The organism is Bacillus sp. 2D03 (assembly GCF_003946765.1).
Lineage (GTDB): Bacteria > Bacillota > Bacilli > Bacillales > Bacillaceae_G > Bacillus_A > Bacillus_A cereus.
Genome location: NZ_RPSJ01000005.1, coordinates 173,015 through 230,685 on the forward strand (window position 1 = coordinate 173,015; position 57,671 = coordinate 230,685).

Sequence of the window (57,671 nt, forward strand, 5' to 3'; positions counted from 1 at the left end):
GCTCCGGTATTTATTATGTATTTAGTATTTAACTTTTTAATTGGTATAACAATGCCGTGCTTCAATACACCAGTTACTGTGTTATTGCAAGAGAAAGTAGAACCATCAATGCACGGACGGATGTTTAGCCTTGTACAAATTGCGAATTCATGCGCGCTTCCTTTAGGAATGATAATATTTGGTCCATTGTCGGATATATTTAGTGTAGAGATTTTGTTAATTTATGCTGGGATATTCGTGCTATTTTGCGCAATGTATATTGTATTAAGCAAGAGGTTTGAAGTGTAAATATTTATAATTTAGAAGGTTTGCGAAGTGATTTAAGATGCTTTGCAAACCTTTTTTTTGTTTGTTTAGTCAATAATTATTTATTGTTAAACAATAAATAATTATTGACTGTTAATTCTTTTTTAGATAATATGATGGTAAGAATCTAAGGGGAATTACATAAGTAGAGGAGAATGTGAAATGAAAAATAAATACGTAGTAGCTATTTCTTTCATGATTTTAGCGATTATTTCTTTAACGATACATGCTTCAAACAGTAAAGTAGGAGCGGATGGATTTCTTGAAGAACCTTTCTTTTTCCTAGTACCGATAAGTTATATATTGTTCCTTAGTGGTATTGGTATATTGCTATTTGGATTTATTACTTCAAAGCTGAAAAAGGGCAATAGATAGGGACAAAACACTCACTATGAAATAGAAACATACTATATGGAAGAAAAAGAATAAGTGAGATGAATCATGATGAATCATTATTTTTATAATGGTAGACAAGTAGGAGCTGCTATTACGCTGGCTGGGGCACAAGGGACAATTCATGCTGTGAATCAAGCTATTCAAATGCAGCAACAAGCATATTTTGCACAAATGATGCAAAGTCAGTATATGCCCTATTCACAACTTCCGATGCAAATTATACATTACGATGTACATCCAGCTGGTTTATTTTCCATTCCATATGGCGGGACATATTTCTTATGAAAAAAAGCGACTCAATAGAGTCGCTTTTTTATATTCCGCCTAACTTCATTCCAAGGAAGGCAAAGGCGATACCAATTATGTAAGTAGCACTTAAATATAAAAGAAAGATGTATAGTTTTTTACGATTGAGAAGCTGAACAGATTCTAATTTAAACGTAGAAAATGTAGTGAATGCGCCCATAAATCCAGTACCTAATAATAGTTGCCAGCCTGTAGTGAATCCGTTGCCAATTATATATCCAAGTAAAAATGCCCCTGTTATATTAATAAGGAATGTAGCAATTGGAAATTGTGTTTTATTTCTTTTCTTAAACCAATTGCTAATTGCAAATCGTGTAATCGCACCGAAAAATCCTCCTGTTGCGACTAATAAGGCTTCTATCATGAGTAATCACCTTCCGTAAGAGATTTCTTAATTAAGAAATCTCCAATTGTATGGCCAAGGCCAGACATAATGAGGCCACCAAGTATGCTACATGATACATATAAGAAGCCTATGCTCCACTCAGAATGATTGATCAATTGCACAGTTTCTACACTAAATGTTGAAAAAGTCGTAAAGGAACCGATGAATCCAGTTCCGATGCCTGTGATAATCTCTGAAGGTAAGATGTTTAGCCGAGCGATATAAGTAGTTAGCCACGCTAAGAAGAAGCAACCAATTAAGTTAATGAGTAATGTTGCTAATGGAAATGAATGATGCCAAAATGTGGTGATATTAAGGCCTAAATAATAACGAGAAAGAGCTCCTAATATACCGGCAATGCCGACGATAATATAAATCAATTTTCTCACCTCTTTAAATAGCTTGCTCAAAAAAATAGACTCCTACCAGTATGTATACTGGTAGGAGTCATTAGCTAAGCAGCGTTTATGGCGAACTCCATCGCCTATGATTATTACATATAGTGTACTAAATATACCGTTTAATTTCCAGTGAGGAGGTGGGTGTAACTTTTCTTTTTTTGATGTCTGAAGGTTTTTTAAGTAATTAAAATGGGATATATTACTTATCAACTAAATATAATGATATAAGGTTTTAATTGTGATAAAATGTTTCTTATGTGTGTCGTTTTGTTTCATTTGACTGAAAATAAAGAAAATAAATTCGCGTGAAAAGGAGTCATTTATTTGAAGAAATTTTTAAAAATCGTATTTATATGTGTTTTAGTAGTAGCGGGCATTGTAGGAGGGTTTCTAGCGTATATGACACTTACTAAAGAACAGCCTGCTGATGTTATAAGCTTGAAGGTGGAGAATAATAAGGAGCGCGTATTAGCGAATGGAAATGAATTTAAAGTTACAACATTTAATATTGGATATGCTGGGTTAGATAAGGACCAAGATTTCTTTATGGATGGTGGAAAGGGATCTGGTTCAAGTAGTAAAGAGCAAACGGAAACTAATTTAAAGAATATGCTTTCGTTTTTACAAAATGAGAATAGTGATTTTGCGCTATTACAAGAAGTTGATATAAAGTCACTTCGTTCATTTGATGTAAATGGACATGAATTTTTGAAAAAAGGATTACCTGATTATGTTTCGTCATTTGGCAAGAACTACGATACGAAATGGGTTCCAGTGCCAATAACAAATCCAATGGGATATGCGGAGGCTGGATTAAGTACGTTTTCTAAATACACTGTTCAAGAAGCGAAGAGGTTCCAGCTGCCTGGAATGGAGCCTTGGCCAAAGCGTTTGTTTGATTTAGATCGAGCAATTGTGGAATATAAAATTCCTGTTAATAATGGAAAACATGTTAGACTCGTAAATTTACATTTGTCTGCTTATGATGAAGGCGGGAAAATTAGAAAACAGCAAGTAGAGTATTTAAAAGAATATATGAACAAGCATTATGAAAATGGTGATTACGTAATAATGGGTGGAGATTGGAATCAATTGGTTTCGAACGCTCAATTAAGTGATCCGAAGTTCGTGAAAGAGCGTCCTGAGTGGTTAGTAGAGTTACCGAAGGACTTTACAGACGGTGGCTTTAAGTGGGCTGTAGATCCGTCTGTTATGACTGTAAGAGATGATGTAAAGAAATATGTAGAAGGTGAAAATTTCGTCACTATTATTGATGGCTTTATCGTTTCACCGAATGTAGAGATTGTAAATGTACAAGGGAAAGATTTAAAGTTTGAAAATAGCGATCATAACCCAGTAAGTGCGGTATTTAAACTGAAGTAATTGATATGTATAAGTAGAAGGTGGGGCTTCATATGGAGTGGTTAAAGAGGACTTGTTTTTCTAACCTTGAGAAAGAATCACAGAAAAATCATTTATTACTGTTTATAACGATTTGTAGTTTCTTCCTTGGGATAATCGCGATTGGGTATTATGGATATATTTTTACAGAGAGAGCAATAGCATTTTGGATTTGTGGTATTTCTGTCGTTGCATTTGGAACGCTTTTTACTTTTATAAAAAGTATGGAATCAGTGTATAAATATATCATGACATTTATGTTGCTTACAATGTCTTACATTATGGTACAAGCTTTTAATGAAAGCCCGGCTGTATTTCAAATGGTCTATTTTACATTAGCTGTTTCACTTATTTACTTAAGTGAGCGCCTCATTTTAATTCTTGGCGGGATAGCTGTTGTGATCACATTTATCCTTTGTAGCTATTGGCCGGAGCAATTTTTTGCTTATACAGCCTCGTCTGAAGCTGCTAATTTCGCAAGTTTGTTAGCGATTGTAACAATCGCTATGTGGGGCGTCACGAAAATCGGTTCTAATCTGCTCCTTCGTTTAAGTGATGAGAAGCAAGAAGTAATGAGAAAAGCTCAGGAGTTAGAAGAGACGCAAAGACTTATTGAAGAAACAGTTGTGAAACTAGATAGTAATTTCAATCATTTAAGACAAAATATGAACACGTCGATGGAATCGATGAGTGAAATTAATTTTGCCTTTGAAGAGGTGGCAGTTGGTACGCAATCACAATCAGAGATGATGTATCGTTCGGTAGAAGTATTGAATGATATGGAGGGAAATATTGAAAAAATCATCTCTCAAGTAAGAACTGCATCGGCTCATGTGGATGAAAGCTTAGAAATTTCAAAAGGTAGTGTACATACTCTAAGAAATTTTGAAACTAACATGAGAAGTTTAAATGATGTTGTTTCACAGTCTGGAATTGTATTTAGAGATTTAATGATGCAATCGAAACAAATTAATGAAATTGTAGATGTAATAACGAATATTTCAAGTCAGACGAGTTTGCTAGCTTTAAATGCAAATATTGAAGCTGCGAGGGCAGGCGAGCATGGAAAAGGTTTTGCTATTGTAGCGAGTGAAGTGTTAAAGCTTGCTGAAGAATCAAATCGTTCTGCGGGAAGAATTCAAGGGATTTTGAAGGAGTTTAGTAATCAAGCAAGTAAGGTAGAAGTGCAAGTAGAGAAGTCAGAAAGAGTACAAGAAGAATGTAACGAGATGTTAGCAAGCGTTTTAACAAATGTAACTGATTTAGGGAAGTTTATTGATGCGATTAATGAAGTAATGCGAGAGGTTGTTGTTCAACAAGAAAGTTTCCAAGTTAAAACGACGAATATCGTAAAGGATGTTACGCATGCTTCTAACGTAATTCAGCAAACTTCTACAGCTACAGAAGAAGTGCTAGCGAGTGTGGAAGAAGAAAAACATCGAAATGATACGTCAGTGAAGACGTTACAAACTGTTAGCGAGCAAGTGAAGTTATTAGAAGATATTTTAGAAAAGTAATATTGCTTAGAAAGAGCACGAGTGATGTGCTCTTTTTTCATTGAAACGAATACTTGATAGGAATTTAATTGCTTTTCTGCGCGTTTTCTGCCAAGCTTAAGGAGATAAAGTGAGACTAGTACATACTGATTATTAGCCCTCACCAATCAAGCTATCCGCAAATAGCGGAATAAAATACTTCAAAGAAAGAATTATATAGGTGACGCATATGATCGAAGTTAAGACTTCTGAACTTAGTGATGGAGAATTTAATAGAGGTGTATTTGCAACTCGTGATATTAAAAAGGGTGAGTTGATACACGCCGCACCAGTTATCTCTTATCCGAATGAACAGCATGAACATATTGAGAAAACGTTACTTGCTGACTACGCATTTGAGTATGGAATCAATCATACGGCAATCCTTTTAGGATATGGTATGTTATTTAATCATTCATATACACCGAATGCAACGTATGACATCGTTTTTGAGAATCATACATTTAACTTCTATGCTTATAAAGATATAAAAGCAGGAGAAGAAATTTTAATCAATTATAATGGTGAAGTTGATAACGATGAGCTGTTATGGTTTGATAAAGAAAAAGAAGAGAACGAAAAGTAATATAAAGAGTATAGAAAGAGCACATTCTGTGGGATGTGCTCTTTTTTATTGATGTAAATAAAGTAAAAAGTACAAAAAAATACCACTTTCTTTTTGTGTGGTATAGTAAGATACTGAGGGATAGTGTTTTGAAAAAGTCACATATTTTACAAATTGTTGTCTTTCTGATGACATGTCAAGTTTAGTAGTCCATTTGGGTTGCTTTATTATGCAATATATATTTTAATATGAGTGGCACCTCTTATAAATTAAGAGGTTTATAGGTGTCTCGAATTGATTTTGGGTACACTGTATCCACCACTTTAGGTTCTTTCATGTACGTGGGGATATTATGGGCCCGTATAACGGGATAAAATGAATATAGAAATAGAGGAATCGTAAAATGAATATGCAAGAGGTTTATAAATATTTAAGTACGGTATTGCCTGAAGGACATGTTAAACAAGATGAAATGTTAAAGAATCATACGCATATTAAAGTTGGCGGAAAAGCAGATGTTTTCGTTGCGCCTACAAATTATGATGAAATTCAAGAAGTTATTAAATATGCGAACGAATATAATATTCCAGTTACGTTTTTAGGAAATGGATCGAATGTCATTATTAAAGATGGTGGAATTCGCGGGATTACAGTAAGTTTAATTCATATTACAGGTGTTACTGTAACAGGTACAACGATTGTAGCACAGTGTGGTGCAGCAATTATTGACGTATCACGTATTGCCTTAGACCATAACTTAACGGGTCTTGAGTTTGCTTGTGGTATTCCAGGTTCAGTTGGCGGAGCATTATATATGAATGCTGGTGCATACGGCGGTGAAATTTCGTTTGTATTAACAGAAGCTGTCGTAATGACAGGTGATGGAGAGCTACGTACTTTGACGAAAGAAGCATTTGAATTTGGATATCGTAAGAGTGTATTTGCGAACAACCATTACATTATTCTTGAAGCGAGATTTGAACTTGAAGAAGGTGTACATGAAGAAATTAAAGCCAAAATGGATGATTTAACGTTTAAACGTGAGTCAAAACAGCCTCTAGAATACCCTTCATGTGGTAGCGTATTTAAGCGTCCACCAAATAACTTTGCTGGTAAGTTGATTCAAGACTCAGGACTACAAGGTAAGCGAATTGGTGGAGTAGAAGTTTCTTTAAAACACGCTGGATTTATGGTGAATGTTGATAACGGAACAGCACAAGATTACATCGATTTAATTCACTTCGTACAAAAGACAGTTGAAGAGAAATTTGGCGTGAAGTTGGAGCGAGAAGTAAGGATTATTGGAGAAGATAAAGAATAACGAAATACGTATGAAGATATGAATTATTTTAAAATAACATTTGGGTATTGTTGACAATTTGTTTTCAATTCAATATAATGGCTAATAATTTAACAAATAACATACGTTGAAAGAGCCCAGTAGCAGTTTGTCACTGTTAACGAGAGAGCTAGGGGTTGCTGGAACCTAGCACAAACAAACTTGCGAATTACACTCTGGAGTATCTTAGGTAATGCTAAGCGGACTAGCAATCGATATTATTGCTAAGAGTGGTATGAGTAGCTATGCTATTTATGCAAACTGGGTGGTAACACGGTGAATAATCGTCCCTATGTCTATCGTAGACATAGGGGCTTTTTTGTTTTTAAAAAATAAAGGGGATGACAAAAGATGAATATTATTGATGAATTAGAATGGCGCGGCGCCGTTAATCAGCAGACTGACGAAGAAGGCTTACGTAAGCTAGTAGAAGAGAAAAAGATTTCACTATACTGCGGAGTTGATCCAACTGGTGATAGTATGCATATCGGACATTTGATTCCGTTTATGATGATGAAGAGATTCCAATTAGCTGGCCATCATCCTGTTATTTTAATTGGCGGGGCAACAGGAACAATTGGTGATCCGAGTGGACGACAATCAGAGCGTCAGCTTCAAACGTTAGAAGTGGTTCAACATAATGTAGATGCGTTAACAGCACAAATGAAAAAGCTATTTGATTTTGGCGGAAATAGCGAAGTGAAGATGGTAAATAACTATGATTGGACACATGAAATAAATATTATTGAGTTTTTACGTGATTACGGGAAAAACTTTAGTATCAATAGCATGTTAGCGAAGGATATTGTAGCAAGCCGCTTAGATACAGGTATTTCTTTCACAGAATTCACGTACCAAATTTTGCAAGCGATGGATTTCCACCATTTATACACGAAAGAGGATGTTCAGCTGCAAATTGGTGGTAGTGACCAATGGGGAAATATTACGAGTGGTTTAGATTTAATTCGTAAGTTAGAGGGTCATGAGGCGAAAGTATTCGGATTAACGATTCCGTTATTATTAAAATCGGACGGCACGAAGTTTGGTAAATCAGCGGGTGGTGCGGTTTGGCTTGATTCTGAAAAAACGACACCGTTTGAATTTTACCAGTTCTGGGTGAATACAGATGACCGTGACGTAATTAAATACTTGAAATACTTTACGTTCTTAACGAAAGAGCGTATTGATGAATTAGCAACGAAGGTAGAAGCGGAACCTCATAAACGTGAAGCGCAAAAAGTGTTAGCGGAAGAAATGACGAAATTTGTTCATGGAGAAGAGGCGTTCCTGCAAGCTGAGAAAATTACAGCAGCGTTATTTAGCGGAGATATTAAATCGTTAACAGCTGATGAAATTGAACAAGGCTTTAAAGAAATGCCAACATTCCAGTCTTCAAAAGAGACGAAAAACATCGTAGAGTGGCTAGTCGATTTAGGGATTGAACCATCTAGACGACAAGCACGCGAGGACATTAATAATGGTGCGATTTCTATGAATGGTGAGAAAGTAACAGATGTGGGTACAGATGTTACTGTAGAAAATTCATTTGATGGAAGATTTATTATTATTCGTAAAGGGAAGAAGAACTACAGTCTTGTGAAATTAGGATAATAAGTAAGGCTGGAAAATATATCGGCGATTTTTCGAATATATCGACCGTAACTCGAATTATATCGGCGATTTTTGAAATATATCAGCGCAAATCCGAATATATCAGCGATTTTCCCAATATATCGATTTACCGACAAAAAGCGACAATAAGAGCTGTTCCGAACGGGACAGCTTTTATTGTAAAAAGTCAGTATATTTAGATAAATTTAAAGGGTATATAATTTTTTTGACGAATAAATAAGTTAGAGAAAATTACGGATAAAAAATAGCCCGAACCATGCAGGGCATGATTCGGGCTTATATTCAGATTAGTAAGCTAAGCTGAATAGACCTTTAATGTGTGATAAGTAACGAACGTTACTTGCTTCTTTCATTAATGATGCTGGTAAGCCTTTAAGTGGAGTATTGCTTGCTCCAATTGTAGCAACCGCATCTTTACGTCCTAGACTAGCAAGTGTTCCAGAGTTTACAGGTGCGAACTCTTCTAATGCTTTGCCTTCTAGTGCTGCGTATAAGTTGTATCCAATTAACTCACCCATTTGCCAAGCGATTTGTGCAGTTGGTGGGTATGGACGTCCGTCTGGAGCGAAGACAACTGCGCTGTCTCCAGCAACGAATACGTCTTTGTGAGAAGTAGATTGTAGGTATGCATCAACTGTTGCACGTCCACGGTTAACTTCAAGACCTGATTCACCGATTAATGGATTACCTTGTACGCCGCCTGTCCAAACGAATGTGTTAGCAACAAGTTTTTGACCATCTTTTAAGTCGATTTCATTGCCAGCAACGTTTGTTACAGGAAGACCAGTTAAGAATGTAACACCGCGTGCTTCGAGGCTAGTAGTTGCACGTTCGATTAAGTGGTCTGGTAATACTGGAAGGATTTTTGGACCTGCTTCAACAAGAAGAAGTTTCACTTCTTTTGGATTTACGCCGTGGCTTTTTGCAAGTTTAGGCATAATGTCAGCAAGCTCACCAACTAGCTCAACGCCAGTTAATCCGCCACCACCGATTACGATTGTAGCATCAGCTTCGTTTTTCGTTTTCGCGTATTCACGAATACGGTCTTCAACGTGTTTGTAGATTTTGTTTGCATCAGCAGCAGATTTTAATACCATGCTGTTTTCTTCTAGTCCTGGAATACCGAAGTAAGCAGTTTTACTTCCTAAAGCAACTACAAGTGCATCGTAAGATAAAGTAGTGCCACCAGCTAGTTTGATTTCTTTGCTATCAACTGAGAATGACTCAACTGTTGCGATTTTAAGATCGATGTCTTTCCCTTTGAAAAGCTTTGTAAGTGGCATTGCAACTGCTTGCTCAGACACGTTACCAGCTGCAAGGCGGTGTAGTTCAGTGATGATTTGGTGTGTTGGGTATTGGTTAATCACTGTAACTTGTGCTTCTGATTTGCTGTAATATTTACGTACGTTTAAAGCGGCAAGAAGACCGCCATAACCAGCGCCTAAGATGACAATTTGTTTTGACATAGTATGATATCCCCCGTCTTTACTAATTGTTGTTATAAGTTAAATTATTTATTGTTACGTTCTGCACTAATTTGAAGATATGCGTTCACAAAGCGGAACATTTTTTGTGCTTGTGGATCTTTTAATAATTTTAAAAGACCGAATAGGCCGATAACTTCGTTGCTTTCTTCAGCACGATCTTTCGCTTCGATTGCAGTTGCAGCCATGCTTTTCACTGTATCTTTTACAGGTTCTACAAGCTCTGTAATTGCACCAACAGTGTCGCTTTTTAATACTTCATCAGTAGCAACAGTTTGAGCGAAGTCATAAGACTTAGTTAAAATGTTAACAAGCTCAGTTAATTTTGGAAGCTGTTCTACTAGTGTTGTTAATGATTCTTGTACCTCAGGTTTTAACAACTGATCAAGTACATCAAGTTGTCCTTGGCTAGCAGAAATTTGTACAGTTTCTTGTTCTGGCTTTGTTTGAGTCATAGTTTCTGGCATCTCCAATTCTCCTTTACGATAGCAATACTCTTATTTTTTATAAGTAAGATAGTAAACGTTTACGAAACTTTATACAAAGTTTCACAAAACACAATAAAATGCCTTTAAATTTATGACAGCAAGTAAGCTGCAAACATAAATCTAAAACCATAACGTCTTACTTATTATTTATGAACTGTCCGATACATGGCTTGTCCGCATAATGGAAAAGCTCCGTTACCGGAAAGTGTATATAATATATATCCTATATTATATACTATATACACCTATGTTAACATAAAAATGATTCCTAATTATTTGATATTGAGTGTATAACGTAGTGCTGACAAGGTATGAAAGCGTATAAAATATTTTGTTCCAGTTAGAAATGTATATACATATAAAGAAAAAAAGGAAAAAATGAACAAATTCATGTTCGTTTTTTCCTTTTTCCTATTATTCACCTTCTACAATTAGCATCGATGTGTTACCGCTTTTTTCAAGATGGCATTCGCCCCAAGTACAAAGAGAATCAAGAATGGACTCTAAAGACCAACCGTATTCTGTAAGTGAATATTCTACTTTTGGTGGTACTTGATTGTATACCTTTCTTTGAATGACCCCATCGTCTTCTAATTCACGTAATTGCTGAGTTAACATTTTTTGTGTAATCCCAGGCATTAAACGTTTTAGTTCACTCGTTCTTTTTGTGCCTTTCGTTAGATGACAAAGGATAACAACCTTCCATTTTCCACCGATAACCTCTAAAGTCGCTTCAACGGGAATATTATATTTCTTCATATAAAAATCTCCTTTGATGAATGTAGATTTAAGTTCTCCAACAAAAGAAGCTAAATAATTAAATGTTACTAAAAAGTGCCTATAGCACTTTAAAGTACGTACTTTTTATCATGTTGAATATGTTCCATAATAGCATACGTAAGAGGGAAATGAGTAGTACGGTACTAAAAAGTGCCTATGTTACTTTTAGGTACCTATCGTACTTTTAAGTGCGTTCTTCAAAAAAAGAGTAAAGCCATTCATAATAGCGTATATCAACAGTAAAGTTATTTTTGTAGAAGATAAAAAGGCCTTTTTATCATACTATTATGATTGGATTTCTCGCATTAAGGAGGAGTTCAATTGAATTCATATACAGTATCTTCTTCGGTTATGCAGACGAATCGGAGAAGTATGTTTGCTTTATTAGCACTAGCAATTAGTGCGTTTGGAATTGGTACAACTGAATTTATTAGTGTCGGCTTATTACCATCTATCTCAGAGGATTTACATGTTTCTGTTACAACAGCGGGGTTAACTGTTTCTTTATATGCATTAGGAGTAGCGTTTGGTGCTCCAGTATTAACGTCATTAACAGCTAGTATGTCGCGAAAGACGTTATTAATGTGGATTATGATTATTTTCATTATTGGTAATGGAATTGCGGCGGTAGCAACAAGTTTTACTGTGTTACTTATTGCGAGGGTTGTATCTGCATTTGCGCATGGTGTTTTTATGTCAATTGGATCTACAATTGCGGCTGCGCTTGTACCTGAGAATAAACGTGCAAGTGCAATAGCATTTATGTTTACTGGTTTAACTGTTGCGACTATTACAGGTGTACCAATTGGAACATTTATCGGTCAACAATTTGGCTGGAGGGCCTCGTTTATTGTTATTGTGGCCATTGGAATCGTTGCTTTAATCGCCAATAGTATGCTAATTCCTTCTACTTTAAAAAAAGGTACGTCTGTATCATTTCGCGATCAATTTAAGCTGATTACGAATGGAAGACTGTTACTTGTATTTATTATTACTGCATTAGGATACGGGGGAACGTTCGTAACATTTACGTATTTATCTCCGTTATTACAAGAAGTAACAGGATTTAAAGCAAGTACCGTTACAATTATTTTGTTAGTATACGGAATCGCAATTGCGATTGGGAATATGGTCGGCGGAAAATTATCGAATCATAATCCGATTCGAGCGCTATTTTACATGTTTCTTATTCAAGCGATTATATTATTTGTTTTAACATTTACAGCGCCATTTAAAGTAGCTGGATTCATCACAATTATTTTTATGGGACTATTCGCATTTATGAATGTTCCAGGGCTACAAGTGTATGTTGTTATATTAGCTGAGAGGTTTGTACCTAGCGCTGTTGATGTAGCATCGGCGATTAACATTGCAGCATTTAACGCAGGAATTGCTCTTGGTGCTTACTTGGGCGGTATTGTAACGAACTCGTTAGGATTAATTCATACGGCTTGGGTAGGTGGAATTATGGTAGTAGGTGCTGTTGTTTTAACTGCGTGGAGTATGACATTAGAAAAAAGAGATCAAGTAAAATAAAAGGAGAGAAAATAAAATGAAAAACTTACAAAGTAAAACAGTATTAAATAATGGTGTAGAAATGCCTTGGTTCGGTTTAGGTGTATTTAAAGTAGAGGATGGACCAGAACTTGTAGAAGCAGTGAAATCGGCGATTAAAGCGGGATACCGCAGCATTGATACAGCTGCAATTTACGGAAATGAAAAAGCTGTAGGTGAAGGAATCCGTGCAGGTATTGAAGCGACTGGTATTTCAAGAGAAGAATTATTTATCACTTCAAAAGTATGGAACGCAGATCAAGGATACGAAGAAACAATTGCTGCATACGAAGAGAGCTTAAAGAAATTAGAGCTAGATTATTTAGACCTATATCTTGTTCACTGGCCTGTAGAAGGAAAATATAAAGATACGTGGAGAGCGCTAGAAACACTTTATAAAGAAGATCGCGTACGTGCAATTGGTGTGAGTAACTTCCAAATCCGTCACTTACAAGATGTAATGAAAGATGCAGAAATTAAACCAATGATTAACCAAGTAGAATACCACCCTCGTTTAACACAAAAAGAATTACAAGCTTTCTGTAAAGAACAAGGTATTCAAATGGGAGCATGGTCACCACTTATGCAAGGTCAATTATTAGATAATGAAAAATTACAAGAAATTGCTGAGAAACACGGTAAAACAACAGCGCAAGTTATTTTACGTTGGGATCTTCAAAATGGAGTAATCACTATTCCAAAATCAACGAAAGAACACCGCATTATTGCAAATGCCGATATATTTAATTTCGAATTAACGAAAGAAGATATGGAAAAAATCGATGCGTTAAATCAAAATCACCGCGTTGGTCCGGATCCTGATAACTTCGATTTCTAAGATTAAAGTAAGAAAGAAGAGTGCGTAAAAGCACTCTTTTTTTGTGCATAAAAATAGTTTCTAAATAAATACTACTTAGTATTAAGTTTGTGATAAGGGGCTGTAAACATGAATATAAAGCAATCGTTCAAGATTTTAGCTATGTTTTTAAGTGTTTTATTTGTGTTATTCCCGCTTCAAAAAGCATTTGCAGAAGTTATGGACCATACAAAGTATGAAATGAATTGGAGTTATAGTAAGTCAAAGAAGAAACCAATTCGAACAGAGCTTATTAAAACGGCAGATGGCAAAATTGCTTTTTGCTTAAATGTAGATTTGAAATCTCCAAGCGGTCAAGATTTACCGGAAATGGGGAAAGTGGATATTAACGTATACCGTGTACTATTGAATGGATATCCACAAAAGAGTCCACAAGAATTAGGTGTTTCTGATTGGAGAGAAGCACATTACGCAACGCAGCTTGCAGTGTGGAATGCGTTAAAACAAATCGATATTAATGATTTAGATTTCCGCAATAAAAATGTAGAGAAAGTAACGAAAGACATCGTTGCAAAAGCAAGCGCTAGTGAAGAGTTACAAGAAATTACGATGAGTGTAACTCCTACAGAAGAACAAGAAGCAGTATTAAAAAATGATTTCTTTGAAACAGGTTTATATACAGTAGAAACAAATGCAAAAAGCGGAACGTATAAAGTGCAAGCAACAGGTGCACCAGCGGGCGTGAAATTTGCAAATGAAAAAGGCGAAACAAAAACAGAATTTAATGTAGGAGACAAGTTCCGCATTTTAATTCCGAAACAAACACCAGCTGGTGGATTTAGCTTTAAAGTATCAGGAAATTTAACGAAATTACAAGGGATTGCGCATAAAGGTACACCGACTATTCAAAATGCAGTAGTATTACTTGAGCGTAGTGAAGAAAAAACAAGTCCAGAGTTAGCGGTAAGTTGGAAAAAGGCTGAGGCTCCAAATAAACCAAATAAGCCATATACTCCAAATGAACCGCATAAACCGAATCAAAAGAGATAATGAAAAAGCATTGGCGTATGCCAATGCTTTTTGTATGTGAGGATAAAAGTTATATTGAAAAAAATAAAATGGATAGAAATAGTGTTTTTAAAGGTTAAATTATATTTAAAAATAATATAAATATAATAAAATCCTGACGTTACGATTAATAGATTAAATTCACAAAATTGTAATATTATTCTTGGGGGGGAGGCTATTAAATGAAGGTAAAAGCGTGTAAAATTCAGTTGGAAAAACTATCTATAGATGGTCATATATGAAGAAAATGTAAGTTTTTATTGCTATTTTTATTTTTAGATGTATAGATGACAATACTGACAAATATCTTTTACTATTCTCTTTTTTATGTAGCAAGAGAACTCATCACAAATAGAGAGAAGTGAGGAGGGCATATTACATAAAAATTTTACAATGTAAGAAAGCGAATGCATGGAGAGAAATGCGGTAGTAATATATACAGGTGCGCGAGGTGTTAGTCCATTCATTAAATGTTTTTATAGAAATAATAGGATTACTTATTAGATGAATATATAGGATAGTTTATCTAAATAAAGGAACAGGGGACACAGATTATGTCGAAGAAAAAGACAAGTAGGGTATTAGTAGCTAGTGTTTGTTTAGCTACGTTATTGACGCCATATGGACTTGAATTACCTAAGGTGTATGCAGAGATGACGATTGAAGATAAGGAGAAACAGCAAGAAGAGCGAGTGTATCAATTGCTGCCAAAAGGTGATGTAGAAGGGATGCGTGAGTTGCATCAGCGTCGAATGAGTTTTTCTCCTTATGAACCAACTGGCATTTATGTAAAGCCAGGTGAAGAAGTAGTTATTCAAGTAGAAGGGACTCAACAGATTAAAGCTTATATTGGTACATATTCTTATGAAAAAGAAGAACCTAAACAATTCAACTTAAATTCTGGTGAGAATAAAATTTCTTCTCCAAATGGGGGGCTATTATACTTTTATAATTATCACAACACAGGAGAAGTAGTGGCTAAAGTGAAAAAAGGTGGTACATCAAATCCTTTATTTATTTTAGGAAAGCATACGACAAAAGATTGGAAGCGTATGTTGGCAGAGAATCCTGATCCATATGCAATAGAAATGAAGGGAGAAAATAGTTTATTAACTATGCATCCTGAAACTGTGGCGGAACATTTGAAGCAAGAAGATCCAGCTGAGTTATTAAAGAAGCACGATGAAATAATTAATATAGAACATAAGATATCAGGTTTATCAAAAGATGGTGCGGGTGTTGCGAATCAAGGTAAACATTCCATTCATTTTGTTGAAGACTGGTATACAGACGATTATATGTATGCGACTTATTATCGAACAGCTTATAGTAAAGGCAATTTAGAGTCAGTACTAAATCTAGAAGAGTTAACTAATGATGGATGGGGGCCTTGGCATGAAGTTGGACATCAACATCAACAAGACACTTGGTTATGGGATGGACTTGGAGAAGTAACCGTTAATATTTATTCTTTGGCAGTTCAAACTACATTCGGGCATAAAACAAGGTTAGAGCAAGAGGGGCGCTATGAAGCTGCATTTGCTTATTTAGGTAAACCGGATGCACAAGAAAAGATGGATGTATTTGAGAAATTAGTTATGTTTTGGCAGTTACATTTAGCTTATGGGGATCAATTCTATCCGAATTTACATCAAATGTATCGTTTGTTACATGACACAGAACTGCCTAAATCTGATGAAGAGAAAAAGCAGATGTTTATTTATATGACGTCAAAAGTGGCAGGACAAAATTTAATTCCTTTCTTTGATAAATGGGGATTATTTGCAAATGATGCTACGAGAGAAAAGATTGAAAAATTAAATTTACCAAAATTAGAAAAAGAAATATGGTTATCTACAGATAGCAATCCAATTCGTGAAAAACAAACTGAGTTATATGAAGTTCCATATGGCGAGCCAAATAATGAAAAAATACAAAATGTAGTAATCGGTACTACACATGATGAGAAAAAAGCAAAGGAACTTGTACAGAATTTAGGAGAAGGTGTAAAGACAACAGGTGTGATTATGCAAGATAAGCCTGAAGTTGGAGAAAAAACTGTAAAAGTAGAAATTGTAGATAGAAAAGGGAATAAGAATTTTATTCCAGTTGTAGTGAATGTTGGATATGGGGATAGCCTACTTGTATATGGATTGAACTATACTAGGGAGGGAGATTTGAAGTCAACCGTAACTCTACATCATGGTACAAAAAAATTTAGTGCAACAGATACAAAAAATTTAATTCATGATTACTTTAAAGATGAAAAGTATTTTGAGTTCACACTGTACGATAAAGAAGGAAGAGAGAAGAAAAATGTAGCGGTAAAAGGCTTGGAAAATACAGAAGTTCTTGCCAAGGAATTAAATGGGTTAGCATTTGAATATGGAGATGTGGTGAAAGTATACCATGCAGAGTCTTCACGTTTACATTGGTATCAAAAAGGTTTATATGTGGGAGAAGGAAAAAATAAAGAAATAAAAGAATTATTCTTCAAAATTACTGAAAATGGATTTGAGAGATTAAAATCATTGCAAGAAGTAACAGCAAAGCCACAAACAGTAGTAGTCGGAACAGAAGCAGAAAAGCTAGAAGCGAAAAACTTTGTTGAAGTGAAAGACGGAGAAGTAATTGGCTTTGTAGAAAAGCCAACTACAACGAAAATCGGAAAACAAACAGCCAAAGTAGAAACGAAAGATCGTTTTGGAAATAAGCAAGTAACAGAAGTACCATTAGAAGTGGTTTATGGAGATAGCATTGCATATGCAGGATATGGAAATGATATTGCTTCAATTGTAACTTTAAAGCACGAAGAGAAGAGATTCCATGCAACTGATATGGATAGCGAAATTCATGAGTATTTTAATAAAGAGCTATACATGGGGATTACGTTATACGATGGAGAAGGAAAAGAGAAAAAACATGTAACAGCAGAGGGACAAGAAACATCAGAGAGCTTTGCGAAGCAAGTGAATGGTATGCAGTTCGAGTATGGAGATGTAGTGAAAGTATTCCACGCAGAACCGATTCGTTTGAAATGGTATCAAAATAATACACTTACTGGTCAAGGTGAGAAAAAAGGGGCAAAAGAACTATTCTTCAAAGTAACAGAAAAAGGCTTTGAGAGAATGGATATGTTGCAAGAAGTAAAAGCAGTGCCACAAAAAGTAGTAATTGGAACTGATAGCGAACAGTTAGACGCGAAAAATTTTGTTGAAGTAAAAGATGGAGAGGTAGTTGGATTTGTAGAGAAACCAACTACATCAAAAATCGGTGAACAAAAAGTAAAAGTAGAAACGAAAGATATGTTTGGAAATAAGCAAGTGACAGAAGTTCCTCTAACAGTAACGTATGGAGATAGTCTTGTATACCAAGGGCTGGGTGATGATATTCGTTCTATTGTAACGTTCAATCATGAAGATAAGAAGCTACATGTAACGCATACAAATGAACAAATTCATAGTTACTTTAAAAATGAATTATATATGGGAATTACCCTATATGATCAAAATGGAACGGAGAAAAAACATGTAACAGCAGAAGGACAAGAAACTTCAAAGAATTTTGCTGAGCAAGTAAACGGAACTTCCTTCCAATATGGAGATGTAGTGAAAGTGTATCATGCGGAATCAGATCGTTTGAATTGGTATAAAAATAGTGAGTTAGTTGGAAAAGGAGATAAGAAAAAGTTTAAAGAAATTTCCTTTAAGATTACTCCAAATGGTTTAGAGCAAGTGCAATAATAAAAAAAGCTCGTAAAACATTATGTTTTACGAGCTTTTTCTATTATTCAGCTTCAGAAACAACTGTGAAGCGTTCGTTTACATGTTTTGGATTTTCGATTTCATCAAGTGCTGCAACTGCGAAGTCTTCGTAACTTACGTAGCTATCACCTTTTGCGTTAACAAGAAGGTTGTCTTTACCAGCTGTATAAGAGCCTGTGCGCTTTCCTAATGCAAATAGTGCAGAAGGGCTGATGAATGTCCAAGTGATATCATTTGTTTGCTTTAAGATTTCTAAGTTTTTACCTTGGTTTTGAGCTGTTGCAAGGTATTCGCTCGGGAAACCTGGTGTATCAAATACACGTGTTGTTTTTTCTTCGTCTACAAATAAGCTTCCAGCGCCGCCAACTACAAGTAATTTTGTGTTAGGGGCACCTTTCATAGCTTCAATTAGTACGTTTCCTGCATCTACGTGAAGGTGTTCTTCGCCTGCTGGAGCACCGAATGCATTTACAACGACATCGAATGCTTGCAAGTCGTTAGATGTAAGAGAGAATACATCTTTCTCTAAAACTTTTACGTTTTCTTCTGTAATTTTTGCAGCGTTTCTTACGATTGCAGTTACTTCATGTCCGCGATCTAATGCTTCTTTTAAAATACGACTTCCTGCTTTACCAGTTGCTCCGATGATTCCGATTTTCATAATAAATCCCTCCAAAGTGTTTTGTTAAAGTGTATATCTGAAAGTAAATGAATTTGTTGTAATAAGGTTTGTTACAACCCGATGTAATCATTATAGTTACAGGTAGACACTTTTGTCAATGGGGTAGTTTGTAGATTTATTTTTTGTCTTAGTATACACAGTTAGAGGGAGGGTAGTCATAAAGGTATTATTACTGCGATCCTGTCTAATATTTGGAAATTGCAAATTGTCGAAAAATGTTGATTTTTGAATGTTTTTTAAATATAATTCGTTTTATGGAGAAAAGGAGGGGTTAATTGTATGAATATTTTGGAACAATTCGTTTCGTCAACGAATACAATTCTTTGGTCATATATTCTTATTGCAATGTTAATTGGTTTAGGTCTTTATTTTTCTATTAAATTGAAATTCGTACAAATTACTCATTTAGGGGAAATGATTCGTTTAATGAGTGATGGGTTAACTGGAAAGACGCGTAAAAAAGGCAGTGTATCTTCTTTCCAAGCATTTTGTATGAGTTCTGCAGCTCGTATTGGTATCGGTAACTTAGCTGGTGTAGCGTTAGCTATTTCTATGGGAGGACCTGGAGCAGTATTTTGGATGTGGGTGATTGCGATTATCGGGGCTTCTTCAAGTTTCGTCGAAAGTACGCTTGCACAAATTTATAAAATAAAAGATGGCAGTGGGTTCCGTGGTGGTCCTGCTTATTATATGGAAAAAGGTTTAAATAAACGTTGGATGGGGATTTGGTTCTCTATTCTGATTACAATTAGTTACGGTTTAATTTTCAACTCAGTACAAGCAAATACAGTTACATTAGCGTTTAAAAATGCATTTGGTATTGAGCGTTACGTTGTTGGGATTGTATTAGCAGTATTAGTTGCGGTTATTATTTTTGGTGGTGTAAAAAGTATCGCGCGTATGTCGGAAATGATTGTTCCACCAATGGCAATTCTTTATATTGCGGTAGCGATTTTTGTTGTTATTAAAAACTTCTATTTACTACCAGATGTGTTTACAGAAATCTTTAAAGGTGCATTCGGTTTAGATTCAGCTGTAGGCGGTGGTATCGGTGCTGCGATGAAATATGGTATTCAGCGCGGATTATTTGCGAATGAAGCAGGTATGGGTAGTGCACCAAACGCGGCAGCGACGGCTGATGTAACGCATCCAGCTAAACAAGGTTTTATTCAAACAATTGGTGTTTTAGTAGATACATTCTTAGTATGTACATCAACAGCATTTATCGTACTATGTTCTGGTGCATATAAAGCAACGAACTTAGAAGGTATTGAATTAACACAAAATGCATTAAGTTCACAAATTGGCCCGTGGGCAAGTAGCTTCTTAGCGATTATTATTTTCTTATTTGCTTTCAGTTCGCTTCTAGGAAACTACTATTATGGTGAAACGAATATTGAATTTATTAAGCAAAGCAAAACGTGGTTAACAATTTACCGTATTGCGGTAGTTGGAATGGTATTATTCGGTTCCGTAGCAACGCTTCAAGTTGTATGGAATATGGCAGACTTATTTATGGGTCTAATGGTAATAACGAACTTAATTGCGATTACACTTCTTGGCCGATTTGCGTACGCGGCATTAACAGACTATGTAAGGCAAAAGAAACAAGGGAAAGATCCAGTCTTCAGTGCAGATTCTATTCCTGGTTTAACGAATACAGAGTGCTGGGATAAGCCAGTGGTAACAGATAAAGAAAAAGCAGTGTAATTGAAAAGGCGAGCATCGAGGTAAATTTGATGCTCGCCTTTTTTGTTGTAGTAAATGATGAAAAGGGTGAGGGGTAATTATTAATATAACTTTTTGTTTGTTCCTCTCGTTATTTGTGGGGAACGTACTGTTTTAAAAGTATGGCTGGTCGAAGAGGATAAGAGATTGAGTATTGGATAAATGCATGTAATAGCTATATTTTTATGAAAAAAACACGTATGTTAAGATAGTTAACGCAATCATGTCATAAAACCTAACATAAAGTTCTTGATTACTAAAAGTTTTTAGAATATAATTTTCTTATTGTTAGGAAGAGGGGGCAATGCAAATATGGATTTTTTAGCTAGGGTAATTGGGGATGTAAATAATATCCTTTGGTCATATGTCATTATTGCGATGTTAATTGGGTTAGGGCTCTATTTTTCATTTCGTGTGAAATTTGTCCAAGTTCGTTACTTCGGTGAAATGATTCGATTGCTTGGGGATGGGGCAAGTTCGAAAACGAGGAAAGCGCAAAAGGAGAAGAGCGGTGTATCATCGTTCCAGGCTTTTTGTATGAGTACAGCTTCTCGTGTAGGTACTGGTAACTTAGCTGGTGTAGCTATCGCAATCTCAGCAGGTGGACCAGGAGCAGTATTTTGGATGTGGTTAATCGCAGTAATTGGGGGTGCTTCTGCATTTGTAGAGAGCACATTAGCGCAAATTTATAAAGTGAAAGATGGGAATGCATTCCGTGGGGGCCCAGCGTATTATATGGAAAAGGGTTTAAATAAACGCTGGTTAGGTGTTGTGTTCTCTGTTCTAATAACAGTAAGTTTCGGATTGATTTTTAATGCTGTACAGTCTAATACTGTAGCAGCAGCTTTTGATGGGGCATTCAAAACAGATAGTAGGTTAGTAGGTCTTGTTATGGCTGGTTTACTTGCAGTTATTATTTTCGGCGGAGTAAAACGAATTGCTCGCGCGGTTGAAATGATTGTTCCAGTAATGGCAATTATTTATGTAGCAGTGGCATTATTCGTTGTTGTGACAAACATTACGGCAATTCCGTATGTATTTAAAGAGATTTTCTTACATGCTTTCGGAATTAAAGAAGTAGTAGGTGGGGGACTAGGAGCCGCGATTTTACTAGGGGTAAAACGTGGGTTATTCTCAAATGAAGCAGGTATGGGTAGTGCGCCGAATGCAGCTGCGACTGCAAACGTAACCCATCCAGTTAAACAAGGTTTCATTCAAACTTTAGGGGTATTTACAGATACATTATTAATTTGTAGTTGTACAGCATTTATTATTCTTTTATCAGATGTGCATAATGCAGCTGATTTAAATGGAATTCAATTAACGCAGCAGGCGTTAAGTCAACATATCGGTCCATGGGCTTCTATATTTGTAGCAGTTGCAATCTTCTTGTTTGCATTTAGTTCATTAGTAGGTAACTACTACTATGGTGAAACAAATATTGAATTCTTAAATGGAAGTAAAGTGCTATTAACAGCGTACCGCATTGCTGTACTTGGTATGGTTATGTTAGGATCTGTAGCGACAATTCAAATCGTTTGGGATGTAGCAGATTTATTCATGGGTATTATGGCTGTTATTAACTTAGTGGCGATTGTATTCCTTTCTAAGTATGCTTTTGCGGCATTATCAGATTACGTAAAGCAAAAGAAACAAGGAAAAGATCCGGTATTCTATGCGGATTCTATTCCAGGTTTGAAAAATACAGAGTGCTGGGATAAGTCAGCAGTAGCTGATAAAGAAAAAGCAGTATAATGAGATGGGCATCAAGTGAAACTTGATGCCCATTTTTTGTTTTATCCGGACATTAGCGGATGGTAAAAGACGAACATTAACGAAGGTTTTATAATAAAATGTAATTTTTTTTAGAAAAGTGCAGATATGAATTAGAATTTATGTTAGAATGGAAAATGCCTTTGAAATAAGAGGTTTTATGGTCTTTTCGATCCGATTTAAGTTTTCGGAGGAGAAATGGAAAGTTCGGATTATTTCTTGTTTTGAGTGGTCAGACGTTCAACGTTAATGAAGAGTTAAATGGAGGATTTTATTAATGAAGTTTGTTATGTTCCTTGTAGGATTACTCGTTGTATTTGTACTCGGTTTTCTTATAAGTGCCGATCGAAAGAAGATTAAGTATAAACCAATCGCAATTATGCTTATTATTCAGTTAGCATTATCTTATTTCTTATTAAATACGCAAGTTGGTTATATTTTAGTAAAAGGAATTTCAGATGGATTTGGCGCACTTCTTGGATATGCGGAAGCTGGAATCGTTTTCGTATTTGGTGGTCTTGTTAATAAAGGAGAGGTTTCATTCTTCTTAACAGCGCTATTACCAATCGTATTCTTTGCGGTTTTAATCGGAATTCTGCAACACTTTAAAATTTTACCGATATTTATTCGTGCTATTGGTACGTTGTTAAGTAAAGTAAATGGTCTAGGAAAACTAGAATCATATAATGCAGTAGCAGCTGCCATTGTTGGACAAGCAGAAGTATTTATTACAGTAAAAGATCAATTAAGTAAAATCCCAAAACATCGTTTATATACATTATGTGCATCTTCTATGTCGACAGTGTCGATGTCAATCGTTGGTTCTTATATGAAAATGATCGAACCGAAATATGTAGTAACAGCACTTGTATTAAATTTATTTAGTGGTTTCATTATCATTCATATTATTAACCCGTACGATATTACAGAAGAAGAAGATACACTGAAATTAGAAAATAAGAAAAAACAATCATTCTTTGAAATGCTAAGCGAGTACATTATGCTTGGTTTCACGATTGCGATTACAGTAGCAGCTATGTTACTTGGTTTCGTAGCATTAATTACAGCAATTAATAGCTTGTTTGATTCAATGTTCGGTATTACATTCCAAGCTATTTTAGGATATATTTTCTCACCATTAGCATTCGTAATGGGTATCCCTCAAGCTGAGATGGTAACAGCGGGACAAATTATGGCAACAAAATTAGTATCAAACGAGTTTGTTGCGATGCTTGATCTTGGAAAAGTAGCTGGTGATTTATCGGCTCGTACAGTTGGTATCCTTTCTGTATTCCTTGTATCATTTGCGAACTTCTCATCTATCGGAATTATCGCAGGTGCAACGAAAGGTATCGATGAAAATCAATCAAATGTTGTATCATCATTCGGTCTACGCCTTGTGTACGGTGCGACATTAGTAAGTATTCTATCAGCGATTATCGTTGGTGTTATGTTATAAAGTGAAACTTTAATCAGTGGGGTGGCTTTATCCCACGATCATTATTAGCCCTCAACAATCGGGGTGAAAAAGGATGGTCCTAGCTCATAGCTAGGGCTATTTTTATGGTAAATTTGCATGAAAAAACCAATTAATTAGGAATATATTAACATATAAAAATCTTTTAAAATTTATATTGCATTTCGTCTAGATAACGCTTACAATTTGATTTGTAGGTGGTATCAATTTCAGACTTTCAATTATGGTAGGAGAGAAGAAGCTACCTTTTATAAATTGCAATTTATGTAAACGCTTACTGATTTTAGATGACAGTTGAATAGTTTTAGGGGTTTAAAATTTTTTTAACAACAATGGTCAGACGTCATTCGTTATACGTTATACGACCAATAACTCGTGGGAGAAGTGGAGGATTCACATATGAAGTTCGTAATGTTTCTAGTCGGTTTACTTGTAGTGTTTGTACTAGGTTTCCTTATCAGTTCAGATCGTAAGAAAATTAAATATAAACCAATTGCACTTATGCTTGTCATTCAATTGGTACTTGCGTATTTCTTACTAAATACAAAGGTCGGATTCGTATTAGTAAAAGGGATCGCAGATGGATTTGGCGCTATTTTAAAATTTGCGGAAGCTGGGGTTAATTTCGTATTTGGTGGTCTAGCAAACGATGGACAAGCACCATTCTTCTTAACAGTATTATTACCGATTATTTTCTTAGCAGTATTAATCGGGATTCTGCAACATATTAAAGTTTTACCGATTATCATTCGTGCAGTCGGTTTCCTATTAAGTAAAGTTAACGGTTTAGGAAAACTAGAATCATATAATGCGGTAGCAGCTGCAATCGTTGGTCAAGGGGAAGTATTCATTACAGTAAAAGATCAACTAAGCAAATTACCGAAAAATCGTTTATACACACTTTGTGCATCTTCAATGTCTACAGTATCGATGTCAATCGTCGGTTCTTATATGAAAATGATTGATCCAAAATATGTAGTAACAGCACTTGTATTAAACTTATTCAGTGGATTCATTATCGTTCATATCATTAATCCATATGAAGTAAAAGAAGAAGACGATATTTTAGAATTACAAGAAGACAAGAAACAAACATTCTTTGAAATGTTAGGCGAATATATTATGCTTGGTTTCTCAATCGCTGTAACAGTAGCGGCGATGTTAATCGGTTTCGTAGCATTAATTACAGCAATTAACGGTGTATTCGATTCAATTTTCGGAATCACGTTCCAAAGCATTTTAGGATATATCTTCTCACCATTAGCATTCGTAATGGGTATTCCAACATCAGAGATGCTACAAGCAGGACAAATTATGGCAACAAAATTAGTAACGAACGAATTCGTTGCAATGCTTGACCTTGGTAAAGTAGCTGGTGATTTATCAGCTCGTACAGTAGGTATTTTATCTATCTTCCTTGTATCATTTGCGAACTTCTCATCTATCGGAATTATCGCAGGTGCAACGAAGAGTATCGATGGCAAACAAGCAAACGTTGTATCATCATTCGGTTTAAAACTTGTATACGGTGCAACGTTAGTAAGTATATTATCAGCGATTATCGTTGGGGTTATGCTTTAATAAATTAAGAAAAGCAATGAGCGTAGGCTCATTGCTTTTTTTGTTTAACTTGCTTTATCCAAGTCTCTTTTAAAACGTGGTTTCTCTAAATAAGTTCCCAGTCTCCACACATATTCCACTGGCCCCATCCGGTATTTTTGGAGCCAATAGGTGCTAACGAATAATTGAATCGTATAAATTCCGATGGTTAAAAGAATACCGAAGAAATAGCCAATTTTCCCGTATAAGCCAAATCCATATGCGTAAAAAATGGTTGTTGCGATAATAGATTGTGCTAAGTAATTACTAACGGACATTTTCCCTATGTTCGCCATGTATGTTAGTAGACGGGTTGCTTTTTTGTAATGGAATAATAAAATGATTGTGCTTCCGTAAAAGAAGGTCATAGTTACTGGTGTAAGGCCATCTTGTAACATAATTAAAAGCGGGTGCTTTACAAACATAGCTAAGATTTTAATTGTAAAAGAGAAGAGACCGGTGGCAAACCATATTTTTTTGACAGCATGTATATGTTTATTGACCTCAAATAGCCAGCCTTTTTTCCCTACATACATTCCGAATAGGAACAGTGGACACATAAAAATTATTGCGAAAACTGATATGAAAAATAATCCGAATGCACCGTCAATTCCCATGTAATCAAAAGGATTTTCAGTCAATCTAAAGTTGACGTGATCCATATAGCTTCCAGTTTGATGGACTTTATGTTCTTTTTCAGTATAAGGTGCAAAATCATCTATATTTGTAGATGGATCAGTTTGATAAGATATAAGTGTAATAAGTGCGAGTAGAATAATCGCCCAAATGAGCAAAGTTTTCGGTTTTCGATTGATGAACATCATTAAGAAAATCCCGATTATTCCGTATGCAAATAAAATATCGCCCTCCCAAACAAAAGTGCCGTGAATGTAGCCTAGTAGTAAAAGAATGATAATACGTCTTATGTATGTGGGGAAGAATTTTTTTCCTTTTGCGATAATACTTTTTTGTAACAAAATAATGCTAAGCCCAAATAGAAAAGAAAATAGGGATATAAAGTTATGTGTGCCGAAGAATTGAATAAACCAATTAGCGCCTTTATCAAGATCGCCGAATAGATAAGTTGGTTTTTCACTGGTGAAGAACCCGAATTGAATTAATGTCATATTGACTAGTAAAATGCCAAACAAAGCGAAACCACGAATTGCATCAACAGCTTCTACACGTTGATTCATTTTTCCTCTCCTCGTATATTCGTTTTTATATTGAAAATAATACCATTTTATAGCTGGCACTATGTCAAATATGAAGAAATTTAAGGTGATTTTAAGATAGAGAGCAAACAAAAAAATCACCTTAATACATGTATTAAGGTGATTGAAATATTATTCAGCTGGAGGCGTAAATGTACGTTTCTCTAATTCAGCATCTAGCATAAACAGTGCGTTTGAATCGCTTGTAATACGTTTTAATTTTTGAATGATGCTATCGAATGAAGCTTCTTCTTCAACTTGTTCGTCAACGAACCATTTTAAGAATGTAATTGTTGCATGTTCACGCTCGTCCCAAGCGATATCAGATAAGTTATAAATACGTTTCGTTACTTCACGCTCGTGCTCAAGTGCGACTTCAAAAGCGTTTAATACAGATTCGTATTCGTTATTTGGATTATCAAATCCAGTAATAATAGCGCGCTCTCCGCGGTCATTAATATAGTTGTAAAGCTTCATTGCGTGGAAACGTTCTTCTTCAGCTTGTACAAGGAAAAAGTTAGCGAATCCATCATAGCTCTCAGATGTACAGTAAGCAGCCATTGCCATATAAGCATGGGCAGAGTAAAATTCAAAGTTCATTTGTTCATTTAATGCGTCGTGCAATTTTTTTGATAACATAAAATCCCCCTTAGTATTGTGACAAGAATATTATACCATAATTGATAATATTCTCATTTAGATACTTCGAACCTTTTCGAAAGCTTTGTGACGTGTGCGTCCATAATGTCTTGTAAGTCTAAATCATATTTTTGCGAAAGAATAATAAGGTTAGATAGTACATCGCCAAGTTCTTCTTTTAGTTCTTGTTTTAGCTCTTCTTCTGTTTTCGCATCTTCATCAGGGCGATCGCGGCCAATTTCAATAGCACGAACGACTCGTGAAACTTCCCCAACTTCCTCGGTTAAGAAATTTAAGCGAATAAAGGCATTATACTGTGACCAGCTTCGTTTTTCGTAAAATTCCTCAACCCATCTTTGAAATGCAACGATATCCATTTCTTCCTCATCTCCTCAATATGTTGTACAATGTTCATTGTATCATAACAATATATAGTTTCGGGGTGTAGGGATGAGAAAGATTTGTGTGTTTGCAGGTTCTAATTTAGGGGAGAGACCAGAATTTAAAGAGCAGGCAATTCAGTTAGGTAAAATGTTTGTTGAGAACGACTATGAGCTCGTATACGGTGGTTCATGTGTCGGATTAATGGGAGAAGTAGCAAACGAAGTTCTTCGTTTAGGTGGACGTGTAACAGGTGTTATGCCACGCGGTCTATTCCGAGGAGAAATTGTGCATACAGGATTAACAGAATTAATTGAAGTAGAGACGATGCATGAACGTAAAGCGAAAATGGCAGAGCTTGCAGATGCTTTTATTGCGCTTCCAGGCGGATACGGAACGTTTGAAGAACTATTTGAAGTTGTATGTTGGTCACAAATTGGTATACATAATAAGCCGGTTGGTTTATTAAACATAAAAGGTTTTTACGGACCAATTTTGCAAATGGTTGAACGTGCAGCGGAAGAAGGATTTATGAATCCATCAAATAAAGAATTGATCGTTTCAGCAGAGACAGCAGATAAACTAATTCATGCAATCCAAAATTATGAGCGTCCTGTTTTGGGAACGAAGTGGAAGCAACTATCATAGCAAATACGGAAACACATGTCGTTTTAATTTAAGACGGCATGTGTTTTTAATTTGGTTAAATATGTTAATGTTTAGATGTAATGTTTTTGGGAAAGGAGAAATAGATGGAGGAGTTCGTATATTTACGTCCGGTTTTTAAAAGTATTTTAGCAGCGTCTATTCTTGTTATGCTAATTGTTTTGAGACAGAAGAAAGAGTTGATTAATGAATTTTCACTTTGAGTTATCTCGGTATTGTGTATCGGTGTTTCCGCGATAACGTTGTTTATGTCCGGATTCATCGTTGATGAGTATAATCTAGGTGGAGATCCACAATCGTTTTGTATGTTTATTGCGATTGGTTGTATTAGTGGTCTGAATTTCATTATTTATTACAGAAGGCAATAAAAAGAGGCATTCCATGTTACTTTGGAATGCCTTTATCATTTTGATTGCTTTGTTTTTTATACAGGTACCAGCCACCCCAGCCGCCACCAATTGCTAGGACAACGAAGAAAGCATAGTCCTTAACCTCGACACGTATATTGAAAATATTAGCTATAAGTAAGAGAACCCCAACTGTTATTAACGCAAAAAATGCTCTAATTAAGTAGTCTTTCAACTGAACCACTCCCGTCATTTAAGTAGTAAATGATGAATTTGGAAAAGCTAAAGGGTGTTTCCTATATTTTAACATAGATGAGATTGTAATATATTGATAAAAGTAGGGGAGAGGGGTGTGTTAATATTGTCGTGATTTGTCGATAAGTCGATATAATTGAAAAATCGCTGATATATTGGAGGGAATTGCCGATATAATTGGAGAATCGCCGATATGTTGGAAAAATCGCTGATATAAATTTCATGTACCAGCATGCGCGATCAATCTATAGAAAAAAGCGACTCTGAACGAGCCGCTTCCGCTTTAAATGATATCCAGCTCCGGTAGCTAGAATGTTCGGTGGCTTCGCTTTTTCCTGCGAGGCAAAGAGCGCCTCTACGTCAAAAGCTCCATCCCCCTCATATTCTGAGCAAGCCGCCTCCGCTTTTACATATTATTGATTCAAGAACGCACGTAGCATCCAAGCGTGTTTTTCTAGTTCTGTGTAGATGCCTAGTAGTAGGTCAGATGTCATTTCATCGTCAGAGTCTTGAGCGATTTCCATGCCTTTTTTCAGTTCGACTAGCATCATTTCGTAGTCTTTCATGATTGCTTCGACCATCCCTTCTGCAGTTTCTCCGTATGCTGCTTCTTGAATAGAAGATAGTTCTAAGTATTCTTTCATTGTTGCTACTGGTTTGCCGCCAATTGCTAAAATACGTTCTGCAATTTCATCGATGTGAGTAGCTGATTCTGTGTAAAGTTCTTCGAATTTCTCGTGTAATGTGAAGAATTGAGGTCCTTTTACGTACCAATGGAAGTTGTGAAGTTTTGTGAATAAAACGCTCCAGTCTGCTACTTGTTTGTTTAATACTTCGATTACTTGTTTGTTCATTATGATCAATCTCCTTTTGAGTTGTTATGTGATATCAATTACTAATTTATAATCATTATAATCTAGTAATCTCTATAAATCAACCCTTTTGCTGGAATTAATTTGAACAAATTATGAACTGTTGTAAATAAAAGGCCCTATTACGGTGAAGTAATAGGGCCTTTGTTTGTTAAACAGCCTTTTGTTTTTCTTCTACATCTTGCCCATCCCAGCACTCTGTATTCTTTAAGCCAGGGATAGAGTTTGCAACGAAGACAGGATCTTTTCCTTGTTTCTTTTGCTTCAAATAGTCTACTAATGCAGCATAAGCAAATTTGCTAAGGAATGAGATGGCAATTAAGTTTGTGAATACCATTAGTCCCATGAATAAATCAGCTAAACTCCAAACTGTTTTAAGAGCAGCGATTGATCCGAAGAATACCATTCCGACAACTGCAACACGATAAATCATTAACCATGTTTTACTTTCTTTAATGAATGCGATATTTGTTTCACCATAATAGTAGTTTCCTAGAAGTGAACTGAAAGCGAATAGGAAAATAATAATCGCTAAGAAAGTGCTTGCCCACGGTCCAATTTGTGAACTTAATGCGTTTTGTGTTAATTCGATACCTTCTAAATTTGATCCTTTGTAAAGTCCAGAACATAATACGATAAATGCTGTTGATGTACATACTAAGAATGTATCTACGAAAACGCCTAACGCTTGAACAAGCCCTTGTTTTACAGGGTGAGATACATCAGATGTTGCGGCTGCATTAGGAGAACTACCCATTCCTGCTTCTGTAGCGAATAAACCGCGCTGAATTCCGAACTTGATTGCTGCTCCAATACCACCAGCGATGGCTTGGTCTAAACCGAATGCACCATTAAATATTTCTATAAAAATGCTTGGTAACATACTGAAGTTGTTAATTACGACGAAAATTGCCACACCAATATAAATAATTGCCATTGGAGGAACAATCATTTCTGTAATACGTGAAATGCTTTTGATACCACCGAAAATAATAACTGCAACTAATAAAGCTAATAGAGCTCCTACAAGAGTTCGCTCTAGTCCAAAAGCATTTTCAAACGCTATTGTTACTGTATTCGCTTGCACTGAATTGAAAATTAATCCGTACGCAACTGTAATAAGAAGTGAGAACCAGACGCCCATCCAGCGTTTGTTTAACCCTTTTTCCATGTAATATGCTGGTCCACCACGGAACCTACTTCCATCTTTTACTTTATAAATTTGCGCAAGTGTACATTCTACAAAACTAGTAGCTGCTCCGATAATTGCGATAAACCACATCCAAAATATTGCGCCAGGTCCACCCATTGAAATTGCTAATGCTACACCAGCTAAGTTTCCGATACCGATACGTGCTGCTGCACTTAAGCAAAATGCTTGGAATGGTGAGATGCTATCTTTCTTTTTTTCTTTTCGATTAAACCCTTTACTAATTAAGCTGACCATCTCACTGAAATGAGTAATTTGGACAAATTTTAATTTAAAAGAGAAGTAAAGACCGAAGCCGATTAGCATTGCAATAAGAATATATGACCATAAAATATTATTCGTTACCTCAAGGAATCTGCTAAAGATATCAACCATATAATACACTTCCTTTTTTTCGTAATAAGAAAATTATATGCAAAAAATATACGAGAATCAATTTTTCTAAAAAGTTATGTTACTTAAAACGTTTTTGTGTTATGATTATGTTACATCATAATATTTTTAGAATTATTTACATTTTAAAAAACTAAATTTAAAGCGAGAAGGTGGGGCTAATTTGAAAGAAGATTCTTTATGGAAAGTAAGCCTTCAGAGTTTGAAAATGAGAAGTAATATATTTTTTATCATTACATCTTTAAGTATCTTTTTAGGGTCCACTTATTATTACAATAAAAGATTTCCAAATCACAAATATCCTGAGTGGTTAGAATTTCTAAAGTTGATTGGATGAATAAAAGGCAGAAAAACAGAAAATTAAAATAAATAAGTTATGGAGGAGCTAAAAATGAATATTAGAGAAAGTGAACTTCCAGGTATTGGTTATAAGTTTCAAATCGTTACGAAAGGTAACGAAAAGATGGTAATTGTCATTCATGATGATGGTCGTAGAGAAATGTATCATTTTGATTCAGATCATGAAGAAAGCATCTCAAGTATTTCACTACGTGACTCAGAGGCGAGACAAATCGCTGCAATATTAGGTGGAATGGTATATAAGCCTAGGGCGTTAGAAAATGTTGAGATGGTTTTTGAAGGTTTAGCGATTGAGTGGTTCAAAGTGGAGAATACAGCTCCATCAATCGGAAAAACAATTGGCGATCTTGAAATAAGAAAAACATATAGCGTAACGATAATCGCGGTTATGAAGAAGAACATGAAGAAGCTATTTAATCCAGGACCAGAAACAGTAATTGAAGAAGGAGATATGCTTGTAGTGTCAGGTGAGAGAGAAGAAATTAAAAAAATCATTAATGAATTACTTTCAAATAGGGGGGACTGATTAGATGGATACGTTAATTTTTGAAGTTGGTACAGCTTTAGTTTTAGTGGCAATTGCAGCAGTAATTGCTGGGAAATTTAAATTCTCAGTAATTCCTTTTCTAATCGTTCTTGGAATGTTAGTAGGACCGCATGCACCGACAATAGGTGTTATCGATCTCAAATTTATTGAAAGTGCAAGTGTAATTTCCTTCCTTGGACGAATTGGGGTTCTATTCCTTCTATTCTATCTAGGATTAGAATTTTCAATGAAAAAACTAATTAAATCTGGACGATCTATTGCGATTGGCGGAACGATTTATATTTTAATTAACTTTTCACTTGGTTTGTTATACGGATTTATAATGGGATTCCCATTACTAGAAATCTTAATTATTGCGGGTATTATTACGATTTCTTCTAGCGCTATCGTTGCTAAAGTGTTAGTGGACTTAAGAAGAACTGGTAATAATGAAACCGAATTAATTTTAGGAATTATTATGTTTGAAGATATATTCCTTGCTGTATATTTATCAGTTGTTTCTGGTTTAGTACTTGGGGATCACGCTTCCTTCTTAGGTGCCCTTACTTCAATTGGAATTGCTTTAGGATATATGCTTCTATTCTTTATAGTAGCTAGAAAGGCTACGCCGTTATTAAATAAATTGCTCAATATTAGCTCAGATGAAATCTTTATTATTGTAGTATTTGCTTCATTATTCTTCATTGCTGGTTTTTCAGAAACAATTCACGTTGCAGAAGCAATTGGAGCACTTCTTCTAGGATTAGTTTTCTCTGAGACAGAGCATAGTGACCGAATTGAACATCTTGTTGTTCCATTTAGAGACTTTTTCGGAGCTATTTTCTTCTTCAGCTTCGGGTTAAGTATTGATCCGTTCTCATTAGGCGGAGCGATATGGTTAACGTTAGGTGCTGTCCTTCTTACGATAATCGGTAACTTTGTAGCAGGAATGATTGCAGGAAGGCAAGCTGGATTATCTCATAAAGCATCAACAAATATCGGATTAACAATCGTTTCAAGAGGAGAGTTCTCCATCATTATGGCTAATATCGGTATCGCTGGTGGTTTAATGTCAGTACTGAAACCATTCTCAGCACTATACGTGCTTATACTATCCATTTTAGGCCCACTTCTGACAAAGGAGTCGAAGAATGTATATAAATTCTTAAATAAAATCTTTAAGTGGGATATGAAGAAGAGCTGAATTTTTTAAAATCAAAGTACAAGATATTTATGAAAAAAGGGATTTATGTCGACATAGATCCCTTCTTTATTGGCATTTTTTCAAGGATGAAAGAATACGTTTAATATTTGCCATATTGTGGCATACATATAGGAAAAGGGAGTTTGGAAAGGGGAATAAAGAAAAATGGAACTCCAGTTTCAAAATGTATATCAACAGGTAGAGAATTGGTATGTGTTGGATTCGGAGCTTCCTTGGGATGTCAAAAAGCTGAGAGAGGATTTGTGTTCTCTTATTGAAGTATGTAAAACGCCCGTTATTTTTTGTGATACGTGCGATGCAAATGATGTACTTCTATCATTAGGGGAAGAGGAAGAAGAGTTCCTATTCCCAGTAGGTGGTTTTTATCATAAAGAAAAGCAATTAATTTTCGTTTGTATGTGGGAAGAGTATGAGCAAGTTCTCAAAACGCTACTGCATGAATTTCGCCATGCGATGCAGCATAAGAGAGATATATTGTATGTGGGAAGTGAACGGTACGAAGAGCGGTGGATTGAAAAAGATGCGAGGAAGTTCGCGGAGAGGAAATTGGATGAATATAAGAGTAGAAAGTTAATGTAAAGCATAGTGGAGAAATAGCGCTGTGCTTTTTATACTTATTAAAAATAAGTATTTGACTTTTATTAAGTTTAGTTCTAAACTAATGATATGAAACGAGCGAGGTGATGAAATGAAAACAGAAGATAGACTAGGGCTACTATTATGGTTTCGTTTGTCACGCTTTTATAATAAGAGTATTCGTGAGACGAATCAGCATTTGAAAAAATGGAATATATCTGCCGCCCAGTTTGATGTGTTAGCTCAAGTTGGAGGACATAATCGTTTAACGCAGCAAGAACTTGGAAATAAGCTATTTGTTACGAAAGGAAATGTAACGCAGCTTTTAAATAAAATGGAGCAGCTTGAGTGGATTTTGCGTGAACAAGAGGGTACTACGAAATATATTTCTTTAACAGAAAAGGGAAGAGCTTTATATGAGGAAATCGTCCCACCTCAAGAAACGTTCCAAGCAGAGAAGTTTCATAATTTAAATATAGAGGAACAAAAGCAATTATTAACACTACTAAAAAAGTTACAGTAAGAAAAAATTTTAAAATAAATCTCGAATTCGAGATAGTATGAGGTGAAGGATATGTTTAGAAAAGTTGATCATAAAAATATGGGCAGAGCAAATCATGGTTGGTTAAATACACATTTTCATTTTTCTTTTGCCAATTACTATAATCCAAATAACATGAACTTCGGAGCGTTACGTGTTATTAATGATGATCTAGTAGCGGCGCAAACTGGTTTTGATATGCATCCACATCGTGATATGGAGATTATTTCTTACGTTGTAGATGGTGCTTTAACACATGAAGACAGCATGGGAAATCGCGGAACGATTGAGCGTGGACATGTTCAATATATGAGTGCTGGCACGGGTGTATTTCATAGCGAGCATAATTTAGGCGATGAAACGCTGCGTTTATTACAAATTTGGATTTTACCAGACCGTGCAGATCATAAACCAAACTATGGTGAGTTTAAATTTGATTGGAGCAAGCGTGAAAATGAATGGTTCCATATGGTATCTTCAGTAGAAGGAAATGCACCAATTCAAATTCACCAAGATGCGAATTTATATTCCTTATCATTAGAGGCTGGAAAAGAAATTCATTTTCCAGTGAAAGAAGGCCGTCAATTGTACCTTGTACAAATTGAAGGAAGCAGTGTAATCAATGGTGAAAATCTTGTTATGCGTGATGCAGCAGAAGCGGTAGAAGAAGATATTCATATTGAAGCAAAAGAGCAATCTCATTATTTAGCAATTGAATTGAAAAAACAATAAAAGGTTTATAGAAAAGAGGACATCCGATAGATGTCCTCTTTTTTTGATTGGAATTGTCTGAAAAATGTTTCTCAAAATTTTAGTAGAGGTATCGGCTGGGAAAATAAGAATTGTATAAAAGTGTCAAAAATCTTTATGGGAATGGGGAATGTTATAGTGAAAAAGCAAGTCATTTCATCAGCATTAGCGTTAACTGTTATCGCCGGGGGATTTGGAGCGTTTGGGGCAACGACAACGAAAGCGGAAGAACAAAAAATTCAATATCATCAAGAATTTAAAACACCTGCATACATAGGTGAAGAATGGAAAGCACCGGAAGGACTAGATAAAAAAGAGACAGTCTTTCAATACTTAGAGAGTAAGAAAGATATGTTTAAATTAGCAGGAAATATTGAAAAGCATTTTAATATCGTTGGGGAAGAAAAAGACGCTGAATCTGATACGACACATGTGAAGCTAGTTGAGAAACATAATAACATTCCTGTGTACGGTTCTGATCAAATTGTTACACTTGATAAAGAGAATAATGTAAAAGCATTCTTCGGACAAGTTATTCCGAATTTAGATGATAAAAATATTCCTGCAGCTGCAAGCATTACTGCGGAACAAGCAGAAACGATTGCAAAGGCAGATATTGAGAAAGAAATTGGTAAAGTAAAGAGTTATGACGGTGTGAAAAAAGATTTATTTGTATATGAAAAGGACGGTAATTACTACCTTGCATACTTAGTTAAGGCATCGATTTCAAAACCAGCTCCAGGATATTGGCATTATTTTGTTGATGCAACGAATGGAAATGTTATTGAGAAATATAACGCTGTAGATAACATTACTGGATTTGGTTACGGAGTATTAGGTGCTAGACAATCATTTGAAATTGCTCAAGATACGAAAACAGGACAATTCAACTTGTTTGATGGTAAACGAGGACAAGGTGTTCATACATTTGATGCAGAAAATATGGACGAGAACTGGTTTAATTTATTCTCACAATGGCTTGGATATACAGGAGAAGAAGTTGAAAGTAAATCTAAGTTCTTCGAAGATAAAGCTGCAGTTGATGCGCATGTAAATGCAGGAAAAGTATATGATTACTACAAAAAGACATTTAATCGTGACTCTTTCGATGATAAAGGTGCGAAGCTTATTTCAACTGTTCACGTAGGTACAGCTTGGAATAACGCAGCTTGGAATGGTGTGCAAATGATGTACGGTGATGGCGATGGAAAAACATTCATTCCATTATCTGCTGGACTTGATGTTATCGGTCACGAATTAACGCATGCTGTAACTGAACATACAGCAAACCTTGTTTACAAAAATGAGTCAGGGGCGTTAAATGAATCGTTATCTGATATTATGGGTGTTATGGTTGAGAAGAAGAGCTGGGATTTAGGTGCTGATATTTATACACCTGATAAACCTGGTGATGCGCTTCGTTCACTAAAAGATCCAGCATCTATTCCAAACCCATTAAAACCAAGTGAAGGTTACCCAGATCACTATAGTAAACGTTATACTGGAACAGCTGATAATGGCGGCGTTCATATTAACAGTAGTATTAATAATAAAGCTGCTTATTTAGTTTCTGAAGGCGGAGATCATTACGGCGTGAAAGTAACTGGAGTGGGCCGTGAAGCGACAGAAAAAATTTACTACCGTGCGCTTACGAAATATTTAACTGCAAACTCTGACTTCAAAATGATGCGTCAAGCGGCACTTCAGTCAGCTGAAGATTTATACGGTAAAAACTCTAAAGCTGTACAAGCTGTAACGAAAGCTTATGATGCAGTAGGTGTAAAATAATAAGAGAAAAGACCTGACATCCTAGTCAGGTCTTTTCTTTATCCCGCTATCCGCAAATGATGAAATTTCCACTTTATTTAGTCGCGAATACCTAATGCGATTTTCGCCATACGTGACATACGTTCTTTCGACCACGGTGGATTCCAAACGACATTTACTTCTATTTCATTAACTTCAGGTACGTTTGTTGATAATACTTTTTTAACGTCTGATACGATTTGCCCAGCCATTGGACAACCGATAGAAGTCATAGTCATCGTAATGACAGCATTATTATTTTCATCTGCTGTAACATCATACACTAATCCAAGATTAACGATATCAACACCTAGTTCAGGGTCAATAACAGCTTCTAAATTGGCAAGTAATTTATTTTCAAATGCTTCTTGTGACATAAGCAGCCCCTCCTACACTTTAATGATATCGATTCTCATTATAACGGAAATGAGCATAATGTGCAGGAAATGAGCTCAAAAAAATATCCCTCTTCGCAAGAGGGATATTTTTTGAACATCTATTCTGTTTTAAAATGAGATACGAGCTGATCTAACTCTTCAACTGTTTGTTTCATTTTTCTAGCAGTTACTGTCATTTCATTCATAACAATAACTTTCTGTTCAGCAGATTGTGCCGTTGCGGCAGTTTCGCTGGATACTTCAGTAGAGATAGAAGCGATGTTATTAAGTGAAGCATTCATTTCTTCAGCACTTGCAGCCATTTCTTCAGCAGTTGCTGATATATCTTGCATTTGAGTAGATACTTTATTTACTTGTTCCACAATTGTTGTGAAAGAAGTACCAGCTTCACGAATAACATTGATACCTTCAAATGCTTCAGAACGGCCTTGAGACATCATAGAGCTAGCAGTCTCTGTATCATTTTGAATTTGATGTAGTAATTGATTAATGTCTGTTGCAGCTGTTTTAGATTGTTCAGCAAGTTTTCGAACTTCGTCAGCTACGACAGCAAATCCTTTTCCTTGCTCGCCAGCACGAGCTGCCTCAATAGAAGCATTTAAAGCAAGTAAGTTTGTTTGCTCAGCAATATTAGAAATAGATTGTACAGCAGTATCAATATATTTCGTATGAGTGATTAGACGTTCAACCACTTCTGACGTAGCATTTACAGCTTCGTGTATTGTTGTCATTTGTGAAACAGATTTTTGAATAACGGTACTTCCATCGCTAGCATGTTCAGATGTGGCAACAGCAAGTTCCGCTACAGATGAAGCAGATTCAGCAATACGCTGAACACTTACTGCCATATCGTCCATTGCAGTTGAACTTTCTTCCATACTAGAAGTTTGTGATTGAATACTTGCATTTAAGTTGGACATCGAGCTTTGGACTCTTAATGTCGCCTCACGTGATGTATTCGTTTTTTCTAGCATATTTTCAGAAGCGGTTTGTACTTCCACTGATGTTTTTTGAACACGATTAATGATATGTTGTAGGTTTTCTAACATTTTATTAAATGATGCTGCAATAGCACCGATTTCATCGTTGCTATTTACTTGTAGACGTGCCGTTAAGTCACCTTCTTCAGAGGCTAATTCTTTTAGTTTTGTATCAATTTGTTGAATTGGTTTCACAAGTTTACCAGAGAACCACCATGCAAGAATAATTGCAACGATAATACAAATAACAAGTGATAGAAAGACTGCATATTCAATTCCTAGTGAAGATTGATCAATTTGTTCAATAGATTGTTCACGTAATTTAGCTTGTTCATTACTGTAATTTGTGAAGTCACCAATTACTTTATAGACCGTTCCGTTTTCTGAAGAAGCTACTTGTAAAGCTTCTTCCCATTTTTGTTCTTTTGCAAGAGTGAATACTTTTTCTTCAACGAACTTTCTCCAAGTAGAACCTAATTCCATTGTACTTTTTACGGACGAAGAAAGATTTGGATTAGAAAGAAGTTTATCTTTTGAATCCTCAAGACGTTTACTCATCTCATTAAACTTGTCTATTTCGACTTGATCATGTTGTAGTAAATAACCTCTTAAAGCAGATAGCTGTACTTGATAAGCGTCTCCACGTTCTTTCAATTCTGTTGCCAGTGGAGAAATTTCTTTTTGTAATGTTTCAGCTTTACGAGATTGGTCAATAGCAAAAAATAAAATAAAAGCTAAGGCGATACCAAATAAAGCGCAAATCGTTCCCATCATGAACATAAGTTTTTTTCTGATACTTACAAAATTCATATAATTAAAAGCCTCCTTTGTGAAATCTTAGTATTAGAATTAATAAATGTAAAAAATTGAAAGAAAGCTTTACTCCAGTTGGAATAAAGCTTTCTTATTTCCTTTAGGAATTATAGCAGACGGAATGAGAGATAGAAAGAGATATTTTAAAGTGAAAAAGGAGAACCTGTAAAACTTTCTTTCCTATACCTTTGAGTTCGTGTCATTTTCACTTTAAGCGTTTGTTTTGAAATGAGAGACGAGAACTTCAAGTTCTTGTACGATTGTTTTCATTTCAGATGATTTGTTAGCCACGATACTCATTTTGTTTACTTGATCACCAGCTGAATGTGCTGTTTGTAATGTTTCTGCAGCAACTTCATTTGAAATAGAGGCGATATTATTTAAAGCTGCGTTCATTTCTTCAGAGCTTGCAGCCATCTCTTCAGCAGTTGCAGACATTTCTTGCATTTGCGTAGAGACTTTGTTAATGTGGTTAACAATTTCTGAGAATGAAAATCCGGCAGTACGAATAACAGTAATTCCTTCAGAAGCTTCTGCTTGACCTTGTGTCATCATGTCATTTGCTACTTTAGTATCGGCTTGAATTTGATGCAGTAAATGGTTAATGTCAGTTGCGGCTAGTTGAGATTGTTCAGCAAGTTTTCGAACTTCATCAGCAACAACAGCGAATCCTTTTCCATGTTCACCAGCACGAGCTGCTTCAATAGAAGCATTTAAAGCGAGTAAATTTGTTTGCTCGGCGATATTCGAAATAGATTGAAGTGCAGTATCGATATGATTTGTATGTGTAATGAGTCGCTCAACTACTTGTGATGTAGCGTTAACAGCTTCGTTAATTGTGTGCATTTGTGTAATAGATTTCTCAATGACTTTATTCCCATCATCTGCTTTTTCTGAAGTTGTAACAGCTAAACTAGTAACAGAAGAGGCGGACTCAGCGATACGCTGAACACTTGTTGCCATGTCATCCATTGCAGTTGAACTTTCTTCAATGCTAGAAACTTGTGAACGAATATTGTGTTCAAGAGCATTCATAGTTTCTTGGGTCCTTGCGGTATTTTCCATAGAAGCAGTCGTTTCGATAAATACATTTTCGGAAGCTTCTTTTACACTTGTTGATGTTTGTTGAACTTGTTTTATTATAAGCTGTAAGTTAGTGAGCATTTGATTAAAAGAATTTGCAATGTCACCTATTTCATCTTTACTTGTTACGTGTAATCTAGCCGTTAAATCTCCATCTTGAGAAGCTAATTCTTTTAACTTCTCATCAATTTGTCGAATTGGTTTAACGAGTTTACCAGAGAACCACCATGCTAATAAAATAGACGTTAATGTACATGTAATGAGTGAGAAGAAAATAATATATTGAATAAGTGATGAAGAAGACTCAACGTCAGCAATTAATGCGTCACGTTTCTCATTCTCTTCATTTGTATATTTATTAAAACGACCTAAAAGATCATTTACATAATCTGTTTGTGCTAAAGCAATTTTGGATGCTTCGTCCCATTTTCCTTCACGAGCAAGAGGTAGTACCTCATTATCTATGACGCTACGCCATTTTCCCCCCATTAAAATAGCTTCTTTCATTCCTTCTGGGAGCTTCTTGTCACTTGTTACTTTCTCTCTAGTATCAGCTAATTTTTTCCCTTCTCGGTTGAACTTATCTAATCCTTTTTGATCATGTGATAGTAAATATTCTTGTAAACCAGCAACTTGTGCTTGGAACCAATCGCCACGTTCTTTTAAAATCGTCGCTCTTTTTGATACATCATTTTTTAACGTTTCGATTTCACTTGCTTGATTCATGGCGAATGAAAGAATAACAATAAGAGCAATGCTAAATAAAGAAGAAATGCTTAAGAGTGTGAACAGTAGTTTTTTTCGAATACTAACATATTTCATCGTTACCCCTACCCTCATTTAAACTGTTTATTATGATTTATAGATATTTAAAACAAAATTAATAAAAACATTATTATGAAGTTATTAATCTGTTCAATGAAAATTATAGCAGATAATGGAAGCAGTCAGATTGGTATTAGAAAAAGTTCTTAAAATGTATACATTTGCATATCATAAAATTCATAAATAAATATTAGAAATGCTATTGAAATTTGAAATGACATCATGTATACTTCTAATTAGTTGATAACGATTATCAGTATCAACTGAAACATTACTCTTCGTTATGTTGGTCATACCCCTTTTTGACGACGTAAGTCAGAGACGAAATGTTGAAATATCTTGTGTCCTATTCTACAGAATTATGGTAATCTCCAACCTCAACTTATATGCGTGAGCATGCAAAAAGGATCCTATCCGTGAAGGGATCCTTTTTTGCATGCTGTCGCAATTATTGTATATAGACCAGGGATACGTTCTTCGATTCCTTCCGGTGCAGCAGAAGGGAAGAGCCATCTTTGATGAGGTCCGTGTTCTTCAACTAGTTTTTCAATTTTAAAATGTTCTTCCGCGAGTGTTGTAATAATTTCTCCTAACGTCCAGCGACGGATGGTTGTTTTAGGTAGCGATTCTTTCTGTGCTTCTGTAAGAAGGATGCTATAAGCAACATCATCTTCAATTAATTCTTCATCGAAATAATTTCCACTTGCTCGAAATGATGGATGGTCTACTCCTAATAGCTTTGTGTATATTGGATGGTAATCGCGAAGGATAAGTATTCCACCGGGCTTTAGTAGTTGAGAGATTGTTGTAAAAAGTGGTTTTAAATCTAGAAAGTAATGAAGTACACCAAGTTCCAGTAATACGATATCAAATGATTTGGAGAGATTTACATCTAGTACATCAGAAACGATGTAATGAATAGAGACGCCTGCGGCTTCCGCAAGTTCATTTGCATATTTTGCATTACTTGCTGAAATATCAACAACTGTTACGTCAGCTCCTAAAAGAGCGAGTGCGACAGCTTTATTTCCTTTTGAGCCGAGTAAATTAATAATACATTTTCCTTTTGGAGATTGTATGTAAGGTAAATAATGTGCTACTTCGCGCGTGGGATCTTTCATGATTTTTTTCGCATAATCAGCTGGTGCCCCGTGGCGATTCGTCCAAGCTTCATAAGCAGCTGTATTCCAGCTTTTTGCATTTATAGTGCTTAGTTGTTTTTGGTTCAATGTTATCACTCCTTTTGTGAACGTATAGTTATTCGGCAGGGGGATGGGATTTCCTTTTCTTTCTGAATAAAAGTTTGATTTTTCTGTGATTAAGTCGTACAATACTTTTTATACGTAAAAGCGTTGAAAAGGAAAAGTAGGATGAACACATTCTTTCCAGAGAGCTTCGGTAGCTGAGAAGAAGCAAGAATATTCATTTGAACAATGGCCTTTGAGCTTCGTCCTGAACTTATCAAATGATAATAGTAGGCGGCGACGAGAGTTGGTACTCGTTATCAAAACCACAGTATAAGAGCATATAGCTCCGTACTTGTTAAGGCTAATTATGTGAGTAATTGGCGAAATAAGGTGGTACCGCGACTGTTTATACAGCCCCGCCCTTATCTTTTTTAAGATAAGGGCGGGGCTTTTTATATTTAAAAGGAGGAATGTAAGATGAGTATTTTTATTGGAGGCGCTTGGCCGTATGCAAATGGTTCGTTACACCTTGGCCATATTGCGAGTTTGTTACCTGGAGATATTTTAGCGCGTTATTACAGGGCAAAAGGTGAGAATGTGCTGTATGTTTCAGGGAGTGATTGTAATGGAACACCGATTGCAATTAGAGCAAAACAAGAAGGTGTGACAGCGAAAGAAATTGCTGATAAGTATCATGAAGAGTTTGAACGATGTTTTCGTAGCCTTGGTTTTACTTATGATTGCTATACACGTACAGATAGTGAGCACCATCATGAAACGGTTCAAAATGTTTTTTTACGTTTATTAGAAGAAGGACATATTTATAAAAAAACAGTGGAACAAGCATATTGTGAAACGTGTACGCAATTTTTACCGGATCGTTATGTAGAAGGAATATGTCCGCATTGTCATGAAGCAGCAAGAGGAGATCAATGCGATGCTTGTTCTGCTATTTTAGATCCTCTCGATTTGTTAGAAAAGAAATGTAAGTTATGTGGTAGTACGCCATCTGTAGAGGAAACAGAGCATTTCTATTTTGCATTGCATACATTTCAGCAGCAAATTAAAAGGACTGTAGAAATTGCCAAACAAACAGGGACATGGCGCGACAATGCGATTCAACTAACAGAGAGGTATGTAAAGGAAGGATTACTAGATAGGGCCGTATCACGTGATTTACCAATTGGGGTACCAATTCCAGTAGAAGGGTATGAAGATAAGAAAATTTACGTATGGATTGAAGCAGTGACAGGCTATTATTCAGCGAGTAAACATTGGGTTGAAGAAACAGGGAAAGATGATCAAGAGTTTTGGGATAGCGAAGCGAAAACATATTATGTGCACGGAAAGGATAATATTCCGTTTCATTCCGTCATTTGGCCAGCGGTATTACTTGGAATAGGGGAGGAAGCAATCCCGCGTCATATCGTTTCGAATGAATATTTAACAGTTGAAAAAAGAAAATTATCTACAAGTAAAAACTGGGCAGTATGGGTGCCTGACATATTAGAACGATATGATCCAGATTCTATTCGTTACTTTTTAACCGTCAACGCACCAGAAAATCGCGATACTGATTTTTCATGGCGGGAATTTATTTACAGTCATAATAGTGAATTATTAGGTGCATACGGGAACTTTGTGAACCGGACATTAAAGTTTATTGAAAAATATTATGGTGGTATCGTGCCGAAAGGAAGTATTGAAGTAGAGCTGAAAGATAAAGTAGAAGGATTATATAAACAGGTAGGAGAGGCGATTGAGCAAACTAAATTTAAGGTGGCGTTAGAGACAGTATTTGATACAGTACGTTTTGCAAATAAATATTTTGATGAAAAGCAGCCTTGGAAACAAAGAGAAGATGATCCAGTTTCATGTGAAGAAACGATTTATAACTGTGTGTATCTTATCGCTAATTTTGCCCATCTCCTTGAGCCATTTTTACCATTTTCAAGTGAAAGAGTTCGAAACACATTGTCGATTGTGAAACGAAATTGGGAACCGCAAAATACGTTGCCAAGTAGAATTGATAGCGTACAGCCATTATTTGAGCGAATCGATGTAAAACAAATTGAGCATGAGATAGAGAAGCTGTATGGAGCGGTAAAATGAGATAGAGAAAAAGACCTTTCAAGTAAATGAAAGGTCTTTTGTTATGCAGTATGGTTCTCTTTCTTATCTTTCAAAAAGAAAAGTACAGCAAGGATTACAAGAATAATAGCTGCAATATCATACGTTATTTTAAATGTAGTATTAAAGTTTAAGTACTCTACGAAAGGAGTTTTCACTGCTCCTGCATATATACAAACGGGAACGAGAAGTAAATCGTAAAATTTCTTTTCTTTCATATATCTTATTAGGAAGAAGATACACATAATAGCAAAAAATACGATGCTTAAAATAGTCATTTATACCTCCAGATAAATTTACTTATTTTAGTTGCAGTTATATCTTTTATATAAATTCTGTATTTTTTCAAGCGCTGTGCACGCGATTGTGTTTCCTTTCTTTCCTAGCCGTAAGCAGCTGAGGAGTGAAAATCCCAACCAATATAAAAATAATTCCAATCCACTGCATGAACGTTACGACTTCATGTACAAGTGTAATAGAAGCAATAATAGCAGTTGGTAATTCAGCTGCACCTAATATTGTACCAAGCCCTGTTCCAACCTTTGGTACACCGATTGAAAAACAAATGACAGGTACAACAACGCCGAATAATCCGAGGAAGAAAGCATATTTCCATAGGCCAGCTTGCAAAGCACCGTCTGTTAAAAAGGTTGGCGGAAAGAATAGGCATACGATAAGAGTAGCACTTGTTGTCATAAGAAAGCTTTTCGTATAAGGCGGAACATCCGTAGCGACGCGCCCGCTCGCAAAAACATAGAATGAAAAAGAGACAGCAGCTAATAGCCCAAAGATAATCCCTTTCGTAGAAAAACTTTGTCCGAGGCCTTCAAATACACCACCTGCAAACAATGTACCAGCAAATAAAATAAGGATAGATATGATCTTATCGCGGCTTGGAAATGTTCGATTTGCAATTGCTTCGATAATGACACCAATCCAAGTGAACTGAAAGAGTAGGACGACAGCGATAGATGCGGGTAGTTCTTCTACAGAAATAGCGTAAAAAATCCCAGTCATACTCATTGTTGTTCCGACGGTTAGTAATGAAAAAAATTGTTTTTTTGTTACTTTATGACGTGAAAAGAAAAGAACGAGTAGAAATAGTCCAATCCATCCGAAGACATATTGTCCCCCTAGTAGTTGATGTGCTGAAAATCCATTTATGAATCCGAGTTTGAAAATAGTTGAAAGTATGCCGTAGCTGCAAGCACCGAATAAAACGAGCAATGAATATTTAAACTTTTCCATAAAAAATCCTCCTTTTAAGTAATAAAAAACGCCCGCTATCCAAATAAGGATAACGGGCGAACGAAACAGAGTAAGACACTCTACAAAATTCCGCCACTCACACATGAAGTATGAGTTTGGGGTATGTAATTATAGTGAATGTTACATTGCTTTTGGGAATACAATGGAGCATTTTACACCTTGAGCTGTGTTTTGTATCCCGTAAGGAAACTGATGTTTATCTAATATTTGTTTCACGATATATAATCCAAGACCACTACCTTGTACTAAACCATGTTTATCAGGGTTTGCGCGATAAAAAGGCTCAAATAAATGAGCAAGTTTATCTTCATCAATTTGTGAACCTGTATTTAATACTTCTAATGCATAACCATTTGGTTTTTCATAAAGCTTTATATATACGTGCTGATGGTCAATTGTATAATGAATTGCATTTGAAATAATGTTAAAAATAGCAGTTTGAATAAATTTAGGATCAGCTAAAATTTGTACGTCGTGTTTAATATTAGATTGTACATTTAATTGTTTTACAGATACAAAGTAATCTACTTTCTTCATAACATCCTCAATAATATTAGATAAAGAAATGACTTCTAAATTCGGTTTAAATTGAGGGTTTTGTATTTTGGATAATTCCGACATTTTTTCCGTTAATATGTTAATGTCTTGCATCATCTCGTAGGAACGTTTCAAATACTTATCTCTATCTTTATAAGCTCCAATTCCGTGAATCATGCCATCTAGTTGTCCCATAACGGCTGCGATTGGTGTTTTTAATTCATGGGACACCATAGACATAAATTCTTTACGAGATTGTTCTAATTGTTGTTCCTTCTTGAGCTCGCTTCTTAAATCTTGATTGCTTTCATGTAAATTCTTCACAATATTTGGTACTTGTGAAGCAGCTACTTGCAAATTAAAATCTGTTTGATCTGCATTTTTGTTAAGTAGCTTTTTATCTGAGAAATCAAGATTCATAATATCTTTTAAAGCATCGCTCATATATTGAAAAGGTTTGGCAATTAGTTTTGTATAAATTAAAGATCCAAGTAGTGATAATGCAAGCATTGTCGCGCCAATATGTGGAGCTAATTGCTGCAACGCATCTGCTAACTTTGGATTATCATTTGTATCATTTGTTTTACTTGCTGCATTTTGTGTATGTAAGGCATCATTATTAGCGGCTTTCTTTTCTGCTTCTGTAGGCGGATTAGAAGTGCTATTTTTCCCCGAAAGATTTTGTGTATGTTCTTTTGCCTTTACAGTTTGGCTAGGCTGCAAAAGGTGATTGATAGCTGTAGAAAGAGATTTATAATCTATAATAGAAGATTGGAAATTAGAAATGCTCTCCTCTGACACAGCTTTATTTTGCTTCGTTTTACTTCCGTCGTTTTGCTTATCTGAATCGGCCTGTTCTGTAGTCGGCGTTCCATTTTCTTTCGCAAAATGTTCTTTATCGTAGTTTGAAGCTAGAAAGTAAATAATTTGATAAAGGCAAAGTGATAAAAGAATACAAAATAATAAGGTTTTGATGAAAATATTTTTGGTGATGTTGTCTTTGCTACGATTCGATTTTGTAGCCAATGCCTTTCACCGTTTTAATATAAGGAATTCCTAATTTTTTTCTTAAGTTTTTAATATGTGTATCTATAACTCTTACATCACCATAATGTTCATAGCCCCATACCTTATTCAACAAATCACTTCTTGATAATACTTTTCCTCGATTTTGCAGTAAAGTATAAATAATTTCAAATTCTTTTGTTGTCAATTCAATTTGATTACCATGAACATAAGCTGCATATGCTGTAGAGTTTAACATCAATTCATGGAATTGTAGTATAGTTGCAGCTTCTGCTTCCTTCGTTGCTGCCCTTCTTAATACAGCCTCTACACGCTTAATAAATACAGTGTAATGGAACGGTTTCGTAATATAGTCATCAATACCTAACTCAAATCCTTTAATTTCACTTTCTTCATTATGTAAGCCTGTTAACATAATGATTGGTACATCAGATTGTCCTCGCATAATTTTACAAATACTATAGCCATCTATATCTGGTAACATTACATCGAGGAGGACAAGATCGTATGAATTTTTTTGGAAAAGAAGAATACCTTCTGTTCCAGCACCAACTACATCAACTGTAAAGTTTTGTGCCATTAGAAATTCACGAATAAGTTCTTGTATATCTGGGTTGTCTTCAATCACCAGTATATGCGTCATAGTAACACCTCCTAAATAACGCTTTTTACTGCAATATTCGAATTCATCATTTTTCGAGTGACTCAGATTGTTTATACATATAATAAGCCCCCGCTATAAAATAATCATGAAGGTAGCAAGGGGAATAGTTTAGTGTTACTGAATAGTTCAGAATTACAGTAGTTCTATTATAGTATGTATTATAAAATTTATAAAACATTATAACTGTATAATTTTAATATCTACGTTTATCAATGTTTAGATATTAACTAATCAAATCTATTCCTATTATATATGTAAATACAGTTGTTTTGCTACTGTAAATGAATAAATAAAATAAGCCAAGACATAAAATTCTTGGCTACACATAAATCTTGTTTTTAGGCTATTTTACAGTGACAGTAGCTTGCTGCTGAACGCGCTCAAATAACCAGTGTATATCATTGTTATACATACGAATACAACCAAGTGTTGTCCATTTGCCGATTGCTTGATTATTGTTAGTTCCGTGAATCGCATAAGTTGTTCCGTAAGTTCCTGCCATATTTAATCCGAGCCAACGGTCACCAAGTGGATTACGTGGATCGCCGCCTTTAATTTTGCCTGTATAATAAGGGCGGTTTTTAATTTTATTTACGATTTGAAAAGTGCCTTTAGGTGTAGGTGTTGCAGCTTTTCCAGTAGCGACAGTAAAACTTTTTATAAATTTTCCATCCTGATAATAATCCATTTTATTTAACTGAGTGTCTACGATTAATTGATCTTTCGTTGTAGCTGCCTCTGCACTAGCGAATGGAAGAGTTAAAAATCCTAATGATAATAGTGCGCTTAATAATAATTTTTTCATTGTTATTCTCCTTTTACTATCGTAATAGTCTTACATACAATGAAGTTGTAATCCTCGTAATGCTTTATTTACATTTTCATCTAATGTTTCAAAGAATGTAGTGATTTTGCTGTTGTGTTTGTTGTTATCAATAAGTAATCTTTCATTTAATAAAAGCTCACCACGTAGTCCAAAACTTTGAACTTGAATATTTAGCTCATCTTCATTTTCAGAAATGATTGGTAAGAAATAGTGAAAAGCTTTTGTTGGAATGATGTAGCTTTTGCCAATCATGCTTTCTTGATTTGAATTAATCCATTTTTTCGTGACAATTTTAATATTCTTTTTTGAAACGATAAAAGATAGTGTTGTAGATTTTGTTAAACTTACGTCAAATTCACTTGTTTCACATATTTGTAAATTAAAAACGGTTTCATTTTGATGAGATTCAACATTTGTATTAATAAAATCGTGCATTTTATATGCTTCCATTTCGTATTCACCCTTTTTTCAATTTCGAAAAACGACTTATATTTATTCAAATTAATGCTTAGTCATATATTGGTTAAATTTTTCAACAAATTCCGATATAATCTTACAATACGTATATGAAGCTAATATGAAGTTAGCATGAGTTTGTGATGGTTTTTTATTGAGAACAAAATAAGAGAGCTTTTTTAGTGCTAAAAAATGGATAAAATCTGCATGTTATTAATGCGTCTTTTCGCTATTTCGACTTGGAAAATAATTTTTACTATTTAATAAAGAACGAAAATCATTAGTGTGACCCTTACAAAAATGTAATAAAAATGTAAGCTATTGTGATAGTTATTTCGACAATTTTTTTATACAATAATAGTAAGAATTTGTACGTGATTGAAAGGAGAGATGACATGGAATGGATTCATGAATTATTTCAGCAATACGGGTATTATGTTGTACTTGTCGGCTTGCTGTTAGAATATATTGCACTTCCGTTTCCGGGAGAGCCAACATTAGCATATGCGGGATTTTTAGCACATAAGGGTGATTTAAGTTTACCGATTTTAATTATTCTATCCTTTATTGGGACAAGTGTAGGAATGACGATTCAATACTTTTTAGGAAATAAATTAGGTATGCCTTTCATTCAAAAGTATGGGAAATACGTATTTTTAACACAAAGAAAAATTGACTTAACGAGAATGTGGTTTGATAAGTATGGGTACTTCCTAATTTTTATTGGTTTCTTTATTCCTGGTGTACGTCATTTCACAGGATACTTTGCAGGAATTATTAATTTACCATTCCGTCGTTTTGCCATTACAATTTATTCAGGCGCTCTATTTTGGGTATCATTCTTCTTAATCGGTGGTTACTGGTTAGGTGGAAACTTACATGATATCTTTGGAGTGCTAGAAGGTCATATCGGTAAAATCATTTTTGGAGTTATTGTGATTGTAGCGGTTACGTTGGGTATTCGTTTCCGTAAGCAGTTAAAACGAGTATTACTACAAAACGCAAGTTAATATGAAATCCATTCTATGTCAGAATTTAGGAAGGTAGTGCAAAAGCACTGCCTTTTTTATTTTATTTTTAAGACTATGTTTAATGCACATTTTACATTCTTTATAGGAATTTGATACAGGATAAGAAATAAGTATTTTGTCAATTATTATAGTCGTAATGACAATTATAATTGACAAATATAAGGATATTATTTACAATTTTAATTAAATAAATGAAAAAGAGGGAAGACATGAAGCTTCAAAATCGAGTGAGGGAATTGCGAGCAAAGCATCGTTTATCACAAGGGGATTTAGGGAAAGCGATTGGATCATCACGGCAAACGATTAGTTTAATTGAGCGTGGGGATTATGCACCATCTATCGTATTGTCGTTAAAAATCGCACAAATTTTCAATGTACCGGTGGAGGAAATATTTACGTTAGTAGAGGGGGAAGAGGACGATGAAGAGTAAGCGAAAAAAACAATTTGATTCTGTGGGGAAAATAGCATTAAGTATGATAGGAGGATTTTTAACGTCTTATATAGCTTTAAATTTACTCTCGGATGAACCGAGAAAATTATCATCCAATACATTTATAGGTATATGTACTATTTTTGGAATTTTAATGATGTACTATACTTGGAAGAATACACGTATGTTAGCAGAGGCACGCGATGAAGAAGAGAGCGTACAAGGCAGAAAATTAGGCATTATAAGTATATATTTACGTGTAGGTGATATAGTTACGCAGGCATGGTTTGTATATGCAGTTATTACATGTAGACGTGCACTGTTGCAGGATACAGATGTTTCATTTGCGGTGTGGAATTTAGTAGCTTCTATTGCTTGTTTAACTACAGTAGTAATTATCGGACTCATAACAAAAAATCGTTATAATAAGCTATATCCTGAACAAGGTGTAACGTATATGGAATCTATGAAAATGTGGACGAAAAATGCAGATGAAGGATTAAAGCACATTGTGCATGAGGCTGGATATAAAGCATATGAATTTACGAATACAATATTGGCATATGTATGGTGGGCTGCCGTTATATATACAGCTGCTAGTAATATCGATTTTGTATTAATTGGCTTAATCTCATTTATTTGGATATTGCATCTTGGGAAGTTCATGTACGAAATGCAGAGGAAAATGATTTATTAAGGGGAGAAAAAGGTGGATATTTTAAGAAGGCCAGCTGGCTCAATGACAGTGGCGCTAATTCTGTCCATTTTATACGGAGTAATCCGAACTGGGAAATTAGTAGTAATTTTGAACCTATGGGCAATAGTTGGAATTTCATTATTAGTGTTAGCCATTCATGAGCTAGGACATGTAGTATTTGGTGTAATAGGTGGTTTAACATTTAAATTTATGACAGTAGGACCCATTACTATTCAAAAAGAAAAGGGAAAATTACGCATTCGAGAAAATAAATTATGGGCTTACTTTGGAGGCGTTGCAACACTAGTACCAACTTCTATAGAGACACCGAATCTTTCGAAAAAATGGGCGTGGCTCACTTTAGGTGGACCAATTACGAGTTTACTGTTTGGTATTACTTCCGGTTACATATACATGGTGAGTTATTATCAATATCTTTTATATTTTTCCTTTTTCCATTTTGCAATCTTTGCGGTTACAATTGTGCCGATAAAAGGAACGCTTATGAGTGATGGGAGGCAATTTCTTATTTTAATTAAAGATGATGAAAGAGCTAGAAATCATTTATATGAGATTCAAATATCGAGTGAGTTATTTAGTTATAAAAGACCGAAAGATTGGGATGAAAGATTAGTAGAATTGAGTGAGGAGAAAATAAAAGAGAATAAAGGGATAAGAGAGATAATGAGTAGACTTATGCTTGTCTTTTTTGCTCGTGCAGATCAAGAGGGAATGGAAAGAGCGATACCGTATATAGAACGAATTGTTCAACTACCTGTAACGAAAGAAAATAAGTTTTTCGTTAGTAGTTTTCATAGTTGGTATCTTTTATATAAAGCCCTTTATCAGATGGATAGTCTTTCTTTGCAAGAAGCAACGGAACATGCAAAGGCTATTACAAAAATGGACCTAAGTGGATATTACCGTACACAAGGAATTATTAAATATTTAGAGGGCGATATGGAAGCGTCCTGTACTTATATGAAGAAAGCTGATAAAGAATTAAAGAGTGCCGAGAAGAGTGAGATGGGATATTTACAATTAGAAAGAGAATGGTTTGAGCAGTTGAAGGTGAGGGTATCTTACGATGGGTGAGGTATCCTCTTTTTTATATGTCATCTTATGCCGTTCCATAAATAGCCCGGGGCGAGTAAAATGAGATAAGAAGAGCAAAACTTGGAGGAAGTAAATATGGAAATTTTATCAATTATTTTGATAGTCTTGCTCATTTATGTTGTTTTTAAAGTGGCATATGTAGCATTAAAGATACTCGCGATCCTATTAATTATCTTTTTAATCGTAGAGTTCGGCAGTAAGTTGCTTGGGGGATAGGGTATGTGGTGCGTTTCGAGTGTCGAAGGTTGTCGTTAAATCGATATCTTGTGTTGAACCGTCGATATAATGAAAAAATCGTTGATATAAGTGGAGAAATGATCGATATATCTGAAAAATCGTTGATATATTTTAGTGAATACGAAGTGGGGGATGTGGAAAAGAAGTTGCCGTGAGGGTAACTTCTTTTTATCGTGATGCGGGGATATGCAAAACAATATAAAAAGCTGGAAGAGTATCTTCCAGCTTAAGAGTTACTTTCAATTTGACGACCGCTATCTTCTTCAGTGTCTTGTAATAGGTTGAATACGTCTGCTAGGCAGAATGCAATGAACCAAGTCCATAGACCGTGGAAGAAAGCTGAGCTTAATTGAAGTGGTAATGTATAGTTTGTCATTGAGTAGGAAATACATCCACCAACGATTCCAATCATTGTTAATAACATTGTTTTTTGAGCATTTTCTTCTGGATTGAAGAGGAAGTAAATGTATCCGCCTAGAATTGAAGCGCTTACAAGTGTTTCGATTCCGTTAAAGATGATATTCTCTCCAAGCTGAGTGTTTGTCCAGAAGCAGATTGCTCCGCCGATAATAGCAAACAGGACAGCTATTGTATATCGTATATATTGATTCATATGTTCATCTCCCTATGTAATAAGATGATTTGGAAGTCAAAAAGGTAGGTATAGTATATTGAAGTGAGTTTTAATTGTACGTATCTTTTTATAAAAAGATCATTGAAGAGTAACTAAGATGATCGGTTATTTAAACCGTTACGTGTATGGTGTCTGAAATATACCCGACTGCTCGTTTCTTTTTGCTTGTAAAATAAGAGAAACTTCCAAGTCTATATACTCTTTTTTTGTGAGTCTGCTTTCATTATAACACATTTAGGGACATAATAATAGAATTATCTGATTTTGTAATAAGTGTAAAAAATAAAAAGCGTAAGGAAATACAATTAACGGTGCAGTTTAGTGGAAGAAGGATTTTAATTTATTATGATGAAATATGTAATCAAGGTGAGATCTAAGAATGAGGCTTAAATACTATAAAAAATGTTTTATAGCATGAATGTAAGGGAGGAGAGCTAACTTGGAGTTCACAACAGAAAGATTAATAATTAGACCTTTTAAGAGTACTGATTTACAGGATGTATTTGCTATTTATAATAGTGATGATACATGTAAGTTCCTATTACATAATAAGTGGACTCATGAAGACATGCAGAAAAGATTTAATAAGAAGCTAGCAAATAATGTACTTACTAAAGAAACAATATTAAGTTTGGCAGTTATATACAAAACTAAAGTAGTTGGTGATTTATCAGTATGGTACACAAATATGAAAGACACTGTTGAGATTGGTTATAGTTTTGCAAATGAAGTAGCTGGGAGAGGTTTGGCAACAGAAGCAGTAAGTAGTTTGGTATTGAAATTATTTAATGAATGTAATGTACATCGTATACAGGCTAATCTTGATGCACGTAATACAGCTTCACAAAAATTGTGTGAACGAATAGGCATGAGAAAGGAAGCCCATTTCATACAAGATTTTTGGAATAAAGAGGAATGGACAGATAGTATTGTATATGGAATGCTATCCTCCGATTTGTAGTAATAAACTTAGTGATTTTATTATGCTAAAAGGTACGTTAGTTGAATAACAAAGGGCATAACATATTAGTCATATATAATATGTTATGCCCTTTAATTTATTAACCGGTTTTATATGCGTTTGAAACGGCCGACAATTTCAACTGTTTCAGTAATGTTCATAAATGCTTTGTTATCCACTTGACGGATAATACGTTTCATTTCGCCTAACTCATAGCGAGTCACGACAGTGTAAATCATTTTTTTCTTATGGTTTGTATAGCCGCCGACAGCGTCTACCATTGTCACCCCGCGTATGCCGTGATGTAGTAGTGCGCTTTTTATTTCCTCGCCTTTTTCTGTAATAGTCATTATCGTTAATTTAATATGTTTCGTATGCACAGCGTCGATAACTTTGCTGACTACAAATCGACTAATTAACGTATAAAGTGTAATATCCCATCCGAAAATAAAACCTGCTGCTACAAGTAAGATTAAGTTGAATACAAATATGATTGCTCCAATTGAAACATCTCGGTATTTCGCTACAATCAATCCAACAACATCAAAACCACCTGTTGAAGAAGCAAATCGGAATATAATTCCTGAAGCTGCTCCGCAGATAACACCACCGAATACAGAAGAAAGTAAAATATCGTCTGAAACTTGGTGTACCGGGATAATGTTCATCGCTAACGATGATACAGCTACAAAGTACGCTGTTAAAAAGGTTGTCTTCTTTCCTAAGTAAAAGTGACTTAAAATAAGAAGAGGAATGTTTAGTAAAAAGATAAGTGCACCGATATTGTAGTGCATTAAATAACCGATAATCATCCCTACACCAGCGAATCCACCGCTAATCATATTATGCGGGATAAAAAACATATTCATAGAAATTGCATACAAAATAGAAGCTATAAAAATAACAACCAACTGTATCATAAATTCTAAGTGAAATGTTTTAGCTGCTGGGAAGGATAAAAAGGCGGTGTCGGGAACGTAATCGGCGTCTCCTAGTTGACCCATAGTATGTTTCATCTCCATATTCATTTTTGATTACAAGAAGAGAATAAAGGTTTTTTCAAAAACTGGCAATAGTTTTATTATAATGCAAAAATTTTATAAATTTCTAATAAATCAAGCCTATTCATTGATGTGTGTGAATATGCTAAAGAAAGCGAATACAACGTTTCTTAATTATTGTTTTCTTGAGAAAATATGCAAAATACTTTTTTTGAAAATAAAAGGAAATAGAGAATATTTGCCCGATGTGCTAAAATGACCTTATTAAGGATGTGAAGCGATGGAATTTTTATTGCAGGATGCAATTCTATATATATCGTTTGTAACGACAGCACTTTGTTTATTAGAAGTTTTCTTCCTTACTAATGTTTCTCGCTTTGTGCGTCAACAAGCATCAAGCGGTAGACAAAGAGCTTTTGCGTTAGTTGATACATGTGAAGATAGTGCGGGAAATGTACCGCTATTTTCAATTTTTTATAAATATGGAATGATTCGTTCCGTACGCAGACAAGAATCAAGTGAAGAGAATGATGAGGTTGGTCCGTATACACCAATGTTTCGCTAAATAATTACGAAACATTGGAGGAATGAACATGTTAAAATCATACCGAGCTGCGCTCATTAGTTTATCAGTAGTACTTGTTTTTGTTTTATCTGGCTGCAGTAATGCAGGCACAATTGATTCACATAGTACGGGAATATGGAACCATTATTTCGTATATCCAATCTCGTATATGATTCAATTTGTTGCTCATCATATACCGGGAGCTAGCTTCGGGGTTGCTATCATTATTATGACGCTCGTTATTCGTTCAGCCATGATTCCATTAGCTGTTTCGCAATATCGCAGCCAAGCGAAAATGAAGAAAATGCAACCTGAATTGCAGAAGCTAAAGAAAAAATACGGTGATGTAAGCAAAGACCTTGAAAAACAAAAGCAGTATCAAAAAGAAATGTCAGAACTAATGAAATCAGGCGGTTGGAATCCACTTGCTGGTTGCTGGCCAATTTTTATACAAATGCCGATTTTCTCTGCTTTGTATTATGCGATTAGCAGAACGGAAGAGATTCGCACATCTTCGTTTTTATGGGTGAACCTAGGACATGCAGATCCATATCATATATTACCGATTATTGCAGCGTTAACGACATTTATTCAGATGAAAGTTTTCCAATCGAATATTACACCTGGAGAACAAGTACAGATGCTAAAGATGCAGCAAATTATGATGCCAGCAATGATTCTATTTATGGGGTTTGCGGCGCCATCAGGACTTGTGTTGTACTGGATAACAGGTAACTTATTTACAATGACACAAACAATTGTATTAAGAAAAATAATGGAACGTGAAGAGTTACAATTACAAAAAGCATAGAGAAACACCGCTCATTACGAGCGGTGTTTTTTATTTGAATCGTTAAGGAAATTTTAAGAAACCAATATTACTATTGGCGTTGTATACGAAAGTGTACATGCTTTAGAAATATGAAGGAGGAAATTTCCTATGAAGAAGAAAACAGTTGGTTATTTAGCGATTGCAGGTGCTTTATCATTCGGAATCATTGGAGGAGTCGGTGTTCCGGCATTCGCGGCAACAAATACTCCAACAGCTGAGCAAGCGACAAAAACAGCGAAAAAAGATTTAGATGCCGCTACAAAACAAAAAGTAAAAACGATTATGGACGATACAAAGAAACAGTTACAGGAGCTAGGTGTAAAGCTTCCAGAAAAAGAAAAACGTAAAGAAATGTTTGCGGGATTAGATGAACAGGCGAAAGAAAAAGCGAAGTCGATTTTAGAGCAAGAAAAGTCTGGAAAATTAACACGAGAACAAGCAAAAGAGGAATTAACAAAGTTAGGCGTAAAAATGCCGGAGAAAGGTAAGCGTGGAGACATGTTTGCTAACTTAGATGAACAGGCGAAAGAGAAAGCGAAGTCGATTTTAGAGCAAAAGAAATCTGGAAAATTAACGCATGAGCAAGCAAAAGAGGAATTAACAAAGCTAGGCGTGAAAATGCCGGAGAAAGGTAAACATGGAGACATGTTTGCTAACTTAGATGAACAAGCAAAAGAAAAAGCAAAGTCAATTTTAGAGCAAAAGAAATCTGGAAAATTAACGCATGAGCA

Annotated in this window: 58 protein-coding genes, 1 pseudogene, 1 riboswitch and 2 other annotated features (2 of these 62 running past the window's edge); of the genes and pseudogenes, 35 read left to right on the top strand and 24 right to left on the bottom strand. The window is 35.3% G+C overall.

Going from position 1 to position 57,671, the window contains the following annotated elements:
- The 3 genes from EBQ15_RS13660 to EBQ15_RS13670 all read left to right on the top strand — a co-directional run.
- Positions 1–288 carry the 3' portion of an MFS transporter gene (locus EBQ15_RS13660; protein WP_001293767.1) on the top strand. It extends 906 nt beyond the left edge of the window, so only the last 288 of its 1,194 coding nucleotides appear in the window; its start codon lies off the left edge, out of view; its stop codon occupies positions 286–288.
- A 180-nt stretch (positions 289–468) separates the two neighbouring features.
- Positions 469–681, top strand: a complete 213-nt coding sequence (locus EBQ15_RS13665) for a DUF3955 domain-containing protein (protein ID WP_000792610.1) — start codon at positions 469–471, stop codon at positions 679–681.
- Between the two features lie 66 nt (positions 682–747).
- A complete protein-coding gene (locus EBQ15_RS13670) occupies positions 748–987 on the top strand; it encodes a DUF3947 family protein (protein ID WP_000980955.1) in 240 nt (79 codons plus the stop codon).
- Positions 988–1,015: 28 nt separating this feature from the next.
- Here EBQ15_RS13670 and crcB (EBQ15_RS13675) read toward each other — a convergent pair whose 3' ends face one another.
- Both crcB (EBQ15_RS13675) and crcB (EBQ15_RS13680) read right to left on the bottom strand, forming a co-directional pair.
- Entirely contained in the window at positions 1,016–1,372 is a 357-nt protein-coding gene (gene crcB, locus EBQ15_RS13675; protein ID WP_000568575.1) for a fluoride efflux transporter CrcB, read from the bottom strand.
- On the bottom strand, positions 1,369–1,773 hold the full coding sequence (gene crcB / locus EBQ15_RS13680) for a fluoride efflux transporter CrcB (protein WP_000639314.1): 405 nt from the start codon (positions 1,771–1,773) through the stop codon (positions 1,369–1,371). The genes crcB (EBQ15_RS13675) and crcB (EBQ15_RS13680) overlap by 4 nt, the downstream gene beginning before the upstream one ends.
- A gap of 54 nt (positions 1,774–1,827) precedes the next feature.
- A riboswitch (Fluoride riboswitch) is annotated at positions 1,828–1,887 on the bottom strand.
- 231 nt (positions 1,888–2,118) lie between these two features.
- On the opposite strand from crcB (EBQ15_RS13680), the gene EBQ15_RS13685 reads away from it, so the two are divergent.
- The 5 genes from EBQ15_RS13685 to tyrS all read left to right on the top strand — a co-directional run bounded on the left by EBQ15_RS13685 (position 2,119) and on the right by tyrS (position 8,245).
- A complete protein-coding gene (locus EBQ15_RS13685) occupies positions 2,119–3,177 on the top strand; it encodes an endonuclease/exonuclease/phosphatase family protein (RefSeq protein ID WP_000714045.1) in 1,059 nt (352 codons plus the stop codon).
- Positions 3,178–3,209: 32 nt separating this feature from the next.
- Positions 3,210–4,712 (top strand): DUF4077 domain-containing protein, encoded by a 1,503-nt coding sequence (locus EBQ15_RS13690; protein ID WP_000455087.1) that lies wholly within the window; start codon positions 3,210–3,212, stop codon positions 4,710–4,712.
- 208 nt (positions 4,713–4,920) lie between these two features.
- Positions 4,921–5,316 carry an SET domain-containing protein gene (locus EBQ15_RS13695; protein ID WP_000573649.1) on the top strand — a complete coding sequence of 132 codons (396 nt, stop codon included), beginning with the start codon at positions 4,921–4,923 and terminating at the stop codon, positions 5,314–5,316.
- Between the two features lie 382 nt (positions 5,317–5,698).
- Positions 5,699–6,616, top strand: coding sequence for a UDP-N-acetylmuramate dehydrogenase (gene murB / locus EBQ15_RS13700; protein WP_001057102.1), 918 nt, complete (start codon positions 5,699–5,701; stop codon positions 6,614–6,616).
- Between the two features lie 97 nt (positions 6,617–6,713).
- Positions 6,714–6,929 (top strand) — a binding site (T-box leader).
- 56 nt (positions 6,930–6,985) lie between these two features.
- Positions 6,986–8,245: a tyrosine--tRNA ligase gene (gene tyrS, locus EBQ15_RS13705; protein ID WP_001021113.1), complete on the top strand. Its 1,260-nt coding sequence runs from the start codon at positions 6,986–6,988 to the stop codon at positions 8,243–8,245.
- 308 nt (positions 8,246–8,553) lie between these two features.
- On the opposite strand, the gene EBQ15_RS13710 is transcribed toward tyrS, so the two are convergent.
- From EBQ15_RS13710 to EBQ15_RS13720, 3 genes are all read right to left on the bottom strand, one after another.
- Positions 8,554–9,732: an NAD(P)/FAD-dependent oxidoreductase gene (locus EBQ15_RS13710; RefSeq protein ID WP_000043203.1), complete on the bottom strand. Its 1,179-nt coding sequence runs from the start codon at positions 9,730–9,732 to the stop codon at positions 8,554–8,556.
- 44 nt (positions 9,733–9,776) lie between these two features.
- Positions 9,777–10,217, bottom strand: a complete 441-nt coding sequence (locus tag EBQ15_RS13715; protein ID WP_001115311.1) for a DUF1641 domain-containing protein — start codon at positions 10,215–10,217, stop codon at positions 9,777–9,779.
- 435 nt (positions 10,218–10,652) lie between these two features.
- Entirely contained in the window at positions 10,653–10,997 is a 345-nt protein-coding gene (locus EBQ15_RS13720; protein WP_000760475.1) for a winged helix-turn-helix transcriptional regulator, read from the bottom strand.
- 372 nt (positions 10,998–11,369) lie between these two features.
- On the opposite strand from EBQ15_RS13720, the gene EBQ15_RS13725 reads away from it, so the two are divergent.
- From EBQ15_RS13725 to EBQ15_RS13740, 4 genes are all read left to right on the top strand, one after another.
- Positions 11,370–12,554, top strand: a complete 1,185-nt coding sequence (locus EBQ15_RS13725) for an MFS transporter (protein WP_164514063.1) — start codon at positions 11,370–11,372, stop codon at positions 12,552–12,554.
- A 16-nt stretch (positions 12,555–12,570) separates the two neighbouring features.
- On the top strand, positions 12,571–13,410 hold the full coding sequence (locus EBQ15_RS13730; protein ID WP_000793547.1) for an aldo/keto reductase: 840 nt from the start codon (positions 12,571–12,573) through the stop codon (positions 13,408–13,410).
- A gap of 108 nt (positions 13,411–13,518) precedes the next feature.
- A complete protein-coding gene (locus EBQ15_RS13735) occupies positions 13,519–14,439 on the top strand; it encodes a thioester domain-containing protein (RefSeq protein ID WP_001022513.1) in 921 nt (306 codons plus the stop codon).
- A gap of 572 nt (positions 14,440–15,011) precedes the next feature.
- Complete coding sequence (locus tag EBQ15_RS13740; protein WP_000038397.1) at positions 15,012–18,200, top strand: putative mucin/carbohydrate-binding domain-containing protein; 3,189 nt, start codon at positions 15,012–15,014, stop codon at positions 18,198–18,200.
- Between the two features lie 43 nt (positions 18,201–18,243).
- On the opposite strand, the gene EBQ15_RS13745 is transcribed toward EBQ15_RS13740, so the two are convergent.
- Positions 18,244–18,882, bottom strand: coding sequence for an NAD(P)-dependent oxidoreductase (locus tag EBQ15_RS13745; protein ID WP_000689894.1), 639 nt, complete (start codon positions 18,880–18,882; stop codon positions 18,244–18,246).
- A gap of 300 nt (positions 18,883–19,182) precedes the next feature.
- Between EBQ15_RS13745 and EBQ15_RS13750 the strand changes: the two genes are divergently transcribed.
- From EBQ15_RS13750 to EBQ15_RS13765, 4 genes are all read left to right on the top strand, one after another.
- Positions 19,183–20,613 (top strand): alanine/glycine:cation symporter family protein, encoded by a 1,431-nt coding sequence (locus tag EBQ15_RS13750; RefSeq protein ID WP_001022939.1) that lies wholly within the window; start codon positions 19,183–19,185, stop codon positions 20,611–20,613.
- A gap of 330 nt (positions 20,614–20,943) precedes the next feature.
- Positions 20,944–22,386, top strand: coding sequence for an alanine/glycine:cation symporter family protein (locus EBQ15_RS13755; RefSeq protein ID WP_000346415.1), 1,443 nt, complete (start codon positions 20,944–20,946; stop codon positions 22,384–22,386).
- Between the two features lie 295 nt (positions 22,387–22,681).
- On the top strand, positions 22,682–23,863 hold the full coding sequence (locus tag EBQ15_RS13760; protein ID WP_000673839.1) for a NupC/NupG family nucleoside CNT transporter: 1,182 nt from the start codon (positions 22,682–22,684) through the stop codon (positions 23,861–23,863).
- Between the two features lie 417 nt (positions 23,864–24,280).
- On the top strand, positions 24,281–25,462 hold the full coding sequence (locus EBQ15_RS13765) for a NupC/NupG family nucleoside CNT transporter (RefSeq protein WP_000673874.1): 1,182 nt from the start codon (positions 24,281–24,283) through the stop codon (positions 25,460–25,462).
- A gap of 44 nt (positions 25,463–25,506) precedes the next feature.
- Here EBQ15_RS13765 and EBQ15_RS13770 read toward each other — a convergent pair whose 3' ends face one another.
- The 3 genes from EBQ15_RS13770 to EBQ15_RS13780 all read right to left on the bottom strand — a co-directional run bounded on the left by EBQ15_RS13770 (position 25,507) and on the right by EBQ15_RS13780 (position 27,710).
- Positions 25,507–26,676 carry a DUF418 domain-containing protein gene (locus tag EBQ15_RS13770; protein WP_001076352.1) on the bottom strand — a complete coding sequence of 390 codons (1,170 nt, stop codon included), beginning with the start codon at positions 26,674–26,676 and terminating at the stop codon, positions 25,507–25,509.
- A gap of 150 nt (positions 26,677–26,826) precedes the next feature.
- On the bottom strand, positions 26,827–27,333 hold the full coding sequence (locus EBQ15_RS13775) for a ferritin (RefSeq protein ID WP_000949406.1): 507 nt from the start codon (positions 27,331–27,333) through the stop codon (positions 26,827–26,829).
- A 53-nt stretch (positions 27,334–27,386) separates the two neighbouring features.
- Positions 27,387–27,710, bottom strand: a complete 324-nt coding sequence (locus EBQ15_RS13780) for a MazG nucleotide pyrophosphohydrolase domain-containing protein (protein ID WP_000355749.1) — start codon at positions 27,708–27,710, stop codon at positions 27,387–27,389.
- 73 nt (positions 27,711–27,783) lie between these two features.
- Between EBQ15_RS13780 and EBQ15_RS13785 the strand changes: the two genes are divergently transcribed.
- Both EBQ15_RS13785 and EBQ15_RS13795 read left to right on the top strand, forming a co-directional pair.
- The gene (locus EBQ15_RS13785; protein ID WP_001225751.1) at positions 27,784–28,362 is read left to right on the top strand and encodes an LOG family protein; all 579 of its coding nucleotides are present in this window, start codon (positions 27,784–27,786) and stop codon (positions 28,360–28,362) included.
- 104 nt (positions 28,363–28,466) lie between these two features.
- Positions 28,467–28,748: pseudogene (locus tag EBQ15_RS13795) on the top strand (hypothetical protein).
- Between the two features lie 16 nt (positions 28,749–28,764).
- Here the strand turns inward: EBQ15_RS13795 and EBQ15_RS13800 are convergent.
- From EBQ15_RS13800 to EBQ15_RS13810, 3 genes are all read right to left on the bottom strand, one after another.
- Positions 28,765–28,962 (bottom strand): hypothetical protein, encoded by a 198-nt coding sequence (locus EBQ15_RS13800; protein ID WP_000656337.1) that lies wholly within the window; start codon positions 28,960–28,962, stop codon positions 28,765–28,767.
- Positions 28,963–29,395: 433 nt separating this feature from the next.
- Complete coding sequence (locus tag EBQ15_RS13805) at positions 29,396–29,836, bottom strand: Dps family protein (RefSeq protein ID WP_001041895.1); 441 nt, start codon at positions 29,834–29,836, stop codon at positions 29,396–29,398.
- A gap of 169 nt (positions 29,837–30,005) precedes the next feature.
- Positions 30,006–31,439 carry an alanine/glycine:cation symporter family protein gene (locus tag EBQ15_RS13810; RefSeq protein ID WP_000227596.1) on the bottom strand — a complete coding sequence of 478 codons (1,434 nt, stop codon included), beginning with the start codon at positions 31,437–31,439 and terminating at the stop codon, positions 30,006–30,008.
- Between the two features lie 409 nt (positions 31,440–31,848).
- On the opposite strand from EBQ15_RS13810, the gene EBQ15_RS13815 reads away from it, so the two are divergent.
- The 6 genes from EBQ15_RS13815 (at position 31,849) to EBQ15_RS13845 (ending at position 37,223) form a co-directional block, all read left to right on the top strand.
- The gene (locus tag EBQ15_RS13815; protein ID WP_001026078.1) at positions 31,849–32,343 is read left to right on the top strand and encodes a cation:proton antiporter regulatory subunit; all 495 of its coding nucleotides are present in this window, start codon (positions 31,849–31,851) and stop codon (positions 32,341–32,343) included.
- A 4-nt stretch (positions 32,344–32,347) separates the two neighbouring features.
- Entirely contained in the window at positions 32,348–33,547 is a 1,200-nt protein-coding gene (locus EBQ15_RS13820) for a cation:proton antiporter (RefSeq protein ID WP_000380222.1), read from the top strand.
- Between the two features lie 165 nt (positions 33,548–33,712).
- The gene (locus tag EBQ15_RS13830; protein WP_000422797.1) at positions 33,713–34,147 is read left to right on the top strand and encodes a DUF3920 family protein; all 435 of its coding nucleotides are present in this window, start codon (positions 33,713–33,715) and stop codon (positions 34,145–34,147) included.
- A gap of 109 nt (positions 34,148–34,256) precedes the next feature.
- Complete coding sequence (locus EBQ15_RS13835; protein ID WP_000845467.1) at positions 34,257–34,667, top strand: MarR family winged helix-turn-helix transcriptional regulator; 411 nt, start codon at positions 34,257–34,259, stop codon at positions 34,665–34,667.
- 51 nt (positions 34,668–34,718) lie between these two features.
- Entirely contained in the window at positions 34,719–35,417 is a 699-nt protein-coding gene (locus tag EBQ15_RS13840) for a pirin family protein (RefSeq protein WP_000488928.1), read from the top strand.
- A 156-nt stretch (positions 35,418–35,573) separates the two neighbouring features.
- The gene (locus EBQ15_RS13845; RefSeq protein WP_033683985.1) at positions 35,574–37,223 is read left to right on the top strand and encodes a M4 family metallopeptidase; all 1,650 of its coding nucleotides are present in this window, start codon (positions 35,574–35,576) and stop codon (positions 37,221–37,223) included.
- Between the two features lie 77 nt (positions 37,224–37,300).
- Here EBQ15_RS13845 and EBQ15_RS13850 read toward each other — a convergent pair whose 3' ends face one another.
- The 4 genes from EBQ15_RS13850 to EBQ15_RS13865 all read right to left on the bottom strand — a co-directional run bounded on the left by EBQ15_RS13850 (position 37,301) and on the right by EBQ15_RS13865 (position 42,569).
- Positions 37,301–37,618: a metal-sulfur cluster assembly factor gene (locus EBQ15_RS13850; RefSeq protein WP_000076422.1), complete on the bottom strand. Its 318-nt coding sequence runs from the start codon at positions 37,616–37,618 to the stop codon at positions 37,301–37,303.
- A 119-nt stretch (positions 37,619–37,737) separates the two neighbouring features.
- Complete coding sequence (locus tag EBQ15_RS13855) at positions 37,738–39,429, bottom strand: methyl-accepting chemotaxis protein (protein ID WP_001012190.1); 1,692 nt, start codon at positions 39,427–39,429, stop codon at positions 37,738–37,740.
- A gap of 213 nt (positions 39,430–39,642) precedes the next feature.
- Positions 39,643–41,337, bottom strand: coding sequence for a methyl-accepting chemotaxis protein (locus EBQ15_RS13860; protein ID WP_000878443.1), 1,695 nt, complete (start codon positions 41,335–41,337; stop codon positions 39,643–39,645).
- Between the two features lie 413 nt (positions 41,338–41,750).
- Positions 41,751–42,569 (bottom strand): class I SAM-dependent methyltransferase, encoded by an 819-nt coding sequence (locus EBQ15_RS13865; protein WP_001072229.1) that lies wholly within the window; start codon positions 42,567–42,569, stop codon positions 41,751–41,753.
- A 114-nt stretch (positions 42,570–42,683) separates the two neighbouring features.
- Positions 42,684–42,954: a binding site (T-box leader), on the top strand.
- 50 nt (positions 42,955–43,004) lie between these two features.
- On the opposite strand from EBQ15_RS13865, the gene metG reads away from it, so the two are divergent.
- Positions 43,005–44,639: a methionine--tRNA ligase gene (metG, locus tag EBQ15_RS13870; RefSeq protein WP_000021553.1), complete on the top strand. Its 1,635-nt coding sequence runs from the start codon at positions 43,005–43,007 to the stop codon at positions 44,637–44,639.
- A gap of 41 nt (positions 44,640–44,680) precedes the next feature.
- Here metG and EBQ15_RS13875 read toward each other — a convergent pair whose 3' ends face one another.
- The 6 genes from EBQ15_RS13875 to EBQ15_RS13900 all read right to left on the bottom strand — a co-directional run bounded on the left by EBQ15_RS13875 (position 44,681) and on the right by EBQ15_RS13900 (position 49,429).
- A complete protein-coding gene (locus EBQ15_RS13875) occupies positions 44,681–44,935 on the bottom strand; it encodes a hypothetical protein (RefSeq protein ID WP_000154132.1) in 255 nt (84 codons plus the stop codon).
- A 67-nt stretch (positions 44,936–45,002) separates the two neighbouring features.
- Positions 45,003–45,905, bottom strand: a complete 903-nt coding sequence (locus tag EBQ15_RS13880; protein ID WP_000410483.1) for an EamA family transporter — start codon at positions 45,903–45,905, stop codon at positions 45,003–45,005.
- A 141-nt stretch (positions 45,906–46,046) separates the two neighbouring features.
- Positions 46,047–47,489 carry a sensor histidine kinase gene (locus tag EBQ15_RS13885; protein ID WP_000201953.1) on the bottom strand — a complete coding sequence of 481 codons (1,443 nt, stop codon included), beginning with the start codon at positions 47,487–47,489 and terminating at the stop codon, positions 46,047–46,049.
- A complete protein-coding gene (locus EBQ15_RS13890) occupies positions 47,467–48,132 on the bottom strand; it encodes a response regulator transcription factor (protein ID WP_000148833.1) in 666 nt (221 codons plus the stop codon). The genes EBQ15_RS13885 and EBQ15_RS13890 overlap by 23 nt, the downstream gene beginning before the upstream one ends.
- Positions 48,133–48,496: 364 nt before the next feature.
- The gene (locus EBQ15_RS13895) at positions 48,497–48,958 is read right to left on the bottom strand and encodes a L,D-transpeptidase (RefSeq protein ID WP_000735058.1); all 462 of its coding nucleotides are present in this window, start codon (positions 48,956–48,958) and stop codon (positions 48,497–48,499) included.
- Positions 48,959–48,988: 30 nt separating this feature from the next.
- Positions 48,989–49,429, bottom strand: a complete 441-nt coding sequence (locus tag EBQ15_RS13900) for a DUF3978 family protein (protein ID WP_000388768.1) — start codon at positions 49,427–49,429, stop codon at positions 48,989–48,991.
- Positions 49,430–49,830: 401 nt separating this feature from the next.
- Between EBQ15_RS13900 and EBQ15_RS13905 the strand changes: the two genes are divergently transcribed.
- The 6 genes from EBQ15_RS13905 to EBQ15_RS13930 all read left to right on the top strand — a co-directional run bounded on the left by EBQ15_RS13905 (position 49,831) and on the right by EBQ15_RS13930 (position 53,102).
- Positions 49,831–50,445 (top strand): DedA family protein, encoded by a 615-nt coding sequence (locus tag EBQ15_RS13905; protein ID WP_000454754.1) that lies wholly within the window; start codon positions 49,831–49,833, stop codon positions 50,443–50,445.
- A gap of 230 nt (positions 50,446–50,675) precedes the next feature.
- Positions 50,676–50,897 (top strand): helix-turn-helix transcriptional regulator, encoded by a 222-nt coding sequence (locus tag EBQ15_RS13910; protein WP_000776168.1) that lies wholly within the window; start codon positions 50,676–50,678, stop codon positions 50,895–50,897.
- The gene (locus tag EBQ15_RS13915) at positions 50,887–51,594 is read left to right on the top strand and encodes a DUF3169 family protein (RefSeq protein WP_000837710.1); all 708 of its coding nucleotides are present in this window, start codon (positions 50,887–50,889) and stop codon (positions 51,592–51,594) included. The genes EBQ15_RS13910 and EBQ15_RS13915 overlap by 11 nt, the downstream gene beginning before the upstream one ends.
- 42 nt (positions 51,595–51,636) lie before the next feature.
- Entirely contained in the window at positions 51,637–52,689 is a 1,053-nt protein-coding gene (locus EBQ15_RS13920; RefSeq protein ID WP_033683986.1) for a site-2 protease family protein, read from the top strand.
- Between the two features lie 96 nt (positions 52,690–52,785).
- Positions 52,786–52,926: a DUF3985 family protein gene (locus EBQ15_RS13925; protein WP_000404758.1), complete on the top strand. Its 141-nt coding sequence runs from the start codon at positions 52,786–52,788 to the stop codon at positions 52,924–52,926.
- Between the two features lie 5 nt (positions 52,927–52,931).
- Positions 52,932–53,102, top strand: a complete 171-nt coding sequence (locus tag EBQ15_RS13930; RefSeq protein WP_241228017.1) for a PadR family transcriptional regulator — start codon at positions 52,932–52,934, stop codon at positions 53,100–53,102.
- Between the two features lie 71 nt (positions 53,103–53,173).
- Here the strand turns inward: EBQ15_RS13930 and EBQ15_RS13935 are convergent, their stop codons facing one another.
- Positions 53,174–53,560 (bottom strand): DUF3938 domain-containing protein, encoded by a 387-nt coding sequence (locus EBQ15_RS13935; RefSeq protein WP_001077763.1) that lies wholly within the window; start codon positions 53,558–53,560, stop codon positions 53,174–53,176.
- Positions 53,561–54,020: 460 nt separating this feature from the next.
- Here EBQ15_RS13935 and EBQ15_RS13940 point away from each other — a divergent pair, with 460 nt between their 5' ends.
- Positions 54,021–54,542 carry a GNAT family N-acetyltransferase gene (locus EBQ15_RS13940; RefSeq protein ID WP_016118849.1) on the top strand — a complete coding sequence of 174 codons (522 nt, stop codon included), beginning with the start codon at positions 54,021–54,023 and terminating at the stop codon, positions 54,540–54,542.
- Positions 54,543–54,652: 110 nt separating this feature from the next.
- Here the strand turns inward: EBQ15_RS13940 and EBQ15_RS13945 are convergent, their stop codons facing one another.
- Positions 54,653–55,546, bottom strand: coding sequence for a YitT family protein (locus EBQ15_RS13945; RefSeq protein ID WP_000530044.1), 894 nt, complete (start codon positions 55,544–55,546; stop codon positions 54,653–54,655).
- 277 nt (positions 55,547–55,823) lie between these two features.
- Here EBQ15_RS13945 and EBQ15_RS13950 point away from each other — a divergent pair, with 277 nt between their 5' ends.
- The 3 genes from EBQ15_RS13950 to EBQ15_RS13960 form a co-directional block, all read left to right on the top strand.
- Positions 55,824–56,108: a hypothetical protein gene (locus EBQ15_RS13950; RefSeq protein ID WP_000394936.1), complete on the top strand. Its 285-nt coding sequence runs from the start codon at positions 55,824–55,826 to the stop codon at positions 56,106–56,108.
- Positions 56,109–56,136: 28 nt separating this feature from the next.
- The gene (locus tag EBQ15_RS13955; RefSeq protein ID WP_000920519.1) at positions 56,137–56,919 is read left to right on the top strand and encodes a membrane protein insertase YidC; all 783 of its coding nucleotides are present in this window, start codon (positions 56,137–56,139) and stop codon (positions 56,917–56,919) included.
- A 129-nt stretch (positions 56,920–57,048) separates the two neighbouring features.
- Positions 57,049–57,671, top strand: the 5' portion of a protein-coding gene (locus tag EBQ15_RS13960; protein WP_000730878.1) for a hypothetical protein. 193 nt of this gene lie beyond the right edge of the window; 623 of the gene's 816 nt are visible here — the first part of the coding sequence; its start codon is at positions 57,049–57,051; its stop codon lies off the right edge, out of view.

Bases quoted from the DNA above. Each gene is read 5' to 3' on its own strand.
- EBQ15_RS13665 (WP_000792610.1), top strand. From the start codon at position 469: ATGAAAAATAAATACGTAGTAGCTATTTCTTTCATGATTTTAGCGATT.
- EBQ15_RS13670 (WP_000980955.1), top strand. From the start codon at position 748: ATGATGAATCATTATTTTTATAATGGTAGACAAGTAGGAGCTGCTATT.
- crcB (WP_000568575.1), bottom strand. From the start codon at position 1,372: ATGATAGAAGCCTTATTAGTCGCAACAGGAGGATTTTTCGGTGCGATT.
- EBQ15_RS13690 (WP_000455087.1), top strand. From the start codon at position 3,210: ATGGAGTGGTTAAAGAGGACTTGTTTTTCTAACCTTGAGAAAGAATCA.
- EBQ15_RS13695 (WP_000573649.1), top strand. From the start codon at position 4,921: ATGATCGAAGTTAAGACTTCTGAACTTAGTGATGGAGAATTTAATAGA.
- murB (WP_001057102.1), top strand. From the start codon at position 5,699: ATGAATATGCAAGAGGTTTATAAATATTTAAGTACGGTATTGCCTGAA.
- tyrS (WP_001021113.1), top strand. From the start codon at position 6,986: ATGAATATTATTGATGAATTAGAATGGCGCGGCGCCGTTAATCAGCAG.
- EBQ15_RS13710 (WP_000043203.1), bottom strand. From the start codon at position 9,732: ATGTCAAAACAAATTGTCATCTTAGGCGCTGGTTATGGCGGTCTTCTT.
- EBQ15_RS13715 (WP_001115311.1), bottom strand. From the start codon at position 10,217: ATGCCAGAAACTATGACTCAAACAAAGCCAGAACAAGAAACTGTACAA.
- EBQ15_RS13720 (WP_000760475.1), bottom strand. From the start codon at position 10,997: ATGAAGAAATATAATATTCCCGTTGAAGCGACTTTAGAGGTTATCGGT.
- EBQ15_RS13725 (WP_164514063.1), top strand. From the start codon at position 11,370: ATGCAGACGAATCGGAGAAGTATGTTTGCTTTATTAGCACTAGCAATT.
- EBQ15_RS13730 (WP_000793547.1), top strand. From the start codon at position 12,571: ATGAAAAACTTACAAAGTAAAACAGTATTAAATAATGGTGTAGAAATG.
- EBQ15_RS13735 (WP_001022513.1), top strand. From the start codon at position 13,519: ATGAATATAAAGCAATCGTTCAAGATTTTAGCTATGTTTTTAAGTGTT.
- EBQ15_RS13740 (WP_000038397.1), top strand. From the start codon at position 15,012: ATGTCGAAGAAAAAGACAAGTAGGGTATTAGTAGCTAGTGTTTGTTTA.
- EBQ15_RS13745 (WP_000689894.1), bottom strand. From the start codon at position 18,882: ATGAAAATCGGAATCATCGGAGCAACTGGTAAAGCAGGAAGTCGTATT.
- EBQ15_RS13750 (WP_001022939.1), top strand. From the start codon at position 19,183: ATGAATATTTTGGAACAATTCGTTTCGTCAACGAATACAATTCTTTGG.
- EBQ15_RS13755 (WP_000346415.1), top strand. From the start codon at position 20,944: ATGGATTTTTTAGCTAGGGTAATTGGGGATGTAAATAATATCCTTTGG.
- EBQ15_RS13760 (WP_000673839.1), top strand. From the start codon at position 22,682: ATGAAGTTTGTTATGTTCCTTGTAGGATTACTCGTTGTATTTGTACTC.
- EBQ15_RS13765 (WP_000673874.1), top strand. From the start codon at position 24,281: ATGAAGTTCGTAATGTTTCTAGTCGGTTTACTTGTAGTGTTTGTACTA.
- EBQ15_RS13770 (WP_001076352.1), bottom strand. From the start codon at position 26,676: ATGAATCAACGTGTAGAAGCTGTTGATGCAATTCGTGGTTTCGCTTTG.
- EBQ15_RS13775 (WP_000949406.1), bottom strand. From the start codon at position 27,333: ATGTTATCAAAAAAATTGCACGACGCATTAAATGAACAAATGAACTTT.
- EBQ15_RS13780 (WP_000355749.1), bottom strand. From the start codon at position 27,710: ATGGATATCGTTGCATTTCAAAGATGGGTTGAGGAATTTTACGAAAAA.
- EBQ15_RS13785 (WP_001225751.1), top strand. From the start codon at position 27,784: ATGAGAAAGATTTGTGTGTTTGCAGGTTCTAATTTAGGGGAGAGACCA.
- EBQ15_RS13805 (WP_001041895.1), bottom strand. From the start codon at position 29,836: ATGAACAAACAAGTAATCGAAGTATTAAACAAACAAGTAGCAGACTGG.
- EBQ15_RS13810 (WP_000227596.1), bottom strand. From the start codon at position 31,439: ATGGTTGATATCTTTAGCAGATTCCTTGAGGTAACGAATAATATTTTA.
- EBQ15_RS13815 (WP_001026078.1), top strand. From the start codon at position 31,849: ATGAATATTAGAGAAAGTGAACTTCCAGGTATTGGTTATAAGTTTCAA.
- EBQ15_RS13820 (WP_000380222.1), top strand. From the start codon at position 32,348: ATGGATACGTTAATTTTTGAAGTTGGTACAGCTTTAGTTTTAGTGGCA.
- EBQ15_RS13830 (WP_000422797.1), top strand. From the start codon at position 33,713: ATGGAACTCCAGTTTCAAAATGTATATCAACAGGTAGAGAATTGGTAT.
- EBQ15_RS13835 (WP_000845467.1), top strand. From the start codon at position 34,257: ATGAAAACAGAAGATAGACTAGGGCTACTATTATGGTTTCGTTTGTCA.
- EBQ15_RS13840 (WP_000488928.1), top strand. From the start codon at position 34,719: ATGTTTAGAAAAGTTGATCATAAAAATATGGGCAGAGCAAATCATGGT.
- EBQ15_RS13850 (WP_000076422.1), bottom strand. From the start codon at position 37,618: ATGTCACAAGAAGCATTTGAAAATAAATTACTTGCCAATTTAGAAGCT.
- EBQ15_RS13855 (WP_001012190.1), bottom strand. From the start codon at position 39,429: ATGAATTTTGTAAGTATCAGAAAAAAACTTATGTTCATGATGGGAACG.
- EBQ15_RS13860 (WP_000878443.1), bottom strand. From the start codon at position 41,337: ATGAAATATGTTAGTATTCGAAAAAAACTACTGTTCACACTCTTAAGC.
- metG (WP_000021553.1), top strand. From the start codon at position 43,005: ATGAGTATTTTTATTGGAGGCGCTTGGCCGTATGCAAATGGTTCGTTA.
- EBQ15_RS13875 (WP_000154132.1), bottom strand. From the start codon at position 44,935: ATGACTATTTTAAGCATCGTATTTTTTGCTATTATGTGTATCTTCTTC.
- EBQ15_RS13880 (WP_000410483.1), bottom strand. From the start codon at position 45,905: ATGGAAAAGTTTAAATATTCATTGCTCGTTTTATTCGGTGCTTGCAGC.
- EBQ15_RS13890 (WP_000148833.1), bottom strand. From the start codon at position 48,132: ATGACGCATATACTGGTGATTGAAGACAACCCAGATATACAAGAACTT.
- EBQ15_RS13895 (WP_000735058.1), bottom strand. From the start codon at position 48,958: ATGAAAAAATTATTATTAAGCGCACTATTATCATTAGGATTTTTAACT.
- EBQ15_RS13900 (WP_000388768.1), bottom strand. From the start codon at position 49,429: ATGGAAGCATATAAAATGCACGATTTTATTAATACAAATGTTGAATCT.
- EBQ15_RS13905 (WP_000454754.1), top strand. From the start codon at position 49,831: ATGGAATGGATTCATGAATTATTTCAGCAATACGGGTATTATGTTGTA.
- EBQ15_RS13910 (WP_000776168.1), top strand. From the start codon at position 50,676: ATGAAGCTTCAAAATCGAGTGAGGGAATTGCGAGCAAAGCATCGTTTA.
- EBQ15_RS13915 (WP_000837710.1), top strand. From the start codon at position 50,887: ATGAAGAGTAAGCGAAAAAAACAATTTGATTCTGTGGGGAAAATAGCA.
- EBQ15_RS13920 (WP_033683986.1), top strand. From the start codon at position 51,637: ATGACAGTGGCGCTAATTCTGTCCATTTTATACGGAGTAATCCGAACT.
- EBQ15_RS13925 (WP_000404758.1), top strand. From the start codon at position 52,786: ATGGAAATTTTATCAATTATTTTGATAGTCTTGCTCATTTATGTTGTT.
- EBQ15_RS13935 (WP_001077763.1), bottom strand. From the start codon at position 53,560: ATGAATCAATATATACGATATACAATAGCTGTCCTGTTTGCTATTATC.
- EBQ15_RS13945 (WP_000530044.1), bottom strand. From the start codon at position 55,546: ATGGGTCAACTAGGAGACGCCGATTACGTTCCCGACACCGCCTTTTTA.
- EBQ15_RS13950 (WP_000394936.1), top strand. From the start codon at position 55,824: ATGGAATTTTTATTGCAGGATGCAATTCTATATATATCGTTTGTAACG.
- EBQ15_RS13955 (WP_000920519.1), top strand. From the start codon at position 56,137: ATGTTAAAATCATACCGAGCTGCGCTCATTAGTTTATCAGTAGTACTT.